At 60.0% G+C, this 44888-nt stretch carries 28 protein-coding genes; 12 read left to right on the top strand and 16 right to left on the bottom strand.

The features are described 5' to 3' along the window. Nucleotides 1-228 precede the first annotated feature (228 nt). The 5 genes from JIN78_RS12860 (at nucleotide 229) to JIN78_RS12840 (ending at nucleotide 11363) form a co-directional block, all read left to right on the top strand. The gene (locus JIN78_RS12860) at nucleotides 229-498 is read left to right on the top strand and encodes a hypothetical protein (RefSeq protein ID WP_200392385.1); all 270 of its coding nucleotides are present in this window, start codon (nucleotides 229-231) and stop codon (nucleotides 496-498) included. A 104-nt stretch (nucleotides 499-602) separates the two neighbouring features. Next, the gene (locus JIN78_RS12855) at nucleotides 603-2921 is read left to right on the top strand and encodes a hypothetical protein (protein WP_200392384.1); all 2319 of its coding nucleotides are present in this window, start codon (nucleotides 603-605) and stop codon (nucleotides 2919-2921) included. A 66-nt stretch (nucleotides 2922-2987) separates the two neighbouring features. Further along, nucleotides 2988-8501, top strand: a complete 5514-nt coding sequence (locus tag JIN78_RS12850) for a hypothetical protein (RefSeq protein ID WP_200392383.1) — start codon at nucleotides 2988-2990, stop codon at nucleotides 8499-8501. Between the two features lie 30 nt (nucleotides 8502-8531). After that, the gene (locus JIN78_RS12845; protein WP_200392382.1) at nucleotides 8532-9137 is read left to right on the top strand and encodes a hypothetical protein; all 606 of its coding nucleotides are present in this window, start codon (nucleotides 8532-8534) and stop codon (nucleotides 9135-9137) included. Nucleotides 9138-9188: 51 nt separating this feature from the next. Further along, entirely contained in the window at nucleotides 9189-11363 is a 2175-nt protein-coding gene (locus JIN78_RS12840) for an excinuclease ABC subunit UvrB (protein ID WP_200392381.1), read from the top strand. 13 nt (nucleotides 11364-11376) lie between these two features. On the opposite strand, the gene JIN78_RS12835 is transcribed toward JIN78_RS12840, so the two are convergent. From JIN78_RS12835 to JIN78_RS12805, 7 genes are all read right to left on the bottom strand, one after another. Next, nucleotides 11377-11973 carry a hypothetical protein gene (locus JIN78_RS12835; RefSeq protein ID WP_200392380.1) on the bottom strand — a complete coding sequence of 199 codons (597 nt, stop codon included), beginning with the start codon at nucleotides 11971-11973 and terminating at the stop codon, nucleotides 11377-11379. A 681-nt stretch (nucleotides 11974-12654) separates the two neighbouring features. Further along, nucleotides 12655-15744, bottom strand: a complete 3090-nt coding sequence (locus JIN78_RS12830) for an efflux RND transporter permease subunit (RefSeq protein ID WP_200392379.1) — start codon at nucleotides 15742-15744, stop codon at nucleotides 12655-12657. After that, nucleotides 15737-16927: an efflux RND transporter periplasmic adaptor subunit gene (locus JIN78_RS12825; protein ID WP_200392378.1), complete on the bottom strand. Its 1191-nt coding sequence runs from the start codon at nucleotides 16925-16927 to the stop codon at nucleotides 15737-15739. Before JIN78_RS12825 ends, JIN78_RS12830 begins: the two co-directional genes overlap by 8 nt. Nucleotides 16928-16954: 27 nt before the next feature. Beyond that, complete coding sequence (locus tag JIN78_RS12820; RefSeq protein ID WP_234037981.1) at nucleotides 16955-18340, bottom strand: efflux transporter outer membrane subunit; 1386 nt, start codon at nucleotides 18338-18340, stop codon at nucleotides 16955-16957. Nucleotides 18341-18820: 480 nt separating this feature from the next. Continuing rightward, nucleotides 18821-21802 (bottom strand): DEAD/DEAH box helicase, encoded by a 2982-nt coding sequence (locus JIN78_RS12815; RefSeq protein ID WP_200392376.1) that lies wholly within the window; start codon nucleotides 21800-21802, stop codon nucleotides 18821-18823. Further along, nucleotides 21799-22359: a hypothetical protein gene (locus JIN78_RS12810; RefSeq protein WP_200392375.1), complete on the bottom strand. Its 561-nt coding sequence runs from the start codon at nucleotides 22357-22359 to the stop codon at nucleotides 21799-21801. The genes JIN78_RS12815 and JIN78_RS12810 overlap by 4 nt, the downstream gene beginning before the upstream one ends. Further along, nucleotides 22356-22592 (bottom strand): hypothetical protein, encoded by a 237-nt coding sequence (locus JIN78_RS12805; RefSeq protein ID WP_200392374.1) that lies wholly within the window; start codon nucleotides 22590-22592, stop codon nucleotides 22356-22358. The genes JIN78_RS12810 and JIN78_RS12805 overlap by 4 nt, the downstream gene beginning before the upstream one ends. Before the next feature lie 197 nt (nucleotides 22593-22789). Here JIN78_RS12805 and JIN78_RS12800 point away from each other — a divergent pair, with 197 nt between their 5' ends. Then, nucleotides 22790-26962 (top strand): LamG-like jellyroll fold domain-containing protein, encoded by a 4173-nt coding sequence (locus JIN78_RS12800; RefSeq protein ID WP_200392373.1) that lies wholly within the window; start codon nucleotides 22790-22792, stop codon nucleotides 26960-26962. A 10-nt stretch (nucleotides 26963-26972) separates the two neighbouring features. On the opposite strand, the gene JIN78_RS12795 is transcribed toward JIN78_RS12800, so the two are convergent. Continuing rightward, nucleotides 26973-27998 carry a DUF21 domain-containing protein gene (locus JIN78_RS12795; RefSeq protein ID WP_200392372.1) on the bottom strand — a complete coding sequence of 342 codons (1026 nt, stop codon included), beginning with the start codon at nucleotides 27996-27998 and terminating at the stop codon, nucleotides 26973-26975. A 159-nt stretch (nucleotides 27999-28157) separates the two neighbouring features. On the opposite strand from JIN78_RS12795, the gene ftsY reads away from it, so the two are divergent. Further along, entirely contained in the window at nucleotides 28158-29012 is an 855-nt protein-coding gene (ftsY, locus tag JIN78_RS12790; RefSeq protein WP_200392371.1) for a signal recognition particle-docking protein FtsY, read from the top strand. A 79-nt stretch (nucleotides 29013-29091) separates the two neighbouring features. Further along, complete coding sequence (locus tag JIN78_RS12785) at nucleotides 29092-29952, top strand: PEP-CTERM sorting domain-containing protein (RefSeq protein WP_200392370.1); 861 nt, start codon at nucleotides 29092-29094, stop codon at nucleotides 29950-29952. 195 nt (nucleotides 29953-30147) lie between these two features. Here the strand turns inward: JIN78_RS12785 and dnaB are convergent, their stop codons facing one another. Further along, nucleotides 30148-31599, bottom strand: coding sequence for a replicative DNA helicase (gene dnaB / locus JIN78_RS12780; protein ID WP_200392369.1), 1452 nt, complete (start codon nucleotides 31597-31599; stop codon nucleotides 30148-30150). Nucleotides 31600-31777: 178 nt separating this feature from the next. On the opposite strand from dnaB, the gene JIN78_RS12775 reads away from it, so the two are divergent. Both JIN78_RS12775 and trmD read left to right on the top strand, forming a co-directional pair. Beyond that, nucleotides 31778-33748 carry a c-type cytochrome gene (locus JIN78_RS12775; protein ID WP_200392368.1) on the top strand — a complete coding sequence of 657 codons (1971 nt, stop codon included), beginning with the start codon at nucleotides 31778-31780 and terminating at the stop codon, nucleotides 33746-33748. A 66-nt stretch (nucleotides 33749-33814) separates the two neighbouring features. Beyond that, nucleotides 33815-34486, top strand: coding sequence for a tRNA (guanosine(37)-N1)-methyltransferase TrmD (gene trmD, locus JIN78_RS12770; RefSeq protein WP_200392367.1), 672 nt, complete (start codon nucleotides 33815-33817; stop codon nucleotides 34484-34486). Nucleotides 34487-34563: 77 nt separating this feature from the next. Here the strand turns inward: trmD and JIN78_RS12765 are convergent, their stop codons facing one another. Further along, nucleotides 34564-35001 (bottom strand): hypothetical protein, encoded by a 438-nt coding sequence (locus JIN78_RS12765; RefSeq protein ID WP_200392366.1) that lies wholly within the window; start codon nucleotides 34999-35001, stop codon nucleotides 34564-34566. Between the two features lie 268 nt (nucleotides 35002-35269). On the opposite strand from JIN78_RS12765, the gene JIN78_RS12760 reads away from it, so the two are divergent. Then, nucleotides 35270-37921 (top strand): hypothetical protein, encoded by a 2652-nt coding sequence (locus JIN78_RS12760; protein WP_200392365.1) that lies wholly within the window; start codon nucleotides 35270-35272, stop codon nucleotides 37919-37921. Here JIN78_RS12760 and JIN78_RS12755 read toward each other — a convergent pair. Genes JIN78_RS12755 through JIN78_RS12745 form a run of 3 tightly spaced genes read right to left on the bottom strand, consistent with a single transcriptional unit; the run spans nucleotide 37918 to nucleotide 40453 of the window. After that, nucleotides 37918-38646, bottom strand: a complete 729-nt coding sequence (locus JIN78_RS12755; RefSeq protein ID WP_200392364.1) for an RsmE family RNA methyltransferase — start codon at nucleotides 38644-38646, stop codon at nucleotides 37918-37920. The two genes, JIN78_RS12760 and JIN78_RS12755, sit on opposite strands and share 4 nt — an antisense overlap. A 19-nt stretch (nucleotides 38647-38665) precedes the next feature. After that, complete coding sequence (gene dnaJ / locus JIN78_RS12750) at nucleotides 38666-39820, bottom strand: molecular chaperone DnaJ (RefSeq protein ID WP_200392363.1); 1155 nt, start codon at nucleotides 39818-39820, stop codon at nucleotides 38666-38668. Then, on the bottom strand, nucleotides 39821-40453 hold the full coding sequence (locus JIN78_RS12745) for a nucleotide exchange factor GrpE (protein ID WP_200392362.1): 633 nt from the start codon (nucleotides 40451-40453) through the stop codon (nucleotides 39821-39823). It lies immediately after the preceding gene. A 158-nt stretch (nucleotides 40454-40611) separates the two neighbouring features. On the opposite strand from JIN78_RS12745, the gene JIN78_RS12740 reads away from it, so the two are divergent. Next, nucleotides 40612-41112, top strand: coding sequence for a hypothetical protein (locus JIN78_RS12740; RefSeq protein ID WP_200392361.1), 501 nt, complete (start codon nucleotides 40612-40614; stop codon nucleotides 41110-41112). Nucleotides 41113-41136: 24 nt separating this feature from the next. Here JIN78_RS12740 and JIN78_RS17775 read toward each other — a convergent pair whose 3' ends face one another. From JIN78_RS17775 to JIN78_RS12725, 3 genes are all read right to left on the bottom strand, one after another. Then, complete coding sequence (locus JIN78_RS17775; RefSeq protein WP_200392360.1) at nucleotides 41137-42429, bottom strand: aminopeptidase P N-terminal domain-containing protein; 1293 nt, start codon at nucleotides 42427-42429, stop codon at nucleotides 41137-41139. Between the two features lie 146 nt (nucleotides 42430-42575). After that, on the bottom strand, nucleotides 42576-43646 hold the full coding sequence (locus JIN78_RS12730) for a 6-phosphofructokinase (protein ID WP_200392359.1): 1071 nt from the start codon (nucleotides 43644-43646) through the stop codon (nucleotides 42576-42578). A 37-nt stretch (nucleotides 43647-43683) separates the two neighbouring features. Further along, nucleotides 43684-44658, bottom strand: a complete 975-nt coding sequence (locus tag JIN78_RS12725) for a D-alanyl-D-alanine carboxypeptidase family protein (RefSeq protein ID WP_200392358.1) — start codon at nucleotides 44656-44658, stop codon at nucleotides 43684-43686. Between the last annotated feature and the right edge of the window lie 230 nt (nucleotides 44659-44888).

Genomic DNA, 44888 nt, shown 5'->3' with positions numbered 1-44888 from the left:
CGCGCTGCTCGACTTGTCAAGGGAAAAAGGTGGTTTTTGCCAATCTAATTTGCTGGCTACGAATCGGTTAGGCTCTTAACCTGACGCGAATGGGAAACTTGGAGGGTCGCTAGTGCTCCTCACTTTTTGCCTTCTCACCAGGTCAAAACGATCTGGACAAGCAAAAGCGGCACGGGGACTTATGATTTCAACACCACTTCACACGGTATCCCTATCGGGTCTCGCGGAGTGATTCTTCAAGTCCTCGTCTCCGGTCATGAGAGTACCAACGGAGGAGTCGCCTTCAACCAATCCAACGGTCACATCCCCTCCAACGAGGTCTCGCCTTGGGGAGCAAACGGATTGGTTTCCTACGGGGGGAACTGGTCTTCGGGGACTGTTTTTGTCCCGTTCACCGACAACAGCAACTATCAAATCAAATACATACACAACACGGCGGACAACTGGAATAACGACAATGGAGGTAAATCCCACGTCACACTGATTGGCTATTTTTAGGAGAAATCAACGGACGCTTCTCTCCTTGGGGACGTCAGCCCCAGCTACCCCGCAGGGGAAGTTCTCCTTCCCCTGCCCTCTTGCACCTCACCCGCATTCGGCCCATGAAATCACGCATCTTTCTCCTCACTACTCTCCTCGCCCTTAGCAGTGCCCTCGCACAAATGACGCCCTCCGTCGAAAACCGGCTGCTCTCGCCGGACGACAACCAGCCTCTCCCGGCCAAACGCCAGGATAGTGCGGCCGCGACCACTTCCGCAGGCACTTCCAAAGTGTCCAGCAACGAAAACACCGTCCACTCCCCGGTCAGCACCTCGACGGGAGACTACATCATGTCTTCGTCAACGCTCGGATATGGATTCGTCAGTGCCGGCAGCGACTTCCTCTACGGTGACGAAGTCCTGCCTCCTCTGGAGGATTACCTCGGCAATCCTCTCACCCTGGCCGAAGCACGCTCCCACTGGCGCCGTGAGCCCGCCCGTCCGGGAGAAGTCATCAACAACGGGCAACCCGCGCCCGTCGACGAGTCCTTTACCGAACCTTACTACTACAGCCCCCATGCAGAGATGGTCTTTGCCTCTCAAACCGGTGAAATCGCTCTCATCTGGGTCACTGCCGAGCCTCATGAAGGGCAGTACCAAACCTCCGAGAGTGTTCTGCGCATCGGAGCCGGCACCAATCGCACCCGACGTCCTCTCTATTGGACGGAAGCCGGCTCTGACGCTCCCGCAGTAACAATCCCCCGCGCCATCGTCTCTCAGGTCAAACTCATCTACAGCGACAAGATGCCCGCTACCGTGGAAGAGAATGAGGTTGTCCAACCCGAAAATCCCATTGACCCCAGTTTGCTGCCAAAAACCACTGTCTGGTTCGATTTGCAGCAAGAACAGCTTCGCGCCTACAACAAGGAAGGACGCGTCCTCATCGAATACCTTGGACGCCCACGTGGGGCCGATGGGTCCGGCCTCCGTGAATACCTCGGCATCGAAGTCATTGAGGTCAGTCGCGAGCTACGCTCCACCCTTGCCGAAGTCGAGGTGGGTCGACAAATTTTACCCTCTCTCCCGGACGACACCCTCACCCCTTCCCCTGTTGATCTTTACTTTGGAGGCGATTCCTACATCGAGACGCAATATTACCAAAACAAGCTTCTCTACTACGCGGTGCGGGAGAATGACATTCCCGAACGAGTGCAATTTTACTGGTTGAAAGAGGGAGCCCACACCATCAAGTGGCCCCAACTTCTCAACTCCTACCAAATTTCTTGGCCAGAAGACATTGCGGACTTCGAAGGCGTCTTTGTGCGTCCCACTAACCCGGCCGATAGTTCGCAAAGCTGGATTGATCTCCCTTCCAATAACACCCCTAAACTCATTTATCAGGATGATCCGGAGGGAGAGGAAGCCGAATTTGACCTGCAGCAAAATCTCTTCGTTTCGCTGGGAGACGACGGAATCAATCGTTCTCTCGTGCTCTTCCAGGCCCAGAATGCCTTCTGGTATGCCCGCATCTACACCGCGAGCGAAGAGGTCCTAGGAGACCAGGATGGCATCGAAGGGTTCGACCTGCGGGAAACAGTCACCGTGGGGCAGCGAATCGAAGCCCCGCCAGAAGCCGACAGCAGCGCGGGATTCATCGTCGAAGACTTTGATGGCACCCGTGGTGATGCTTACAATCCCAACTCTTACCTTTCTCCCTATTCATCCGGCGGTGTGGTCAATGCTGAAAGTGGAGCCATCATCCCAGTCAACGCTCTCCCCGGTAACGACGAGCTCCGCGTCTGGTGGTTCAAGCGGATGGAGCCGCCCGCGCAATTTGCCGATGTCTTTGAACCTGTCTACATTCCCAGTATCGTCGGGCACTACGACCTCGTCTGGCCGACCGATGCCGCCGAGATCGTGCTCGCCTCCAACCGGGGATCGGGTGACCTCCCCTCCAATCAAGCTGCGGGCACTCTCTATGTGCAAAATGACCCGACTGCTACTGGCTACAACCCCAATGAAGAACACGCCCTCATGCTAGGCGGGCAAGCCTATGCCTTGCGCGACGATCTGAACGAGGAAAGCACCAGCTCGGAACCCTTTGTGCTCCTTTCCTACCAAGAAGACGATGACCGGCCCGCCATGCGTCCCTTCCGGGTCGTGCGTGAAAATGCGGAATACTCCTTCGACTACACCGCTACCGCAGGGACCATTCTGCAATCGCCCATGCCTCTTCCTCTACTGGAACCCCCGCTCAATGCGGAGGGAGAAACCGCCAATACGGAAGTGACCCCCGTGAACTTGGATCCGGTCACCAACGGACCTGCTAGTGATAACCTGACGCACTACGACCGCTTCACCTACGAGGATCGGAAGGGCAACCTCTGGATCTACCGCGGACCTCACGATGGCGGGGAAGCTTCCTCAGCCCTCCAAGTGTAGTATTACTACAAGACCCGGGAAGGATTCGCCTTCCCCGGTGCGGGGGGAGTTGACGAGGCTCCCGCAGTGGGAACCATTGTGCCCTACCTCCGCCCACTGGATGAGAATGATCTTCCCATCGGCGATCCCATCACCGGGACACCTCTCACCGTCAACTACCGCCCTTCTTGGCCCGAGCAAACTCCGGTTCTTCATTTTGCGGAAACCCTCACCTTGCCCAAGTCCGGCTTGCCCCAAGTGCGTGGTCAGAGCTCTACCGAAATTCTCTATCAACAATCCATCGCCTCCGACTTCGCGGCCCAACAACCCAGCGTCTCACTTTATGATCCCACGGCGCAAAGAACCGCACCACTCTCCCCGACGGGTCTCAGCAGTCTCCCGGGCAGCGTGGCGACTACCATTTATGGCGGCCGCTCCTACTTCCAAGGCCTTCCCAGCCATCTCCAGGAACGCCTGTTCTACGACTCGGCAGTCGGAGAGCTGGGAGCCCTCGTCTTCATCGGAGAGTTCTTCGATGAGCCCGCAGGGGAAGATTACCTCCTTCCCAATGTCTTGACTCCCGCAGATATCGAAACCATCGACAATCTCTGCAGTGAATCGGATCCTTTACGGGCCGAATGGGAAACGGCAATCCGAAGTCTCGCTTTTGAATTCCTCGTCACCCTCCCGGATGGACAAGGCTCCACCACTGAACTCCGAGACACCTTCCCCTTCCTCCAAAGTCACGGTTTAGAGGCCTTTCTCGGCCTTCTCATGGAAGGGATCATCGGAGCAGGCACTCCTCCCACCGCCCCCAAGGAAATCCTTTCCCCCAACCAAGCGGTCGATAGCTACGCCCTTTCCGCCACCGGCGGAGGCTCGGGATACGTGGTCCTGCTCACTGGCAATGGTTCGGCCTACACCCCAGAAGAAGAGCCCGTGGCCATGCATATCTTCCGGGTAGGAGAGGAACTCTATCAGGGCGAATTGAAGCCTCTCACCGCGGCCAATCCCCTTTCAGAGAATGTCACCGTGCAGTTCACGGGGGACTTTGCCGGTCGTCCGGATTACTTCGAATTCCAATGGATGAAATCCCCTCCTCTCAATGGCCAACCCCCAGCGGTCTACACCTTTACCAACGAACTGTTTCCGCTTCCCGATAGTCTGGAATTTGCCATTGATGACAACAACGGCCCCAACGACTCACCCGCGCAATGGGATGATCGAGTCGACGGAAACCAGGCCAGCCATCCCGTCGGTGACGCCACCTACACCTTGCTCGAGCTTGCCACTTCCGGCTCCGATCTGCCGCCCCTCAATCTCGGAGCGGAGACTCCCCGGCAACGCCTGCGGGCAAGCGTCGATTTCTCCTCACTGCTCGACGAGAATTCCGAATTTGCAGACCTCTACGTCTCCATCAAAAAAGACGACCTCGACGGACTCGCCCTCAGCTTGGATGGCAGCGAGCCCGTGATCCGCTTCGGAAATCCAGACCAGATTGACACCGAAACCGTCAGTCCGCCCTCGGACCTTGCCGTGCCCCTGATTGGTGAAGAAGGATTCTCTCTCTTCAGAGTCCCAGGCAAACTCCTCAATCCCGACAGTCCCACGGAGTTGGCCTTCATCCACACCGGACCTCATAGTGATTCGGAAGGCGCCCGCCGACTCGTCTTTGAGGTTCGTCTGGGCCTGACCATCCGAACCACCCATGTGGAAGACAACTTCGTCAGTGTCGGCCTCCCGGAAGTCGGCAAAAATCGCCACCTGGTCTCCGGAGCGGGCGTGGAAACCCTTTCCGACAACTACTATGTCATGCGTTATCGCCCCATCGAAGGACACTCCCTCTATCCGGCCGGAGGTTATACGGAAGAACATCCCGGCTGGTCTGATTGGACTTCTCCCGTGCTCGTGGAAGGCTGGATCAAACGCGTTCTCGCAGGCATCAATCCTTTCAACCAGCGCATCAGTGACTTCTATCAGAATGCGATCGACTCCGATGTCAGTCTCCTGACCCAAGCCGGAACGCGCTGGGAGGGTGATATCGCTCTCAATCTGGATGCGGTGCAAGATGCGGGATTGATCGAAATCTACGAGACGGTTCTGAAGCGAGGAATGAGCCTCTCCATCGACGGCACCCCTTCCATCGACTATGGCCCGGCCAACGATGCCCTTCTGCTGGCAGCCGGTTACCTCAATGATCTTTATATGGCACTGGGGAATGAGGCCTATGCTGACGCTCTCAACCCCACGGTCTCTTACGATGCTCAAAACATCGGGACCATTGCCGAGCCTGCCCTCGCGGCCGGCTTCGAAGAAACCTTCCGCAACACCGCCACCGCCCGCTTCGCCTTCCAAGGCCAAGTGCCCAGTCTTTTGGAAGAAGAGCTGGGGCTCTTGCGCGGACGCGATGATTTCCTCGCCCCTGGCGTGCAAACCCGGCCGGCTTACAATCGACTGTATTGGAACTACACCAGAGGAATTGATGCCGGCGAAGTCATCTATGCCCTCAATTACAACATCCATGAACAGGATGACGACAATTCCGATGGTCGGGTGGACGCGGTCGATGCCCAACACATGTTCCCGCAAGCCCATGGAGATGCCTATGGCCATTACCTCTCTGCGCTGAAGAATTACTATCGTTTACTCGAGGATACGGAGTTCACCTGGGGAACACGCGTGGAAGCGGTCAACATTCTCGGCCAACCCGTAACCGTGGATTATCTCGACGAGCGCAAGTTCGCCGCCGCCGCTGTCGCCACCGTGCGAACCTCGGACCAAATCCTTTCTCTCGAACGCCGTCGGGCCTTCCAAAATCCGACCGCCGGATGGGAAAACCTCGCTGATGGACGCGAGAACTCCAACACCGGACGCACCCGCCACTGGGGAGCCGCCGACTGGGCTTCCCGTGGAGGCCAAGGGGCTTACTTCCACTGGGTCGTGGGTAATGCCATTCTCCCGGAAGAAGATACCGTCAACGAAGGCGTGCAAAAAATCGACCGCACCACGGTGGCCGAACTCAATGAACTCGCTGCGCTGGGTAACAAAATCCAACGCCAAATCGACTCGGCCAATCGCAAGCAAAACCCTTTGGACCTTGCGGAAGACAGCCTCCTTTTTGACATTTCTCCCGACGAACTGGCGGAGGGCAAAACTCACTTCGAACAAATCTATGATCGAGCCGTGCGCGCCCTCGGCAATGCCAATACCGTCTTTGAACGGGCTTCCGCCAGCACGCATCTCCTTCGCTCGCTGGAAAACCAGCAAGTCAACCTGGGTCAAACCATCGCGGATGAAGAGCGAGCCTACGTCAACGAACTCATCGCTCTCTACGGTATGCCCTATCCCTCAGACATCGGCCCCGGCAAGACCTACGCCCAAGGCTATGAAGGCCCGGATCTCTATCATTTCAACAAGATCTCCCGACCCTACGAAGTCTTCACCAAAGAGCAGCTCTTCGCCTTCCCGGACTCTGGTGAGAACGGAAATGCCACCGAGACCTTCAGTCTCATGGTGAAGGATGACGGGCTTATCAACACTCTCGAAAACCCGCTGATTGTCAATTCCATCATTGATATCGATCTTTCCGAAATCGAGGCCTTGGGGCTCTCCCAACTCGGCCTCATTGAAATCGGTCCCGGGAGCGTTCTCATCAACCCATACCTCACGGAGGTTTCCAACCTCGATGGCGCGTCCGAAACTTCGCGCACCGTGAACTATACGGTCCAGGAAAGCACTGGCCCTTACCAATTGGTCTCTGCTTCCGACGGCTCCCGTCCGGCCAATGGAACGATTCAAGAACAGCTCAACGCCGTCCGCTTGGCCGAGGAACAATTCTACATTGCCCTGTGGGACATGCAGGAGGACCGCAAGTTCTTCCTCGCCTCGATGCAAGATGTCCGCAAAGACCTGGAGAACAAGATAGCGGACCGAAAATTGGACAGCACCCTCGTCTTTGAACAACTCGCTTACAAACTGATTGTGCCTGGTCTCGAATACATCAAAAAGAAATTCGTTACCGTAGAACGAACCATCGACGAGAGCTTCCTCGCCGTCAGGCTTGCCTTCCCCGAATCAGTGGGTGTTTCCCCGGACATCACTTCGGCAGCCCGCGCAGCGGCCCTAGCCTCTGCAATCACGACCAAGATTCCCACCACCTTTGGGGAAGATGCCATGGATATGGCTCTCACTGCCCTTGAGAAAGCGCACGAGCAATTCGAGATCTTTATCGAGAATGAAAAAACCTTGCTAGAACGAGACGACGCGCTGCGCGAACTCATCACCGATATGCTCAACCAATATCGAGAAGTTCTGGCTCGCATCTATGAGGTCGACGCTGCCTATGTGGAATATCGTCGGGCAGTGGAAGGTTACAACACCCTCGTAGCCGACGGGGAAACCATCCTGCGTCTCCGCGAAACCTTCCGCAAGCGCGCCGCCGCCACCGTGCAAGGCTACCGCACCCGCGATGTCGCCTTCCGCGCCTTCCGCACCGAAGCCTTGGACGAATACCAGACCCTCCTCGACTGGGCATCTCGCTACACCTTCCTCGCGGCCCAGGCCTACGACTACGAAACCGGTCTCCTCGGCTCTGCCGAAGGCAAGGAGTATCTCGGTGACATCATCGCCTCCCGCGCCCTTGGTATTGTGGGAGAGAACGGACAGCCCACCTTCGGAGGAAGTTCGGCCGGAGACCCGGGCCTATCCGGCCTCCTCGCTCGCATGAAGGCTGACTGGGAAGTGGTGGAGGGCCGCCTCGGCTTCAACAATCCCGAGACCTACGGCACCACCGTCTCCTTACGACGTGAGTTCTTCCGCATCCCCGATGGGCCAGAAGGGGACGTTGCCTGGAGACAACTCTTGGAGAGCCTCGTCCTCGACGACCTCGCCTTCGATTCCGACATCGCGACCCATGCCCTCCAGGTCAATCAGGAGACTCTCGGTGCCCAAGCCGGAATTGTTCTCTCTTTCCCCACCACGATTGAGGAAGGCCGCAATCTCTTCGGCCATCCCCTCGCGGCGGGAGATCACAACTTCACCGTCACGAATTTCGCGACAAAAATCTCTTCGGTGGGAGTGGTCTTGGAAGGGTATCAAGGAATGGACCCTTGCCTCATCTGCCAATCGGGAAGCGGAGACCCCAGCCACAACCATGACGACGCGCTCAGCTCCACTCCCCATGTCTTCCTCTTGCCCACGGGAGTCGACCTGATGCGTGCGCCCCCCTTGGGCGACACACGGGATTTCCGTCGCTGGATGGTTCACGATCATGCCCTCCCCCTCCCCTTCAACATCGGAGCCAATGACTTCAATGAAGGTGAATACTACCGCAATGGGGAAAGCCTGACTGAAGAATTCCGCATCCCTCGTCGACACAACGCCTTCCGGGCGGTCAATCGCGAAGACTACTTCTACACCCCCTTGGCCGCCGATTACACCAGTAGTCGCTTGGTCGGGCGCTCGGTCTGGAACACCCAATGGAAACTCGTGATTCCCGCGCTCGAGCTCCTGTCCGAAGAAGACGAGGGCTTGGCCCGCTTCATCAACTCGGTGACTGATATCAAACTCCATTTCCGCACCTACAGCTATGCCGGAAACTGATTCCGCCAACCCTGACCCCTGCTCAAAACGATGAAAACGAACGCAACAAGCAAGAGCCGAACCCTCGCAGCCTACTTCTTGGGTGTCACCCTCTCCCCAGTGTATGGTGCGGTCACCGCTCACTTCGAATGGGATTCCGGCATTCGCCCCATCAACTCCTTCGAGCCCTATGAAGAAAATGGCCTTCTCTTCAGCTCCGCAAATCCCAATGCGGCGGTCCTAGCCTACTCTCCCGGGGAGGACCAGGTCATGGAGGGCAATGCCACAGGCTACCTTGGCTTCGCTGCGGGAAACCAAATCACGATCCGCTACGACGAGGGCGCCTTCATCATTCAGTCCCTCGAAGTGGGGCGCGAAGAAATCGAAAGCGGCGCATTGAACATCACCATTCAGGGAATCAGCGCGACAACAGCTCCCGACCAGGAACTCACCCTCACCGGGGTGACCTCCCTACAGAGCGTGTCCCTCGGCTGGTCTGGAATCAGCGAGTTGCTCATCTCCAGTAGTGGCAACACTGGCATTGACCGCGTCGTCATCGAGCCTGCGACGGTGCCCGAACCCAGCTCGGCATCCTACCCCTTTCTTGCCGGGCTCGTTCTCGCCCTGCGACGGCGCCGAAGGTCCCCGGGAGAGTGAAGGTGAGAATTTCCCCATTGGACTCGGAGCCGTTTCGGCGCAGATTGGGCCATGCCCTTTCAACTTGCCAGTGACTACCAGCCTGCCGGCGATCAAGCCCAGGCCATTGCCAAGCTCACCAAGTCTCTCCAGGCCGGCAACCAGCACCAGACCCTGCTCGGGGTCACGGGCTCGGGCAAGACCTTCACCATGGCGAATGTGATTCAGAATATCGGAAAGCCGACTCTGATCATGTCCCACAACAAGACCCTCGCCGCCCAGCTCTACTCCGAGTTCAAGAACTTCTTCCCCCAAAACGCGGTCGAATATTTTGTTTCCTACTTCGATTACTACCAGCCGGAGGCCTATATCCCCCGCACCGATACCTATATCGAAAAGGATTCCTCCATCAACGATGAGATCGAGCGCATGCGCCTCTCCACCATGGGCTCGGTGCTCACCCGGCAGGACGTCATCGTGGTGGCCTCGGTCTCCTGCATCTACGGTCTCGGTTCGCCCGATGATTATGAAAGCGCGATGCTGCCGGTCTGGGTGGGGAAAGAAATCGGACGCGACGAGTTTCTCAAGGAGCTGGTCAACCTCCTCTTCGAACGCAATGACATCGCCTTTGGCCGGGGAAAATTCCGGGTGCGCGGCGATGTCGTCGAAATCCAGCCCGCCTACCTCGACGAGACCGCCATCCGGGTGGAGTTCTTTGGCGACGAGATCGAGCGCATTTCCAGCATCGATGCCCTACGCGGCACCGTCATCGACCGACTGGAATCCCACACCTTTTTCCCTGCCAAACAGTTCGTCACCGACCGCACCAAGATGAAGGATGCCATGCGGGCCATCAAGGCGGAATGCGCCGAGCAAGTGGCCGCCTTTGAGAAAGCGGGCAAGCTCATCGAGGCCCAGCGGCTGAAGATGCGCACCGATTACGATCTGGAGATGATGGAGGAAATGGGCTTTTGCCAAGGGATCGAGAACTACTCCCGCCACCTCACCGGCCGGCCGCCGGGCGCGCGCCCATACACCCTGCTGGACTTCTTTGCCGAGAAGGACTTCCTCCTCATGATCGACGAGAGCCACGTCTCCCTACCCCAGATTGGCGGCATGTATGAGGGCGACCGCAGCCGCAAGACCGTCCTCGTCGAGCACGGCTTCCGCCTCCCCAGCGCCCTGGACAACCGCCCTCTGAAATTCCCCGAATTCATGGAGCAGACCACCCAGCGGCTCTACGTCTCCGCCACTCCCGGGGTCTTCGAGCTCGCCAATTCGCGCCCGGACAACAAGCATTATCTCGACATCAAGAGAGACGCCGAAGGCCGGGGTCTCGACTTCCTGGCCTTGAAAAAAATGAAGGTGCAGACCAGCGGCAGCGAGGAAGCGGTGGCCGACTTCGATCCGGGCAAACGGGGAAAACCTCTTGTCGTCGAGCAAATCATCCGTCCCACCGGCTTGCTCGATCCCATCCTTCATCTCAAGCCTCTCAAGGGCCAGATCGACGAGACCATCGAGCTCTGCCGGCAGCGGGTGGAGCGCGGCGAACGGGTGCTGGTGACGACCTTGACCAAAAAAACGGCGGAGGACCTCACCGACTACCTCAGCGGGGTGGACCTCAAGGTGCGCTACCTGCATGCCGACATCGATGCCGTCGAGCGGGTGGAAATCCTCCGCGCCCTCCGCGCCGCCGAGTTCGATATTCTCGTCGGCATCAACCTCCTCCGCGAAGGCCTCGACCTACCGGAAGTCTCTCTGGTTTGCATTCTCGATGCCGACAAGGAGGGCTTTCTCCGCAACGAGACCTCTCTCATCCAGACCGCCGGACGGGCCGCGCGCCACGTCAATGGCGAGTGCGTGCTCTTCTGCGACAAGGTCACCGACTCTATCCAGCGCCTCATCGACGTCACCGAATACCGCCGCACCAAGCAGCAGGAATACAACGAGCAGCACGGCATCACGCCCCAGAGCGTCGTCCGCAAGGTGCAGCAGAGCCTGCATCAATACGACGAATCCAGTAGCAAAGGACGCCAGGTCAATCAGAGCCTCGTCGCGGAAGACGACCTCGTCTACAACGCTACCGAAGTGCTCCGCGAGCTGGAAGGCGAGATGCAGGAAGCCGCCGCCAAGCTGGAATTCGAGCGCGCGGCCCACCTGCGCGACCAAATCAAGCAACTCAAGGAAAAGGCGGGCCTCGCCGAAAAGCCAGGCGCGAAGAAAAAGGTGACCTACGGGAAAAAATGACTCCGTCGGGGCCTCATCCGCCGACGAATCCGCCAAACTGCCCGTTTTGCTCAAAAGAAAGAGTCTTGCGGAAATAAAGGCGATTGTCCTGCTTGCCCACGTAGCGGAACTCCACCACCAGCAGCCGTTCCCCCAGCCAGCGCAGGGGTTTCTCGGCCCAGCGGCGAATCGTCCGGTCCGTCCCGGCGTAGTGCCCCACCGAATACACCGTGAACTCCGGCAAGGGCACCCGCTGGAAGCCCCCGTCTGCTCGCCGACGATAGACCATCAGCTTGCTATCCCGGTCCAGACTGTCGTGGATGGCCACCGCCGTGCCCTCCGCATTCCAGACCACCTCGACCCAGTCGCTGGGCTGATCTTCGCTGGCATACTGATGGCGAATGGGCACGCGGGCGAGAACCTCCCCGTGGTGCTTGTTCATCAAGACCATCTCGGTGGCCGAAGCCGACCCCTGATAAATGCGGTAGAGCCCCACTCCCTGGCGCGATTCTCCCCTGGAAACACGCTTGGCTTCCCTGAGATTGACCGGGGCCTCGGAGGACGAACAAGATAGAAGAAAGAGGGAAAGACCGATCCCGCAGAAGATGAGCAAACGCTGGAGAAACTTCATCACCACTCAGATTAACAAAAAGCCTTCAACTAAAATAATAGTTTTTACTTGCCCCCAGTAATCCACGGTCTCAAACTCACTCCCCCTCCGACCGCTACCAGAGCCCGAAATAGTGTCTCGAACTATCTCTACGAGATCGGGATCTTCCGCGATCTGCGCACCCGGAGCTCGGCCACCGACGAACTCATCCGCGTTGACCGATTCTCAATTACCGGAAGAGGCACCGTTTCACAATGCCGCAGACAGGGGCCTGCCAGATTCTGCCACTCCAGCGCGCCCGCTCCTTTTCCCAGATGGTCCGCATATCTTCACCCGGTCTTTCTGCCACAAAGATAGCCCGCGATGGTAAAGAGATTTGGCAGGACCAAAAAACACGAGCGGAATTGAAAGGTCTATTCCTTCCCCGCCTGCCCTCAGAAACAGAAGTCCCAGATGGATAAGAAGAGTGACCACACCAAAGCCTCGGCGCAGCCACCCCTTCTGCGCCAAGAAAGCGCAGGATAAGGGGATGGAGGGAATGAGGAGAGCCAAGAAACCTCCCCAAGCCACCACTAGGAGGGAGCCGATGATCCCAATCGCAACAAGAAAGGCAGCAAGGGGTTTTTGAAGAAACTCCATCAAACCAATCCTCAATTCAGATTCTTCCAATGACTAGCCAATTACCAAAAAAGCCTTTTTCCCTCATTTCCCCATGCGGATTTTCCACTCCTCCACCGTGAGGTAGAGGCAGGGCACCAGCACGAGGATGATGGCGGTGGCAAAGATGATGCCAAAGCCCAGCGAAATGGCCATGGGGATGAGGTATTGCGCCTGCAAGGACTTCTCCAGAATGATGGGCGTGAGGCCGCCAAAGGTGGTCATGGTGGTGAGCAGAATAGGCCGGAATCGCCGCAACCCGGCCTCCCGAATCGCCGCAAAGACAGGCATGACTTCCCGCTTCTTGTTGGCGTAGTCGATCATGATGATGGAATCGTTGACCACCACCCCGCTGAGGGCAATCACGCCCATGATGCTGATGAGGGAGAGATCGAAGCCGAGCAGAATATGCCCCGCGATGGCCCCCACGAGACCGAAGGGGATGGCCGAGAGCACAATGAGCGGCTGAATGTAGCTGCTGAAGGCGACCGCCAGAAGGGCGTAAATGATGACGATGGCCACCCCAAAGCCACTCCAGAGCGCGGCCGTGGACTCGCGCATATCGGCCTCGCTGCCCTCGAAGGTCCAGGTGATGCCAGGGTAGTCGGCCCGCAGCTGGGGCAGGACGTCGATATTCAGCGCTGTGATCATCTGGGTGATGGCCCGCTTGGGCTCGATGTCCATGGAGACATTGACCACCCGGCGGCCATCGCGACGGTTGATGCGGGTGAAGGCTTCCCCGGACTTGACCTTGACCACCTCCATGAGGGGAACCTCGGTGCCGGCGGGAGTCTGGATGACCAGATCCTCGAGGTGATGGATGTCTTCGCGCTCATTTTTGGGCAGCTTCACGCGCACTTCCACCTCATTGGTGCCGCGCAGGTAGCGGAGGGCCAGCGCGCCGTAGAAGGCATCGCGCACCTGTTGCCCCACCCCCGCCGCCGTCAGGCCCAGGGCCCGCCCTTCGGGCAGGAGCTCGAAGTCGAGCTGGCTTTTTCCCCGGTCGAAGTCGTCGTTGACATCCTTGGCAATGGTGAACTCGGCCAGCTTGGCCAGCAGATCGCGACTCGCCTTTTCCAAGACATCGGTGTCGGTATGGCTCAGGCTCACCGAGACATCGGGACGCGGGCCGCCGGGACCACTCTCCGCTTGGAACGTGATTTGGCTCACCCCCGCGATGTCCTCGATTTCGTCCCGCCACAAGCGAATGACCTCCTTGGCGGTCATGTCGCGCTCATCCGGGGGTTTCATCACGATCTCGACATCGACAAAGCTGCCCCGCCGCACGTTGGTCTTGATGCCATCGGACACCTCGTCCAGGCCGTGCTCATCGAACATTTTTCGCGTGGCAGCGGTGACCTCGTTGGCCACCCGGGCCGCTTGATCGGGGGTCACTCCCACCGGCAGGCGAATCCCGGCTTCAATCTCGTCGGCGGAGACTTCGGGCATGAGAATCATCCCCATGTGCGCACTGGTGGCGTATTTCCCGACCACCAAGAACATCACCACCGAGCCCACAATGGTCACGTAGCGGTAGCGCAGCGCCCCATCGAGGATCCGCCGATAGACATTCTGGATGAACCAGTCGAACCCCCTCAGAAAGAGCTGCTGGAGCTTGTGGATTTGCAGCGACAGTCCCCTGCGCTCGCTCTTGCGGGGCAGATGCGCGAGGTGACTGGGCAAAATGAAGAGCGCTTCCACTAGGGAAACGAGCAGGACCAGGATGACCACCCAGGGCAGGGGTTTCCAGAAGTTCCCCAGGGTGCCGGGGATGAACATGAGGGGGACAAAGGCGATGACGGTGGTGAGGATGGAAAAGACCACCGGCCGGGAAATATCGCTCGCCCCCAGGGTAGCCGCCCGCAGCGGATCGTGCACCTGCTGCCGTGTCTCGTAGATATTTTCCCCTACCACGATGGCGTCATCCACCACGATGCCCAGCACGATGAGGAAGGCGAACATGGAAACCATGCTGATGCTGATTCCCACCAGCGGCAGGAGCATGATGCCCCCGATGAAGGAAGCAGTCATCCCCATCATCACCCAGAAGGCGAGACGGATTTCGAGGAAAAGGGTGAGGATGCCCATCACGATCAAGATGGCGAGGCCGCCGTTTTCGAGGAGTAACATCATGCGATCGCGGAAATCCTCCGCACTGTTGCTGTCGATGCGCCAGCTGATGCCCTCGGGCAGACTGGCCTCGAACTCCTTCATCACCCGATCCACGGTGGCGGAGATATCGAGCGGCGACTGATCCCCCACGCGGAAAATATTGACCTGAATGGAAGGCCCCTGATTGAACTGGGAAGGAAACTCGCCCTCCTCGAAGCCATCGCGGATGGTCGCGATGTCGCCCAAGGTCACGGTCGCCCCCGAGCCCGCCGCGAGAATCTCGATGCCGGAGAATTCATCCGCGAACTGCTTGCGCTCTTTCATGCGCAAAAGAATTTCCCCCGCACGAGTCTCTACCGAGCCCGCCGCCGTGTCCTCGCTGGACGCGCGGATGATGCCCGCCACCTCGCTGAGGGTCAGTCCGTATTCCCGCAACTTGGCCCGTGAAATCTCGACGTGGGTCACGTATTCCGGCACCCGGTGCAGCTCCACCTGGGTGATGCCTTCCTCGCTCAAGAGCCGATCGCGCAGCCGCTCGGCAAGCACCCGCAGGCTCATGTCATCGGCTTGCCCGTAGAGCACCACGTTCATCACCTCCCGCGTGCGGGCCTGTAGGCGAACCTCCGGCTGCTCAATATCATCGGGGAAGGTGCGGATACGCGAGACCGCCTGGTCAATATCCTGGAAGGCCCGCATCCGGTCCACCCCGGCGATGAGCTCGATGCTCACCGTGCCATTGCCTTCCTGGGCCTGGGAATTCATCTCCTTGATGCCCTCCACCCCGCGCACGGTCTCCTCGATGGGCAGCAGAATCCCCTGCTCCACCTCACTGGGTGCCGCTCCGGGATAGCCCACCTGCACCTCCACAATATCGACCGCAAAATCCGGAAAAACCTCTTTTTGAATCTTGAGCGCGGTGAAGATCCCTCCCCCGAGCAAAATCATCATCAGCAGGTTGGCCGCGATGGAATTGCGCGCCCACCAGGCGATCAAGCCTTTGCCGTTGTCCTCTCCCTCACTCATCGCCGCCTTCTTCGGTTCGCAGGGCCGCCCCCTCGGTCACTGAGGCCAGACTGGTGGTGACCACTTTTTCTCCGGCGGCCAGCCCTTCGGAAATGTAAGCAAAGTCCTTGTCGCGGAAAACGATCTCCAGCTCGCGAATGGCCAGCTTTTCATCCACATTGACCCACGCGGTGTCGTTCTTGCGCACATATTGGCGCGGCAGCCGCACCACGTCGCGAATCGTCTCACCGAGAATAATGACGTCCAGCAGCGAACCGAGGATCAGCCCCGGCTCGCCATTCTCCCGCCCCAACGGATCGGCCACCGTGATGACCACCCGGGCCAAGCGGGTCTCGGCGTCCAGCGCTCCCAGCAGACGCTCCACCTTCCCCATCCGCATCGCGCCTTCCGCCCAGGAAACGGTATCGTGAATCTCCGCTTGCAAAGGACTCTCGGGCTCAAAGGAAATCCAGCGCAGCGCCGCCATGGGCACGGTGGCCACCACCCAATACTCATCCAGCCCCACCAGACGGCCCAATGCCGTCCCGGGCGAAACCCGAGCCCCCAGGTCCACCTCGCGGGAGAGCACCTGGGCATCGAAGGGAGCCCGCACTTCCGTGCGCTGCAGGTCCAGCTGGGCCTGCTCCACTGCCACCGCCGCCATCTCGACCGCCGCCTGCGCGGACTTCAGCTGGGGCTCGCGCAGCACCAGCCCTTTATCCTCCACTTCCATGGAATCCCCCAAGAGCTCCAAATCCAGCTGGGCCACGTTCTTGCGCCCTTCCTCCAGCTCCGCTTCCGCTTGCGCCTGGGCATATTCACTTTTCCGCTGGGCGAGAATTTTTTGGTAATCCGCCGGATCGATACGCACCAGCAGGTCACCCTGGGCGACCAGCCCCCCCTCGGTAAAAATCTCCGCCCGCTCCACGATCTCCCCCTGCACCCGGGCTCCCAGCGAGACCTCGCGCGAGGCCTGCACTTCGCCCAAAGCCTCGATGCGTGGCTGGAAGTCACCCGCCTCGGCCGCAATCGTCTGCACCAGCATGGCCGTGCGCTTGGCCGCCTGCGTGCGCTCCGCCTCCGGCTCAGTGGAGTCGATCCACTTCATCAGCAACCAGCCACCCACAATCAGCCCGATACACACCAGCGCGGTCACCCACCAGCGTCCGCCTTGGGGTGGTTTTTCGTCAACTTCCTCAGCCATCGTCTCTTTCTCTTTTCGCAAATTTTTTCAGTTCTTTCCACCCGACACACCACCCGCCAGGGAGCGATAGAGGGCGACCCGGTATTCCAGCAATTCCCGCCGCGCGGTCAGCAAGGTCCGCCGCAAGTCCTGCTCCCCATCCAGCGCGGTGAGCACATCGAGATACTCGCTCACCCCATTGAGAAATTCCCGCTGCAACTGTCGCGAACTGCGCTCGGCAAGGGTCAATTGAGTCTCCAATTGCTCGATGCGTTGCCGTTGTTTGCGCTCGCGAACGAGAGCATTCTCCACCTCCCTCATTGCAACGATGACCGTTTGGCGATAATCCGCAATGCTCTCTTCCAAGACGGCCTGCGTGCGTTCCACCTCCGCTCGCCGCCGTCCGCCATCCAGAATCGGCCCCACCAATTCCGCACCCAGCCGGGTCAACCAATCGGAAAAAAGCGCCGAGACCCCATCGGCCGCACTGCCCGTCGAACCCGTCAAAGTGAGACGGGGGAACTGGTCCGCAATAGCCACCGCCACCTCCGCATCGGCCGCCCTGATGCGTTCAAAAGCCGCCCGCACATCAGGCCGGCGTTGCAAGAGCGCCACCGGAACTCCCGTGCGTGGGGCCGCAGGCAAGGACGGCAAATCATGCCCCTGCGGCAATGACCCCGTCCCCGGCGCCTTCCCCAGCAGCACCGCCAACTCGTTTTCCAACACCCCGGTCTGCAGCTCGGCCACCGTCAACCGCTCGCGGGTGCTTTCCACCAACTGCCGTTGGCGCAAGATATCCACCCCGCGCCCCTGCCCTTCGACAAAACGTTTCTCCAAGCCCTGCACCACCTTGTCATTGGTGGCAATCTGCGCCCGCACCAAGTCCTGCTGCGCCCGCGCCTCCACCAGCTGAAACCACGTCGTCGCCACCTCCGCGGAGAGAGAAAGCGCCGCCGCCTGATAATCTTCTCCCGTCGCGCGCATCCGGAAATCCTCTGCCGCCACCTCCGCCTGAATGCGCCCCCAGAGGTCCACCTCATAGGACGCGCCCAGCCCGAGACCAAACACTCCCGCCGAATTCCCCTCCCCCAGTTCCAGCACAGTGCTCTCCGCCGAACCATCCAGCTGTAAATCCCACTGCGAACGGGCCTGTTGCCAAACCGCCCGGGCCTGCTTCAAACGCGCCGCCGCCACCTGCAAGGTGAAGCTCCCCCCAAGGGCCTGATTTTCCAGAGAATTGAGATCCCCATCGCCAAAAGCCCGCCACCATCGCTCGCCCACCGCCTCCGTGCCCGAACCCGAGAAATCCGCCGCCAAAGCAGGAGCGAGAGTCGGAGTCACCGCCCGCTCGAACTGACAGGATACCAGGGCCAAGCCCGCCAGCAACACCCCCGCAGGGAAGCCTTTTTTCCACATCCGCACTCCTTCTAACATCACATCGTCATCATCCCGGTTGGCAAACAGGGGTAACTTGGAGAGAGCTACGCATCCCGCAAGCAGAACTTACCCGAATCCCACCCTTTCCCCGCCCAACCCCGCACCCACCCCAGAGTTGCAAGACTTCTCAAATTTTTTCCACCAACCAAAATCCGAAAAGGGAGCGTGGGCCTCCCGCAAGTGGAGAGATTATTCAGAGAAGTCATTCAAGGAGCACCGGCGTCCCGCCGGTGGAGGTGGCATCGTCGCCACGAGGACCGTGGGCCGACAAGAGTGTCGGGGCTCCTTTGAAGACGCTCTGGAAAACTCTCACCCACACCAACTACGGTGAGGCCTCGGGATAGGAGCGTGGGCACTCTTGCCCACTTGCAGGACCTCGGCACAGGACCGTTTCAAGGCGCTGCGGCGACTCGTTGGACTCGTTGGTAGACGTCACTTTTGGGGCCGACGAGGCGTCGGCGCTCCGTTCGGCGACCTTTAGCTTTCCAGGATGTCCAGCACTTCGCTCTCGCTGATTCCGGCCGCGCCCGCTTCGCCTTCGGTGAGGGAGCTGATGAGGGTGCGCTTTTTCTCCTGCAGGGTAAGGATTTTTTCCTCCACCGTGCCGCGCGCGATGAGCTTGTAGCTGGTAACCACCCGCTCCTGACCAATGCGGTAGGCCCGGTCGGTGGCCTGAGCCTCCACGGCAGGGTTCCACCAGGGATCGACGTGAATGACGGTGTCGGCGGCGGTGAGGTTGAGCCCCACTCCCCCGGCCTTGAGCGAGATGAGAAAGACCGGAATGTCGTCGTTTTGTTGAAAGCGCTTCACCACCTCGCCCCGGTTCTTGGTCGAGCCGTCGAGGTAACAGGACTTCCAGCCCCGCTCGGCGAGCATGGGCACCATCGCTTGCAGGAATTGCACGAACTGGGAAAAAACCAGCACGCGATGACCACCCGCCACCGCCTCTTCCAGCAACTCTTCTAACAGGGCAATTTTCGCACCGGCCTCTTCCTCCTGCAAACCAGTGAGACGCAGGTCGCAACAAGCCTGCCGCAGCCGCAGGAGGGCGCTGAGCGCGATCATGCGCTTGGCCCCGCCTTCGGCATCGGACACACGCTGACGGCTCTCGCGCAGAATGGCTTCGTAGACTTCGCGCTGGCGCTTGCCGAGTTCGACATAGCGCACTTGTTCGATTTTCTCGGGCAATTCGGTGGCCACTTCGGTCTTGAGGCGGCGCAGGAGCAAGGGGCGGAGCCGACGGGCGAGGCGCGCGCGCAGGGCGGGCTCGTCTCCCTTGGCGAGAGGCTTTTCGTAGCGCTCGGCGAAGTCGGTGCGCTTGCCGAGATAGCTCGGCTGCACGAAGTTCATGATGCTCCACAGGTCCTTCACCGAGTTTTCCACCGGGGTTCCGGTGAGGGCAAAGCGGTGCTCGGCACTGAGCGCAAAGGCGGCCCGCGAGACTTTGGCCTCGGGATTCTTGATGGTCTGCGCTTCGTCGAGAATGACGGTGGTGAAGCCCCAGTCTTGCCACCCTTCGCGGTCGAGGCGCAGCAAGGCGTAGCTGGTGACGAGGACGTCGGCTTCTTCGCCTTGTTCTTTCAAAGTCTTCTTTCGCTTCGGTCCCTCGATGGCGAGCACCTTCATGGAGGGAAAGAACTTGGCAGCCTCGTCCACCCAATTGCTGACGAGCGAGGAGGGGCAGACCACCAGGGACTGGCCGCCGGTGGCGTAGAGGAAAGTGAGCGTCTGCAGGGTTTTTCCCAAGCCCATATCATCAGCCAGGATGCCGCCCATGCCGAGACTGGAAAGCTTGAGCATCCAATCCACCCCCGCGCGCTGATAGCTGCGCAGCATTTCTCCCCCCGGACCAAGGTCCCACTCGTATTCCTCCTCTTTCCAGGGCTCTTCGCCCACTGCCTGGAGGACGCCATCCTTGACCGCCTCGCGCAGATAGCCCGCTTGAGCGGCGCTGATGCGCAACTCGCCGCCACCGGTCTGACGCCCTTCGAGGTCGCGCTGCAAGGCCTCCATCTCGCGGGCGACCGCTTCCTCCATCACGACCACGCGGCCGTCGGGCAAGGTGCGCTGCCCCCCGTCTCCGCCCTGAAAGATGCGCCGCACCTCTGCCGCGGCGAGGGGATTGCCGTTGCTGGAGCGATAGCCGAGGCTGACCCCGAACCAGTCTTCGCCGCTGCTGGTGAAGGACATCTCGGGGGTCACCTCCACCACCTGACTGGCGGCGTGGCGGAAACGCTCGCCCTCGCGCACGACCCAATCGGCCGGGACTTTTTCGCGGCCGTAGGCATGGAAACGCACAATGGCGTCCTTGTCCTTGAGCACGTAGCTGGCGCGCACCTTCTCGAAACCCCATTCGCGCAGGAAGCGCCGCGCCGTCCGCTCGCCCTCCTCATCGCGGAGAAAGGCTTTTCCTCTACTAGACTCCTCGTAGTCAAAGGCAAGCTCGGCAGCGAGGTGATTGAGCGAGCCCTCGAGGGTGAGGTGAATGACGGGCGTGGCCACCGTGGGCAGCTCCTCGGCCACTGGGGAGAGGTCGAAAAAGCGGTCCAGAGCGGCGCGATGTTTCCCGGCCATTTCCAGCGAAAGCCCCACCGTCCAGACCCGCACAAGGTCCTCGGGAATTCCCGCCCCGATGGGCCAGAGGCGGGCGGTCTTGGCATCGGTGGGCCCGAACCACCAGGCCCGCGTGCCATCGAGCAAAGGAACCCCGCCCGTGAAGTCGGCAAAGACCCGGTCGCCGAGCCGCCGGATGGGGAGAGGTCGGTTGGAGACCTGCACGCGCAAGGCCTCCTTTTTCCCCAAGCTGACGCGGCCATGGCCCCCCAGCCCTTCCAACAAATCAAGAAAAAGGGGAGGAGGCAAGAAGCCGATGCCCGGCACCTCCTGCGGGGAAATGCTCTGCAACACCTCCAGCACGGCGGCATCGGACTCGCTCACGAAAAGGAGTTCCTCCCCCTTGAGCGCGGCCAGCATCACGGTCTCGCCCGCATCGAGGTCCTCGACCTCCACCCCCACCATGAGCTGCTTCGCGGCCCAGCTTTTTTCCAAATGGACCGGCAGGAGCACGCGTAGGCGCACCGGGCGGGCACCCTCCTTCTCCTCCACCGTCCAGCTTGGCCAATCCGGCGAAATCCTTGGCCCGACCTCCTTTTTCTCGGTCTGCTCGACCGGCTTGCTCTGGGGCTCCAGGACCTCCAAAGCGACCGCCATCACGTGGGCACAAACCACGCCCATCTTGCGCGCGGCGTAGCAACCACACTCGTTATCGACATCGGTCGCCGAGCGAATAATCAGACGCGCCTTCCCAGCCTTGCCCGCGCCCGGGACTTTTCCTTCGAGCACCCCATTGCGATAGCTCGCCTCCTTGACCACCCCGGCGCGCCACACGCCCCGGGCCTCCTTCATCACCTTCCACCCCGCCATGTCCATCAGGACGGAGTCATTCAACTCGATACTCATACTCCCGCTGCCGCGCGCGCTTCTTTCAAGTGCTCCAAGCTGCCATGCTTTTGGCACCAAGATTCGATGTAGTTGAAGTCCAGGGCGTCCTGCTGGCGATAGAGAACTTTCACCACATCATCAAAGTCCTTGGGTCGCAATGCACGTTCGGACCAGCGCAACTTTTGCACCACAACATCTTCCGCAGAGGCCACCCAAGTCTTCACCCCCTCTCCCAAATCAACCTGGACTCGACGTTGAAACCTCTCTTGGTCAAACTCGTCTTCACTGAGATGAAAAACTTCGATCTCAAAGAGACTTCCCTCAGTCGAAATCAACTCTTTGCGAGTTGCGGTCACCATCTCAAAGAAGCCCTGCGCCTCAATATTCATCCCCTCAGGCAACTCCCGGGCTAATCGAGTCCACGAGTCAGCATCCATCTCTACTACGATATCGGCATCCTTGGTTGATCGGGGCACTCCAAAGTAATTGGACGAAAAAGACCCTACCACCATGTAAGGGATTTCGCGCTGATTGAGAAAATCTACGAACTTAGCAAGTAAAGCAGCCCCAGTCATCGTCCCATTTTTTCGGTCATCTCCAGCAACCTTTTCAATTCTTTCCTCAAATCTTGGGAAGAAAAGGTTGGATACTGGGCCCTCAAACCAGCCAAGGTGACCTGACAGGCATCATCAAACAGTTCCGCTCCTGCAAAGAATTTCTCCCGCGGGCTCATGCGGCGGGCTTGCTCGACCTTGCGGGCATCGCAATTGGCCGCATCTTGGCGGATTTGTTCGGAGGTGAGGTCCACGGGAAGAAATTAGCGCAGGAGGGGGCGGGACTCAATGCTCGATCGAGTCGGTCTCCCCCCTCTCCTCTCCAAGACCAGAAAGCGCCTGCCGCGACGCATTTTACCAAGTGCGCGTCGCAAAGCGCATAGCGCTCACTGCATGTTGCCCTTACATTGTTGATACCAATCCCCGCTCGCCCCCCCAAAAAAACTCATCCATGAATTGTCCTTCGCTCACCGGCGCGGCTCTCTGCTGCGTCGCGCTCTCGTCGTCGTCCCTCGCTCTCACTCTGGAAAATGAGTCCCAGACCCACGCCTCGCTCAGCAACGAAACCATCACTCTCAGTGGAAAATCCTATCTGCATCTGACAGGCTCCGGCGACCCCCTCGCCAACTGCACCATTCATCTCAACAGCGAAGACAGTTGGGTCTTTCTGCACGACGTGCGCCCTTCCACCGCCAATGCTTATCTCTCCCGTTTTCAGGTCAATGGCGAAGCTGCGGTCAACGGGTCCAACCTCCGCCTGGTGCAATACGCCAATGGTTCAGTCTTTATCCCGCACTCCCCTTCCTACCAGCCCATGGAGATATTCACCGGGCAGCGCATGACCGGGCAGCGGCGCCTCCTGAGCCAATATGCGGGCTACAACGCCAGTTCGCTGGGCTCTTTCAATGACGGCATCCGCTCTTTCACTCTCAAGCGGGGCTACATGGCCACCATCGCGGCCCATTCGGATGGCACGGGAGCGAGTGCCAACTTCGTCGCGCAGGATGCGGACCTGGAGGTGTCCTTCATGCCTGGGGGATTGGATCGCTCGGTGAGCTTCATCCGCGTCTTTCCCTGGCGTTGGGCGACCAAAAAGGGTTCCTGCGATGTGAGTGCGGAGAGCATGAACGCCACCTGGTTCTACAACTGGAGCATCAGCACCAACTCCACCCAGAATTGGGAATACGTGGCCATCAAGCAGCAACCGAACTGGCCTTCGCTTAATCAAAACTGGCAATCGCGAGGCATCACCCACGTCTCCGGGTTCAATGAGCCGGACAACCCGGTGGAAGATGCCTACCAGAACTTGACCCCGCAGGGCTCGGCGAGCAATGCCGCCAGCCGGTGGCCGGAGCTCCTGGGGACTGGCCTCCGGGTGGGAGCGCCCGCCGTGACTGATGGTGGACTGGGCTGGCTCAACACCTTCATGAGCTCGGCCAGTTCGGCGGGCCACCGCGTGGACTACGTGCCGGTGCACTACTACCGCAGCTCCCCGGGCAACAACCCCCAGACGGCGGCCAACGCGATGTATAACTTCCTGGCCTCGGTCCACAATGCCACCGGGCTGCCCGTGTGGGTGACGGAGTTCAACAACGGAGCCAACTGGACGGATAACAATCACGACCCCAATACGGGCCAAAACCGGGACGTCATCGAGGCCATGATCAACATGATGGACAGCACGCCCTGGATTGAGCGCTATGCCATCTACAGTGACGTGGAGTGGTTCCGCCGCACCCATTACGAAGATGGCTCGCTGACTCCCATGGGCTCGATGTATCGCAATCACAAGGCCCCCATGGCCCATCGCCAGGTGGTGCCCAATACCGCGCCCGGTGGGGATGCCTTTTACCCCTTTGAGGACAACCTCCGCGATCAGCGCAATGGCAACAATCCTCTCGCCTACGGCACCCCCCATTTGAGCGAAGGGAAATATGGCAACGGTCTCTCTTTTGATGGCCAGCACGACTTTCTCCGCCTGCCGGGCCGCATTGGCGACAGTAGTGACTTCACCTTCGCCGCTTGGGTCAAGTGGGACGGCGGGGCCAACTGGCAACGGATCTTCGACATCGGCACGAGCACCAACAACTTCGCCTTCCTCACTCCCAGTGCCGGGGACACGGGCCAGCTTCGCTTTGGCATCCGCGTCAACGGCGGCAGTCAGCAACAACTGAACGGGCCCGCTCTCCGCGTTGGCAGCTGGACCCATGTCGCGGTGACCCTGGAGGGGGACACCGGAACACTTTACGTCAATGGACGTCAATCGGATACACAGACCATCACCCACAATCCCTCCTCGCTGGGCACGGAGGTGAACTATCTTGGCAAAAGTCTTTTCAGCGCCGATCCGCTCTACGCGGGTCAACTTGACGAAGTCCTCTTCCAATCTTCCGCGTTGAGTGCGAACGACGTCATCGCCCTGATGACCTCCGAGCCCGCCACCTTGGATCCCGGCTTCACCCTACCCAGCAGCCCGATTGACCAGCTCGCCACCTTTGACCTCAGCGCACTGGTGACCAGCACGGAGGGCCCCTATCACTTCCGTAAAGTCAGCGGAGCGCCCTGGCTGGCGGTGGCCATCGACGGGCAGTGCCACGGTGTGCCCACCCTCGATCATGCGGGCACAACCGACCTTGTCATCGCGGTGGAGAGCCCCGGAGGAACAACGGTAACCGCGACCTTGCCCCTGGAGGTCGAAGCCCCCGTGCAAGTGGCCCACTTTCCCTTCGAGAACGACTGGCTCCCCGCAGTGGGGCGATTCCCCGTCACCGCTTCCGGCGAGGCGACCTTCGCCCCGGGGGCGGAGGGACAAGCTCTGGCCTTTGACGGCAGCGAAACCTACCTCACTCTGCCAAATGGCCTCGTCGCCAGTGACGAATTGACCATCGCGACTTGGGTTTATTGGGAAGGCAGCAGCACTTGGCAACGGATCTTCGACTTTGGCAGCGGCACCAATCAATACCTTTTCCTCACCCCCAAGGCGGGAGGGAGTGAACTGATTCGCTTCGCAATCAAAAACGGTGGAAACGAAGAGCATCTGGAAGCCCGCTCGGTGCTGCGCACCAATCGCTGGCAACACCTGGCCGTCACCCTGGGGCCTGGCGAAGGACGCCTTTACCTCAATGGCTCTCTGGCCGCGATCAATACCGACATGACTCTAAGCCCGGCGGACCTGAGCTTTACCCAGAATTATCTCGGAAAAAGCCAGCACCCGGATCCGCTCTTTGCCGGCCGCCTAGACGACTTTCAGGTCTTTCATCGCGTCCTCAATGATGACGAGATCGACGCCCTCGCAGAGACCCCGGGACCGGGCTTCGCGGCGGCCGAGGTCTCCTTCCCCGAGCTTGCCATTGGAGAATCGTTCTCGGCCACGGTCGCTGTGGAAACGGCCGAAGCGGTGAGCTACGAGAAGGCGGGCGGCCCCCGTTGGCTGCAGGTGGCGGGTAATGGCAAGCTCTCGGGCACCCCCGGCCCGGGCGACTCCGGGAGCAACCTCTTCCGCATCCGGGCTGTGACCGCTGCCGGGCGGACCGCAGAGCAACGAGTGATCATCCCCGTCACCCCGCCTGCTGACCTGCGGGCCCACTATCAATTTCAGAATGCGGGGAGTGATTCGGCCGGTTCCTTCACTGGAACCTTGCGCAACGGCACCAGCACCACGGGCTTGGGCTTCTTCGATGGCAGCGCGGTCTTTGATGGCAGCGACGACGACATCGCGGTGCCCGCCACCATTGAGGACGGCTTGAGTGATCTGACCATCGCCCTGCGTTATCGCTGGCACGGCGGAGGCAACTGGCAGCGCCTGCTGGACTTTGGCAATGGCACCAGTGAATACATGTTCCTCACACCTCACTCGGGCAACGGCACTTTGCAGTTCGGCATCACGGCCGCCAGCCTGGGGGCGACCCAGCGCCTGCAAACCCCCGCCCCCCCGATCGGAGAATGGGTTCATGTGGCCGTCTCCCTCACCGGCGACACCACCTCCCTCTACCTCAATGGAGCCCTCGTGGAAACCACCACCGAGATCACCCTTGATCCAGCCGACTTCAATCCCGCAGTCAACAAGATCGGCAGCAGCCAATGGAGCAACGATCCCGCCTTCCATGGCGAAATTGACGACTTCCGGCTCTACGACCGAGGCCTGAGCGCAGCCGAAGTGGCCGCGCTGGTTCTCCCTCCAGCCCCTGCAGTCCCGCTCGACGATTACCAGGTGTGGGCCACCGCCCAGGGATTTGCCGAAGGAGAGGAGAACTTGACGGCGGACCCCGACGGCGACGGTCTGGCCAATGCCTTCGAATTCCTATTGGGCCACAACCCCCTGCAGGCCGACCTCGGCGAGATCCTCTTCAGCGGAAAAAAGGAGCCCGCCAGCGAACTCGGTCTCCCCGGGGAAGACCACTACCTGACCTATCAAGCGCGGGTGCGCATCGCTCGCTCGGGACTGAACCTTTCCGCCGGGGGAAGCGCTGACCTCAGCGCCTTTGACCGCTCCCAAGCGGTTTTCGTCGATCGCCTCCCCGATGGCGAGTTCGAGATTCTCCGCTGGCGCTACCACCTCCCCATCAGCCCGGACAATCCCAAGGGCTTTCTCCGCTTGGAGGTGACCGGTGCAGAAGCCCCCTGAAACCAGGACCTCAAGCCCCTTTGCGGCGGATGACGATGCCATGCAACAGCCGGCCCAGCAAGTCAGGGCCGGTGATGATACGCTTGCGCCGTTCGCCCCAATAGAGGACCACCTCGCGATCGAGCACCCGGTCGTGGTGAGCCTCGGGTTCGACATCGAGCTGGGGAAGAATACGGTCCAAGGACAATTCGGAGTCGCTGGTCACGATCGGCTTCTGGCAGTGCTCCAAGAGCGAGCCCTCCCGCCGCCCACAGTAGAGATCGCGCAAACAATCATCCACATTCAGGGCGTAGCAGGGCCGGCCCGTCTCATCGAGCAGCACCACCCACTTGTGGTCGGTGGCCACAATTTTCTTCAGCAGCGCCTTCTCCTCCTCGCTATCGGGCTCGGGCATAAAGGCCTTCCCTTCCCTCAGGGGAAGGTCAATGATGGTCTCGGGAGCCAGCTGGGAACCCTCCCCCGAAACCCGCAAATCATCCAAGCGGAGAAAATTCAGCGCCCCCCGCCCCTCGGCATAGGAAATATCGGAAGAAGGCTCGCGGATGTGCTGGTCGAGAATAACCTCGAACTCGTCTTCCTTGAAAAAGCGCGTGCCCTCCGGCCCGATCCAGCGGTCGAGGAGAATCGCCGAGGGCTTGGCCACGGGAAAAAGCACGATGCGATAGACCCGGATGAGGGGGGAAAGGCGCGCCCCCATGCGCAGGGCATGGCGGGAGAAATAGGCCTGGGGCATGATTTCCCCAAAAAAGGTGATCCCTACCGTGGAAAAAAGAAAGCCGCCCACCCCCGCCATCACGGAATCAGCCAGAATGGTCAGCAACACATTCACCGAGACATTGCCCCAGAGGATGGTGCAGAGCAACAGGTTGGCATCCCCCCGCAAGCGGGCGATTTTAACCGCCCATTGGCTCCCCTTTTTGACTTCAGTCTCCAGTTGCAGCTTGGAGAGGGAGAAGAGGGCCAGATTGAGGCCCGAAAACATGGCGGATTGGGTCAGACACAGCGCGATGAGCAGCCAGGTGAAAAGGTCGTGCATTGATTGGGGTGGAGGGAGGGAACGACGAAAGCTTCCCAATCCCCGGCCAGCTTGCAAGACTATGCGCGCAAAATAACGAGAAAATCTCCCAGCGGGCCCGCCACTTCGCCATTCTGGCCTTTCCATGTCGCCTGCTTCGTGCCAAACCCCCTCTTCCCCATGGCAGGCTTCTTCAAAAACCTTTTCAATAAAGTCACCAACCGCGCCGAGATCGACTGGGACGAGCTCGAAGCCGACCTCATCTCCGCCGACCTGGGCCCCCGCCTCACCGTCACCATCGTGGACGAGCTGCGCGGGCTGGGCCGCGCCATCACCGCCCAGGACGTGGTCACCACCACCCGGGCCCACATCGCCAAAGTCTTTCCCGAAGACCAGGCCTTCCCCCCCGCCTTGCAGGAATCCGGCAAGCCCACCGTGCTGCTCATCGTCGGTGTCAACGGCACGGGCAAGACCACCTCGGTTGCCAAGCTCGGCCACCTCCTCAATGTCTATGGCCACAGCGTGCGGGTCGCAGCCGCCGACACCTTCCGCGCCGCCGCCGTGGAACAGCTCCAGTCCTGGGCCGCACGACTCGACCTTCCCATCACCGTTGGCCGCCACCAGGCCGACCCCGCCTCGGTCTGCTACACCGCCCACCGCGAAGCCATCGCGGAAGGGGCCGACTTCCTCCTCTGCGACACCGCCGGACGTCTCCACACCCGCCACAACCTGATGGAGGAGCTGGGCAAAATCCGCCGCATCATCGCCAAACAAGACGAAACCGCACCGCACAAAACCATTCTCGTGGTCGATGCCACCACCGGCTCCAATGCCCTCGCCCAAGCGAAAGAATTCAACAAGGCCGTGCCTCTCGACGGGCTCATCGTGACCAAGCTGGATGGCTCCGGCAAAGGCGGCATCGCCGTCTCCATCCAACAAGAACTCGGCATCGCCCCCCTCTTCATCGGCACCGGGGAGGAACCCAACAAGTTCCAACCCTTCGAACGGGAAAAATTCGTGTCCGACATTCTATAAAAAGAAGGCCGATGAAGTTTTATTTTTCATAAAATCCAATAGACAAAATTCATCAAGGGAGATATCAGACGTCTACCCTATGAAGAGTAACTCTTATTCCCCCCTGCTGGCCCTCTCTTTCACCGCTGCCAGTTTGAACGCCAACGTCAACTTTCAGGGCAACCAAAATGTCTCCTTTCTCAACCCCTCCCGGGCCATGATTCAAACCGTAGAAGGCGGCACGGATGGTGAAGTTGATCCTGGAGACACCTGGCGAATCGACGAGATCAAAAACGGCATCTACGCCACCCTCACTATCAATAGCGTGCGAGCAGTCAATGACTTCGGACCCGCAGCAGCCGTCCCCTCTATCAATGACTTTGCCCTGCAACCGGATGATGGCAGCGAAGTGATCGAACACATTATCGGGCAATCCTCATCGCCTTCTGGACATAATCAGGCCCTCGCTATCGAGTTTCACGGCTTCCGAACCAATGACATCGGGTTCAACTTCACACTCGATTTTTTTAACAGTAGTGACGGCACCCCGGCGGCGCTCACTGAAGGTTTCACTATCTTCGACTTGGACACCGCCAGCAACAATCTGGTGGAAACGGTCAAGGTCCTCGGGCTCTCCTCCTATGCCCTCGACCCCGACACCTCCGTCACCTTCAATGGAATCGACGGGGACGGCTACCACAGCTTCTCCAGTGACCCGACCCTTACCCTGCAAAACCGCACCATTTCCAGTTTGGAAGAGCAGCGCGATGTCTCGGTAGAATTTTTAACCGATGCCGCCACCTCTCTGACCTTTGACTGGTCTTGGGAGCTCTCGGCCCGCAGCGAAAACACCCGCACCTTTTACCTCTCCGGTATCCGCGAGTTCAACTTCGTGCCCGAGCCCAACACCGCCCTCCTTTCTCTCCTCGGACTTGCCGCCTGCCTGCGCCGTCGCCGCTAGTCCAAGCATTTTTCCATCTCGAAAAGCAGAAAAAGCCGAACACCGGGCGGAGTTCGGCTTTTTCTCTATCTACCGGTCCCCGAGAGACCGTTTTTCCATCGCCCAAAGGCAAAAAGGAATGGAAACCGGCCCCAAGTCTCCTCGATGAGCTTTGGGTGCTTCGGGGTTCCTCGATCGCGAAAGCGGTGTCTGGCCTCACTCCTCTTCCCCGGGCTCGAACTCGCGGGGCTCGAAGCGCATGAGCTCTTTGGTGAAGTGAAGAGGAATATCGCCCGTAGGACCATTCCGGTTCTTGGCCAGAATGAGCTGGGCCAAGCCGGCATTGGCCTCCTTCTCTTCCTCGGCGTCCTCTTTCGTCGGATCATTGTAGTATTCCTTCCGGAAGAGCAGGCCAATCATGTCGGCGTCCTGCTCGATGGAGCCGGATTCCCGCAAGTCGGACATGCGGGGGGTGCCGCCGCGTTGCTCGGGGCCCCGGTTGAGCTGGGCGAGGACGATGACGGGGATGCCCAGCTCTTTGGCAATCGCCTTCAAGCCAGAGGAGATTTCGGCAATTTCCCGCTCGCGGGAATCTCCGGCCTGCTTGGACTGGGAACGCATGAGCTGGAGGTAGTCGACCGCGATGAGCTGGATATCGTGCTCGCGCTTGAGCCGCCGGGCCTTGGCGCGGAGGTCGCCGATGGGCAGCGAGGGGGTATCGTCGATGAAAAGCGGAGCGTCGGCAAGGTCCTCGGAGGCTTTCTGAATGCGCTTGAGCTCTTCCTTGGTGATCTTGAAACCAGGCTTCATCTGCGAGAGGGCAAAGCGGGCTCGCGAGAAGAGAAGACGCTGCACGATCTGTTGGGAGGACATCTCGCAGGAGAAAACCAGAGAGGGCTTCTTCTGGTCGATGGCGATCTGCTCCACGATGTTCATCATGAAGGAGGTCTTACCCATGGAAGGACGAGCCGCGATGATCATCATCTCGCCCGGCTTTAAGCCGTTGGACATCTCGTCGAGCATGGGGTAGCCCGTCGGGATGCCTTCCAGCCCCTTTTGGCCGGAGGCCAATTGCTCGAAGACGTCGAGGACGTTGCCGATGAGTTCCTTCATGGTAAGCTCGCCCTTCACCTCGAGGTCTTCCTTGATGGAAAAGATGTCGGTCTCGACCTGGTCAAGGAAACCCGCGACCTCGGGAGGATTGCCATAGGCTTCCTCGATGGCGGCATTGGCATTCTCGATGACGGCCCGGAGGACGTATTTGTCGCGAATGATGTTGAGGTAATACTCGAAGTGGGCGGCGGAGCTGGCGGCATTGGAGAGATCGACCAGCGCCGAAGGGCCGCCGATGGAGTCGATGAGCCCCTTGTCGGAAAGGACCTGGTGAAGAATGACGACATCGATGGGATGGCCGCCATCGAAGCGCTCGAGGAGCACTTCGTAGAGCATCTGGTGGGCGGGTAGGTAGAAGTAATGGGGGCGTAGACCGAGTTCCACGGCTTGACCGATGCGGTCCACCGGGTCCTGGATCATGGAGGAGAGCACGGAGCGCTCGGCCTCCAGCGCATTGGGGATGGCCCGGGATTCCTTAAGACCCTCCTCGGTAACCACTTGAAGACGGGGAGACTTGCCCGTCTGGCCTTTTTTATCTGACTTCGTCTTATCCATCGAGCGGGCGGGAGAGTAGGTCCAAGGGCGGGGGGAAAGCAATTGAGAAGGACAGAAAGATGGAGAATCGTCCTGCGTAGAGGTGCCAGCGAGGCCCCGGGCGCGAGATGTCCCTTATGCACTTTTCTACAAGTTTCTGTCACATCCGAGGCAAGCATGAGATGATACCCTAGAAAAAATGACCAAACCGCAGACTTTCCTCCTTCTCCTCTCCCTATTCGCCAGTGGGCCTCTTGCGGGCGACGTCCTCGCCACCTATCAGCAGGGCGATCGCCACGATCGCCATCTCGCGCGCTTGCCAGCCCTCCACGTGCCCGCTGGCACGCCCGCCACTCCTCTTCTGGAGGAGGGGACCTTTTCGGTGACTTGGACGGGCACGCTGAGCTTGGAGAAAAGACAGCGCCTGCACTTTTCCTTCGCAGGCACGGGCACGGCCACCCTCGTGGTGGCGGGTGAGGAGGTGCTCCAGGAAACGGGCTCCCTCGGCGGGGAAAAGTCCGACCGCCTGCGGCTCTCCGGAGAGGTGCCCATCGAGGTGCGCTACCAGTCCCCGGAGGAGGGCGAGGCCCGCTTCCAACTGCTCTGGGAAGAACGCTCCTTTCCCACCGAACCCATTCCACCCGGAGCCTTTACCAAAAGGGACGGCGCTCTGGCGGCAGAGGCCTTGGCCTATCGCGGGCGCGAGATTTTTGCCCGTCATCTCTGCAGCAAATGCCACCTTGCGGGCGAGGGCTTCGGCCCCCACGCCATGCCCGAGCTCAATCACGTGCCCCCCATCGTGGGGCTGAGCGGCGACCGCTTGCAGGAGGATTGGCTGGCGCGCTGGATTGCCGATCCAGCCGCCTATCGCCCCGATACCAATATGCCCCGGCTGGTAGCGGACAGCGAAGAAGGCCGCCAGGCTGCGGCCGACCTGGCCGCCTACCTCATGACCCTCAAAACGGGCGCGGAGGGCGCACCAGTCGCTGGGGACGCCCAGGCCGGGGGTGCCACCTTCCACAAGTTGGCCTGTGTGACCTGCCACGGACAACCCGACGAAAGCACACCGAGTGAGAATCGCCTTCCCCTCACTCACCTCGCGGACAAATACCAGCCTCACGCACTGCGGGATTTCCTCTTGGATCCGGCCCAACTCTCTCCCCACACCCGCATGCCCAACTTCCGCCTCAGCGACGAGGAAGCAGCGAATTTGACCGCCTTTTTGCTCGAGCAATCAGCCACAGCCGAACGGCCCCAAGTTGAATTCCCCGCCGGAGATGCCTCCAAGGGCGCGGCCCACTCTCTCAAGATGCAGTGTGGAGCCTGTCACGCCGGCCTTCCATATGACCCGAGCGCGCTACCTCCCTTCGAGACCATTGCCCAGAAGCCTTGGAATGACGCCCCCTGTTTCTCCTCCGCGCACAGCCATTTGAACCTCCCCGAGGATGCAGGTGACGCTTTGGAAGCTCTTCGCAGCGAACATCTGGACTCGCTGAAGCGCGACACCGCCCCGGCCTTCGCCGAACGGCAGTTCAAAAACCTCCGCTGTCACGCCTGCCACAGTCGTGACGAGGTGCCTGCCCTGCTCGGAGCGCTCCACTCCGACACCGCGGCCTTGGCTGCTCATCTCAACGTGCATGAAAAACTGGACCAAAGCCTGCCCAACCTGACCCATACGGGGGCCATGCTCCACAGCGACGCCCTTGCGGAGATGCTGGCTGGCACGGCTGAACCGCGCCCCCGCCCTTGGCTCGACGCGCGTATGCCCGGCTTCGCCAACCATGCCCCGGAGACTTTTGCCCAGGGACTGGCCGCCCAGCACGGACTGGCCCCCAGCACGGCGCAAGAGCAAGAAAGCGACGCCGATCGGGTCGCGGTGGGCAAGGAACTCATTGGCTCGGAGAGCGGATTCGGCTGCACGACCTGTCACGGGGTCGGCGACCAAGAGCCTACGGCCGCCTTTGAAGTGATGGGCATTAATTTTGCCCTGACTCACGAACGCCTGCGGGAAGACTACTTCTACCGCTGGATGCACAATCCGGTCCGCATCACCCCCGACACCAAAATGCCGCGCTATGCCGACGACAAGGGCGAGACCCCCCTCCCCGCGCTCGGTGGCGAGAGTCGCGCGCAGTTCGAAGCCATCTGGGATTACTTGCAAACGCAGTAAAGAGCACCCTCCGGTCAGTCCGGCATTGTCAGCAAGCCCCGCTTGCCGCCAGACTGGCCGCCCGCCATGCGCATCGACATCATCACCCTGTTCCCTGAAATCGCCCTCGCGCCCCTCTCCGAGAGCATCATCAAGCGCGCGCGCGAGCAGGGAATCGCCGAGGTCCACGCCCACCAGCTGCGCGATTGGGCCACCGGCAAGCACCGCAAGACCGACGAATACCTCTGCGGAGGCGGGCAAGGGATGCTGCTCAAGCCCGAGCCCCTCTTCGCCGCCATTGAAGAGCTGCGCACGCCGGGGGCGAAAGTCATTTTGCTCACCCCCCAGGGACAGGTCCTCAAACAAGCGCGCGTGCGGGACTTGGCCAGCGAAGAGCACCTCATCCTCATCTGCGGGCATTACGAAGGCGTCGACCACCGCGTGATCACCGAGCTGGTCGACCTCGAGCTCTCCCTCGGTGACTACGTCCTCACCAACGGGGCCATTGCGGCCGCCGTGCTCTGCGACGCCATCATCCGCCTCCTCCCCGGGGCCCTCGGCGACGCCCGCTCCCCCGAGGACGAGTCCTTCAGCGACCCGAACCTCCTCGAAGCCCCCGCCTACACCAAGCCCAACGAATTTCGCGGCCTGCGCGTCCCGGAGGTGCTCCTCTCCGGCCACCACGCCAGGATCGAAGCTTGGAAAAAGGAGCAAGCCCTCCAGCGCACCCGCGAGAATCGCCCCGATTTGCTGCAGTGAGTATGCGGGGCAAGGCTCTCCCAGAGATCACCCTTCGCTCGGCAGCGGGAAAGCGCCCGCCAGCCCGGACCTTTCGCTCAAGCTCCGAAGCATCTTCTCACGAGCTGCTGCAATTCGCGAAGCTCATCATGGTCCGAGTCCTCTCCCTCTGCTACAGTCAGATCCCGCAGCTCAGCAAGATGTGCCCGAATCTCTGGCTCCGGCCCATCTGAATTGATCAAAAGCCGGAGCAAAGACTGAAGGGAAAGACGGCGCGCCAAGGACTCTGGCGTCTTCGCGAGAACCTCCCGATGCAGGGCCATCGCTTCCTCGGGGTCTTCGCTAAAGTCCGCCCGAATGGCCAGAATAGCGGGCACCCGACCATAGCGCTTCTCCATCTCCCGCAGAGTCTCGCGGAGTTCTGCCCGCGCCTTGTCTGCGAGGATCTCGTCGTTCCAAAGGACACCGTTGACGACCTGGAGAGACGCCTGATGGATGCGTTGCCAATCCCGGGGAGCCAGCTGGTCAGGGGTCATGACGAAGAGGATGGGGTGAATTCAGACTAGCCTCCCTCTGACTTCCTTGCCCATCCAAAAAACAAGAAATACTATTCCTTAAAAAAAAATAATCTCAAAACAAAAAAATGTGAGAACCCTGATGCAATTGAAAGAGAGTCATTCAACCCCCACGCCATGCCCCATGAAACCGCAAGCCCGCTCTCTCTTTGCCGCCATCCTCATCTTCCCTTTCCTGCTCCCCGGTGAAGTAGAGTGAAGAAAGACCAACCTGGACGCCGGAGAGGAGATGGGTCAACGATGTGCCCTCGCCATTGATGCCGCAGACCGGCACCACACAGCCTACATCCTCGGAGAGCACTCCTCCCTGCGCTACCGCCGACGTCAGCCGGGGGGCTCGCTGGAGACAGCGAGCCAAGCCTTGATCTACAGCCCCAATCCCCCCTTGACCACCGCCATCCCCCTCGAAGTGGACATCGAAGTGGACCGGAATTACCACCCTTCCATTGCCTACCTGCTCAGCGATGGAACCATTTCCGTCTGGTCCGACAAGGATCGGTGGACGTCCATTGCCGGGGATGCCCACACCGGGGTAAGCCACCGGGGAATCGATCTCAGTGTAGCGGGTAGCAAAGACTTTCGCACCACCGGGCTCGTCTACACCAATTCCTCAGGGCAAGCCTCTTACCTCCATTTCAACACGACAACCAAGGCCTGGTCTGCCCCCAGCCTGGTCACCACCCCCAATAACAGTGGCACCAAACCGAAATTGGTGGAAATCAACACCGTCAATCGACAATTGGTGAGCCCGAGTCCCGGAGTGGTTGTTTTCAATCGCAATGGCAATCGCCTACAACTGATATTAAAACAGTTCGAACTCTTCGGAAACCCTCCTTGGTCCGCCCCGGGGACAATTGCCGAGCTCCCCAATACCAGCATCTCCTTCGATGCCGCAGCGCGGGAGGGAGCCTTGGCCGTGGCCTACAGCAAGTTCGAAGAAGAGAATTCCTCGCTCCATTTGGCCCTGAATGAACAGGGCAACCTCCTGGCCGCCGAATACTGGACCCACAGCACCGTGGCCAACCAGGCAGAACTGGATGGAGCCTTGGATTTCTTCAATCATGTGCATCTCGAATTCGACGCTGCCGGAGCCGCCCTGGTTGCCTACACGCAGGAATCATTCGCCCTCTTGTCAGGTCGCACGGAGACCTTGCGGATGAAACGCCAGGTCGCCAAAGTAGGCTGGCATCTCTCGCTCGACGAGCCCCAGGAGACAGCCCTCAACGAATACGTCGGGGGTCTCTCTCTGGCCGTGAATGGAGCCGGAGATCCGATCATTATCTATGAGGAAGAGCAGGACGAAGAGACCTCCGTCCTGATGCTGCTCACTCCTGAAACCGAGCCCTGGGTCGTGGGAGGAGTCCCCGGTGTGGGGGAGCTGATCGCTCCCGCCATAGCGCGGGGTCCGGATGGGGCCCACTACCTTGTCGCCGGACAAATGACCACCCGCTTCCTCTCCTCCCCAAGCTTTGGCAAGCCGGTCGTCCTCCGCTTCCACCGCGGGCGGCAAGAAATCCTGGAGACCCCGGGGGGCGCGGCTGCAGACAAGCTCCACCTTGCCCATGCCCTCACCGTCACGGCGGACAATGCCGTCTACTTCCTCTCCCTCCAACTTTCCAATCCCGGAGACTCCAGCGGCAGACTGACCTTCGGGATGCACAGAGGCGGCTTGCGTCAATACGGTTCCCTTTTTCTCGATGGAGAAAATCCGGTCACTTGCAACCGGGAGAGCCAGATAGCCTTAGGCTCAAGCCAGAACGAACTCTATGCCCTCTTTGTCAACAATCAGGAGGGCGGAACTCTCACCCTCGCCCGCCTCAATCCAGCCGAAGGTCTTATCTGGGAAACCGTTCGCACCGAACCTAGTGGCTCCACCCCTTTGGACCTCGCGGTGCGCGATGATGGCGGAATCGCCCTGATCACTCTGACGAATGATGATCTGGTCAAAGTCACCACCAATGTGAGCCACACTGGCTCAGTGGGAGGGTTCACGGCCTTTTCCTATTCCACTTCCGGTGTCCCGAGCCAAGTCACCTGCGGGTTCTTGCGCAACGGTTCCCCTTACGCAGCGTCTCTCAGTCCAGGTAGTCTTTTTGTTTCCTTCCTCAGCGAAACCGGGCACCTACATGGTTACTCCGTCACGGTCCCCGATGGAGAAAGCGGCGGCCTGCTGGACTCCGTGCACACAGGATCCGCGCTGCACTTTCTCGTCCAAAACAAGAGTTCCAACGCTCTCCTCTATCATCTCGTGGCGCAAGATGATGCCGAACTCGGGATCCAAGCTCCCCGCCTTCGCGGCCAGCTGGACGCGCCTCCCCTGACCCAGAGCTCCTACGGCGACCGAGTGGCTGCGACTTTGGATGAGAACGGCTTCCCCGTAGCCACACTAGGCGTGCAACGATCCAATCTGCTCGTCTTCTCCACTTTTCACAATCCCCTCTTGGTCCGTCCCGCCAATGCCCTGGAACCCGACCACGATGGAGTGCCCATCCTCAGCGAGAATGCCCATCTCATGAATCCTTACGGCCAAGACGCCCATCTTCTCCCACAGGCCGATATCGACCCCTCGACGGTGACCTTGGGCTTTCACTATCGCTGCCCCCGGGTCACCGAAGTTCATCTCCCGGCCGGTCATCCCTCCTCCACTGCCCGCCTCGGGGCCTTTCAATACAGCATTCACGAATCCTTTGATTTGAAGGGATTTTCGCCCATCCCCGGAAGCGTTCCTATCGGCACCCCGGCTTGGCTGCACGAGCGCGGCATTCCCATCGATGCCGAGGGACCCGTGCAACTCATGCGCGCAACGGTCCGCCCAGAGGCTTCCTTCCAAAGCAGCAACCCGAAAGCGTTCCTCCGCCTGCACGTCACCCGTCTCCGCTAAAAATAACGGTAACGGGCGGCGGAAAGGAGGAAGAGACAGGCCGTCTCCACGCGGAGAACGATGCGCCCCAGAGTCACGGGCTCGAAGCCGCTGGCGATGGCAGCCGCGATCTCTTCCCCGGTGAAGTCCCCTTCCGGGCCGACGAGAAAGGAAAGCACATCCAGGTCGGCGGGAAGGGCTTCGAGCCGCTCCCGCACTGGGAGGGCCCCTTCGGCGAGGGAGGCGAGGAGACCGGCCCCCGCCCGTTGGCGAGCGAGATAGTCGCCGATCGGGAGAACAGGAAACACCGTCGGAAGCAGGTTTTGGCCGCACTGTTTGCAAGCCTCCAAGGCCACCCGCTGCCACTTCTGGCTCTTGTCGGCGGCCTCGGTGGCCGAAACCTTGACCACGGTGTTGCGGGTGGTGAGCGGCTGGATGCTGTTCACTCCCAGCTCGACCGCCTTTTGCACCACCAGGTCCATGGTCTTGCCCTTGGGAATAGCCACCGCGAGATGTAGGCGGGGTGGGTCGAAAGCGGACTCCCCCTCCTCCTCGCGGCGCAAGGTGAGCTGCGACTTGTCACAAGCCAACACCTCTCCCCGCGCCCAGCGCCCGGCTCCGTCAAACACCTCGAGGCGGTCGCCGGGCTTCTTGCGCATTACGCGCACGGCATGGTGCCCCTCTTCCCCCGCGAGCACGAGCTCTCCAGGAGTCCACTCGGCGGGCGGGAGGTAGAAGCGGTCCATGCGTGGGTAAGAGAGGAGGTTACTTGCCAAAGAACTTCTTGGCGCGCTCGAGGAAGCCTTCCTGCATAGGGGAATTCTCCTGCCCGATAGACTGGGCAAAGGCCTGCAGCTTCTCCTTCTGGTCGGAATCCAGATTGGTGGGCACCTCGACGTTGACCTCGATGTGCAGGTCTCCCTTGCGACCCCCGCCCACCTCGGGCATACCCCGCCCGCGCAAGCGAAATACGGTGCCGCCCTGGGTGCCGGCCGGAATCTTGATGGACGCCTTGCCCTCGAGAGTTGGAACATCGATTTCCCCACCCAAGGCCGCCGTCACGAAAGAAACGGGAACCTCGCAAAAGAGGTCGTCCTCTTCACGCTGGAAAACGCTGTGCTTTTTGACGTGCAGGAAGACGTAGAGATCGCCATTGGGCCCGCCACGCAGTCCGGCATCGCCATTGCCCGAAGAACGCAAACGCACGCCATCGTCCACCCCGGGAGGAATCTTGATCTTGATGCGGTCGGTCTTCTCGATGCGACCGTCGCCATGGCAGTCATCACAAGGATCGCTGATCACCTGACCCGCGCCACGGCACTCTGGACAAGTGCTCTGCTGGACAAAGATGCCTGCTTGTCGGGCCACCACCCCGCGTCCACCACAGGTGGTGCAGGGACGACTGCCCCCGCCCTTGGAGCCGGTGGAGTTGCAGGTGCCACAGGGGGTGGCACGCTCGATTTCAAGCTCCTTCTCCGATCCCCGGGCCGCTTCTTCGAGGGATATCTCGAGATCATAGCGCAGATCACTGCCCCGCTTTTTGCCCGAAGGATCACGGCGACGTCCACCGCCGAAGATGTCCTCGAAGCCGCCTCCCCCGCCGAAAGCTCCCCCAAAGACCTGGGAGAAAATGTCCATCGGATCGCCGAAGCCTCCTCCGAATCCGCCCCCGCCGCCATTGCCCATCCCTCCTTGCTTGAAGGCGGCATGGCCATAGCGATCGTAGGCCGCTTTCTTGTCCTCATCACTGAGTACCTGATAAGCTTCGCCCAGTTCTTTGAACTTTTCCTCGGCCTTGGGATCATCCGGATTCTGATCCGGGTGAAACTTCATCGCCATCTTGCGATAGGCCTTCTTAATCTCGGAAGCGGTGGCATTCTTGGAAACGCCCAGCACTTCGTAGTAGTCGCGCTCAGCCATTTACTGTCCTTCCTCCTCTCCTTCGCTGGCCGGGGCTTCTTCCGCAGCTTCGACTTTTTTGGCCACAATCACGTTGGCCGGGCGCAAGAGGCGCTCGCCCACGAAATAGCCCCGGCGGACCACGCGCAAGACCTTGCCTTCCTCGATCTCGTCCGACTCTTCCTGGCTCACGGCCTCATGGAAGTTGGGGTCGAAATCGCCGCCGACTTCGATATCCACCGGCTTCACGCCCTGACTGTTGAAAAATTCGTTCAGCTGACCCTGCACCATGGCCATGCCCTGATAGAGCATGGAGCCTTGCTCTTGCTCAGCCATTTGCATCCCCATGCCGAAGTTGTCGAGGACGGGCAAGAGTTCGCTGAGGAGGCGCTGGTTGGCGAACTTGCGGCTCTCCTCCAGCTCCTTGGCCATGCGCTTGCGGTAATTGTCCATCTCGGCAGCGCGCCGCAGGGACTCATCTTTGTATTTCTGGATTTCCGCTTCCATGGCAGCAAGGGGGTCGACTTCGACGGCCTCTTCTTCGGCAGGAGCATTCTCCTCCCCGGACACTTCGTTTTCTACCGGAGTCGAGGGTTCGGCTGCTTGCGCGGCCTTCTCAGCTGCGGCTTCTTCGGGAGCAACTTCGTCTTTCACGTCTTCGTTCACGCCCGCTTCCATAAACCAAGACGCTTTCCCGTCAACCCCGTGTTACAACGGAAAGAGGGCAAATCGCCTTCATTGGCACCAAAACCTCCCCCGGAGGTCCGCCTCGACGCTTGCCCTGACGGAGAGTTTGACGAACTATCCCGGCGATGAAAAAGCTTCTGGTCTCACTCGCTGCCGTCTTGGCCATCGCCGCTTTCGCCTACTACTATTTCTCCGCGCCCCGCGTCATCGATCGTCGCCTCGATTCCCTCCTCGATACCATGAGCTTCGGAGCCGTGACTTTGAAAAACCTCGACCAGGAAGCAGCGGACTTCGCCGATCACTTCGCCGAATCGGTGATTTTCTCCGGTTCGGGCAGCGAAGTGATTTCCGGCGAAGTCAGTCGCGCGGAAATGCAGGAACTCTACCACAGCCAGTTCCGCGTGGGAGCGAAGTCCAGCCAAGCCAAAGTCATCGGCGAGACCGTCATCGTGATGAGGGGGTCAGACCGGGCCGAGATGGACACCACAGTGAAGCTCGACCTCGTGCTCCGCGACAACATGAGCTATCCCCAGTCCATCCCCGCGCGCTTGCAGTGGCGGAAAAGGGAAGGGAAATGGCGAATCGATGAAGTGCGGATGCTGGAACCGGTTGACGAGGGCTACTGACCCCCGTCCACCGGGCTTCCCCGATCAGGCGTTCATGAGCGCCTCAATATCATCAGGCTCAATCGGGATATTGGCCATCAAATCGGTATTTCCGTCCCGACCGATGAGAACGTCATTCTCCAAGCGCACTCCGAGCTTTTCATCGGGAATGTAGATGCCCGGCTCGATGGTGAAGACCATACCCTCGCGCACGGGCTCATTGTGAGGGAAGACGTCATGGACATCGAGGCCGAGGTGGTGGGAGGTTCCGTGCATGAAGAATTTGCTCACCAGGGGCAAGGTCTCACGATCCTGCTCGGCGGCTTCTTGCTCCCCAATCAACCCCAGCGCAATCAACTCTTTCTCCATCATCAGACGGACCTGGTGCTGGTAATCCTTGGGCGTGATGCCGGGACGGAGAATCCCATTGGCTTGGCGCAGAACACTGAGGACGGACTCGTAAACTTGCCGCTGACGGGGGGTGAAGCGCCCGTTGACCGGAATGGTGCGGGTCATGTCAGCATTCCAATTGCCATACTCCGCGCCCACATCCATCAAGAGCATGTCGCCGTCCTGGCAGACATCATGGTTCTCCAGGTAGTGCAAGACACAGGCATTCTTCCCCGATCCGATAATCGGTGAATAAGCGAAGCCCCGCGAGCGGTTGCGGACGAATTCATGGAGGTATTCCGCCTCCACTTCCCACTCGCCCATCCCAGGCTGGAGCGCCCCCAGAACGCGGCGGAAGCCTTTTTCGGTAATGTCGCAGGCCTCTTGAATGTAAGAAAGTTCCACCTCATCCTTGATGATGCGGAGCTCGTTCATGAGCGGAGCGAGACGCTCGTAACGGTGCAAGGGGAAACGCTCCTGGCACTGCTTAATGAAACGATCGTTGCGCGTTTGGACGATGCGCATAGCCCGGAGATGCTCGTTGGTGGCTAGATAGACGTGCTCCGCCTGCGGCACGAGAGAGGAAAGAATCGTCTCGAACGAGTTGGTCCACTCCACCCGCTCAATACCCGAGACCGCGCCGGCTTGCTCTTTGTCGAGCTTCTCCCCTTCCCAAACGGCGATGTATTCGTTGGTCTCGCGGACAAAGAGGATTTCCCGGTCTCTCTCCAGCTTGGCATCGGGAAAGAGAATGACCACCGTCTCCTCCTGATCGACCCCGGTCAGATAGAACAAGTCCCGGTTCTGATGAAGAAGCAAAGTGCCATCGGCATTGGTCGGCAAGATATCATTGGCATGAACAATGACAATGGAGTTGGGCTTCAGTAAGTCACGCAATTTCTCGCGGTTGCGGACAAAGAGAGCGGGATCAATTGGTTCGTATCGCACGCCGCAGACCTAAACAGCGAGCCGGGGAGGTGAAAATCGAAAAATTTCACTTTTCCGCCGTTGGGTAAAAAATACCCTCCTTCCGGTAAAAAAATCCCGCACCAACAAGGGTGCGGGAGACGAAAAACGAGTGCGATAAGTCCGTTTTACTGACCGAAGCTGATGCCAATGGCCTTGGCGGCATTGACCACCTCGCCGTCGGGATCGACCGCCCGAATCTGATGCACCGCTTCTTTGATGGGCACCGAGCCGACGTGATAGGACTGGTAGCTGACCATCTGCCCGAAGTTGCCTTCGCTGGCCAAATTGACCGCCATCACGCCGAAGCGAAGGCCGAGAATCCGATCCAAAGCGGTGGGACCACCACCCCGCTGGAGGTGACCCAAGGTGCAAGCACGGGTTTCTTTCCCGGTCATTTTCTCGACTTGCTCAGCGACCATGGCTCCGACACCCCCGAGGTGGACTTCGCCGCCGTGGGTATTTTCCTTGGCAATCAATCCCTCCGGCATTTTGGCCCCCTCGGCCACGACGATGAGCGAACTGTGGTGACCTTGGGCTTCCCGCAGCTTGATGAATTCGGCCACTTTTTCCATTTGGAAGGGAATCTCGGGCAAGAGAACAACATTGGCTCCCCCGGCCATCCCCCCCCAAAGGGCGATCCAACCGGCATGGCGTCCCATCACCTCGAGAACCATCACCCGCTTGTGGCTGGAAGCGGTGGTGTTGAGCCGATCCAGGCCATCGACCACAGAAGTGACCGCACTATCGAAACCAAAGGTCATCGCCGTCGCCTGCAAATCGTTGTCGATTGTCTTGGGCACGCCAATGACCGGCCAACCGTCTTCGTAAAGTTGATGAGCAGTCGTGAGGGAGCCATCACCGCCAACGACGACCAAAGCGCCGATTTCCAGCTGATCGAGGGTTCGCTTGGCGCGGTCGATGATTTCCTGCGGCACTTTGGCGACATCGCCCGCTCCCACTTTGGCCGCAAAGTTTCCCTTGTTGGTCGTGCCGAGAATGGTTCCTCCAAGCTTGAGAATGCCGGCGGTATCCGCTCTTTTCAAAAATTGAAAGTCACCTGGAGGGAGCAGGCCTTCGAAGCCATCCCGAAAGCCAACGACTTCCCATCCTTTTTCACTGGCCGCGCCCACCACGCCGTGGATCACCGCATTCAATCCGGGGCAGTCTCCCCCGCTATTCAAAATTCCAATTCGCATGTCTTCTTCTGGTCTAGTGTGTGACCGCATCCAAGCATCACAGCTCGGGCACGGAAAGGATTTCTTGGGGTTGGCCGCTGGCCACCCCCCCGTAGGACAACCACTGATCGTAACCTGCCCATCCGGCGTTGAGAAGCCCGAGCGCCCGGCCTTCCCGATCGACGCTATTGAGAACAACCACGATCATCCGCCGGGGAGTGATTCGTGCCTGCCCGTCCGGGAGCTTCTCGACCAGAGGCTTGCGCTCGGCGGAAATCAGGAGACACGGCCCCGAGCGAGGAGTCTGCCCCGCTTTCAGGCCATTGATTCCCTGCGTTCCAACCAGCTGGTTGGTATTTTGAACTCGGAAAGAGATGGACTGCCCCGCACGGCGAAAACCAATCTGGCGGGATTTTTGCTTGGTATAAAAAGCCATTCCCGGATGACGCATGGCGTAAATGGCGAGCCGGGCCATATCCTCGGCGGTGGACACCCCGCCATCGCTGCCATGGGCATTGACAAATCGGGTGCGGCTCATGCCGAGTGCGCCGGCCAACTGGTTCATCTCTGCGACAAACGTCTCGCTCACCGAGCCATAGACTCCCCGCCGCTGTTGCAGCTCGTGCCCGATAAAGGCCGCCACGGTCTGCGCGGCGGCGGTATCCGATCCCATCAACATGGAATAGAGCGCATCACGCAGGGCAATCTGATCACCAGGGAGCAAGCCCATGGGATTTGGTCCGGGGATGCTCACCACATCAGGCGGAACAATGGCCTGTTGGGCCAAGCTGTTTCCAGTCGCCGAGGACCAATCGAACGCTACCACCGCAGTGGCCACTTGACTGAGACTGGCCACGGACCGGGTGGCGGTCGCATTGCGACTGGTCACCACTTTCCCGGAGTGGGCTTCCACCACCAGATAAGCTTCTCCCCCGGAATCGGGGCCCCCGCCTCCTCCCCCCGAAGGGCCAACGCAAGAGATAACCATGCAACCAATGAGGGCGACGGCCAAGAGCTGCCAAAGGTTCTTCATCACGCTCAATGCAAATGGCAAGACGACTTTTCGCAAGGAAATTATCAGACCAGCACGCGTTCCACCGACCAAGCGAGCCCTCACTCTCTCGCCCAGAATGGAGCGGGCAGCTCAGAGTCTCTATTTCCAGAGAGATTTTCCCAGTTGGCGGAAGTTGTAGAGGCGCTCGGGCTTGGGGACGGTGGCGAGACCTTTGAGGGGTCGCGGACCGGTTTGACGAGAGGGGGCAA

Origin of the sequence: Roseibacillus ishigakijimensis (assembly GCF_016595415.1) — a bacterium.
GTDB lineage: Bacteria > Verrucomicrobiota > Verrucomicrobiia > Verrucomicrobiales > Akkermansiaceae > Roseibacillus > Roseibacillus ishigakijimensis.
The sequence above is the reverse complement of the archived record's forward strand: the minus strand, read 5'-3'. Positions and strand labels throughout refer to the sequence as shown.

Excerpts from the sequence above, each read along its gene's own strand:
- JIN78_RS12845 (WP_200392382.1), top strand. The coding sequence starts at position 8,532 with ATGAAAACGAACGCAACAAGCAAGAGCCGAACCCTCGCAGCCTACTTC.
- JIN78_RS12775 (WP_200392368.1), top strand. The coding sequence starts at position 31,778 with ATGACCAAACCGCAGACTTTCCTCCTTCTCCTCTCCCTATTCGCCAGT.
- JIN78_RS12835 (WP_200392380.1), bottom strand. The coding sequence starts at position 11,973 with ATGAAGTTTCTCCAGCGTTTGCTCATCTTCTGCGGGATCGGTCTTTCC.
- JIN78_RS12840 (WP_200392381.1), top strand. The coding sequence starts at position 9,189 with ATGCCCTTTCAACTTGCCAGTGACTACCAGCCTGCCGGCGATCAAGCC.
- JIN78_RS12830 (WP_200392379.1), bottom strand. The coding sequence starts at position 15,744 with ATGAGTGAGGGAGAGGACAACGGCAAAGGCTTGATCGCCTGGTGGGCG.
- JIN78_RS12815 (WP_200392376.1), bottom strand. The coding sequence starts at position 21,802 with ATGAGTATCGAGTTGAATGACTCCGTCCTGATGGACATGGCGGGGTGG.
- trmD (WP_200392367.1), top strand. The coding sequence starts at position 33,815 with ATGCGCATCGACATCATCACCCTGTTCCCTGAAATCGCCCTCGCGCCC.
- JIN78_RS12740 (WP_200392361.1), top strand. The coding sequence starts at position 40,612 with ATGAAAAAGCTTCTGGTCTCACTCGCTGCCGTCTTGGCCATCGCCGCT.
- JIN78_RS12725 (WP_200392358.1), bottom strand. The coding sequence starts at position 44,658 with ATGAAGAACCTTTGGCAGCTCTTGGCCGTCGCCCTCATTGGTTGCATG.
- JIN78_RS12800 (WP_200392373.1), top strand. The coding sequence starts at position 22,790 with ATGAATTGTCCTTCGCTCACCGGCGCGGCTCTCTGCTGCGTCGCGCTC.
- JIN78_RS12760 (WP_200392365.1), top strand. The coding sequence starts at position 35,270 with ATGGGTCAACGATGTGCCCTCGCCATTGATGCCGCAGACCGGCACCAC.
- dnaB (WP_200392369.1), bottom strand. The coding sequence starts at position 31,599 with ATGGATAAGACGAAGTCAGATAAAAAAGGCCAGACGGGCAAGTCTCCC.
- JIN78_RS12765 (WP_200392366.1), bottom strand. The coding sequence starts at position 35,001 with ATGACCCCTGACCAGCTGGCTCCCCGGGATTGGCAACGCATCCATCAG.
- JIN78_RS12855 (WP_200392384.1), top strand. The coding sequence starts at position 603 with ATGAAATCACGCATCTTTCTCCTCACTACTCTCCTCGCCCTTAGCAGT.
- JIN78_RS12755 (WP_200392364.1), bottom strand. The coding sequence starts at position 38,646 with ATGGACCGCTTCTACCTCCCGCCCGCCGAGTGGACTCCTGGAGAGCTC.
- JIN78_RS12795 (WP_200392372.1), bottom strand. The coding sequence starts at position 27,998 with ATGCACGACCTTTTCACCTGGCTGCTCATCGCGCTGTGTCTGACCCAA.
- JIN78_RS12820 (WP_234037981.1), bottom strand. The coding sequence starts at position 18,340 with ATGTTAGAAGGAGTGCGGATGTGGAAAAAAGGCTTCCCTGCGGGGGTG.
- JIN78_RS12785 (WP_200392370.1), top strand. The coding sequence starts at position 29,092 with ATGAAGAGTAACTCTTATTCCCCCCTGCTGGCCCTCTCTTTCACCGCT.
- JIN78_RS12730 (WP_200392359.1), bottom strand. The coding sequence starts at position 43,646 with ATGCGAATTGGAATTTTGAATAGCGGGGGAGACTGCCCCGGATTGAAT.
- ftsY (WP_200392371.1), top strand. The coding sequence starts at position 28,158 with ATGGCAGGCTTCTTCAAAAACCTTTTCAATAAAGTCACCAACCGCGCC.
- JIN78_RS12810 (WP_200392375.1), bottom strand. The coding sequence starts at position 22,359 with ATGACTGGGGCTGCTTTACTTGCTAAGTTCGTAGATTTTCTCAATCAG.
- dnaJ (WP_200392363.1), bottom strand. The coding sequence starts at position 39,820 with ATGGCTGAGCGCGACTACTACGAAGTGCTGGGCGTTTCCAAGAATGCC.
- JIN78_RS12825 (WP_200392378.1), bottom strand. The coding sequence starts at position 16,927 with ATGGCTGAGGAAGTTGACGAAAAACCACCCCAAGGCGGACGCTGGTGG.